This window comes from Pyxidicoccus fallax, from assembly GCF_012933655.1.
Classification (GTDB): domain Bacteria; phylum Myxococcota; class Myxococcia; order Myxococcales; family Myxococcaceae; genus Myxococcus; species Myxococcus fallax.
In genome coordinates this window covers 1-47,855 of the sequence record NZ_JABBJJ010000053.1, presented here as the reverse complement: position 1 = coordinate 47,855, position 47,855 = coordinate 1, and the positions used below count along the sequence as shown (strand labels likewise).

The 47,855-nt window shown below is 67.4% G+C and carries 29 protein-coding genes and 1 tRNA gene; 18 read left to right on the top strand and 12 right to left on the bottom strand.

Annotated elements, in window-relative coordinates; genetic code table 11:
- The 13 genes from HG543_RS14265 to HG543_RS14205 form a co-directional block, all read left to right on the top strand.
- Positions 1–195: MYXO-CTERM sorting domain-containing protein (locus HG543_RS14265; RefSeq protein ID WP_246357014.1), on the top strand; the 195-nt coding region annotated here is incomplete at its 5' end.
- A 103-nt stretch (positions 196–298) separates the two neighbouring features.
- Positions 299–1,309: a type I glyceraldehyde-3-phosphate dehydrogenase gene (gene gap / locus HG543_RS14260; protein ID WP_169345299.1), complete on the top strand. Its 1,011-nt coding sequence runs from the start codon at positions 299–301 to the stop codon at positions 1,307–1,309.
- A gap of 39 nt (positions 1,310–1,348) precedes the next feature.
- Positions 1,349–2,536, top strand: a complete 1,188-nt coding sequence (locus HG543_RS14255) for a phosphoglycerate kinase (RefSeq protein ID WP_169345298.1) — start codon at positions 1,349–1,351, stop codon at positions 2,534–2,536.
- 47 nt (positions 2,537–2,583) lie between these two features.
- Positions 2,584–3,357, top strand: a complete 774-nt coding sequence (gene tpiA, locus HG543_RS14250; RefSeq protein WP_169345297.1) for a triose-phosphate isomerase — start codon at positions 2,584–2,586, stop codon at positions 3,355–3,357.
- A 101-nt stretch (positions 3,358–3,458) separates the two neighbouring features.
- The gene (secG, locus tag HG543_RS14245; protein ID WP_169345296.1) at positions 3,459–3,923 is read left to right on the top strand and encodes a preprotein translocase subunit SecG; all 465 of its coding nucleotides are present in this window, start codon (positions 3,459–3,461) and stop codon (positions 3,921–3,923) included.
- 106 nt (positions 3,924–4,029) lie between these two features.
- Positions 4,030–4,111, top strand: a tRNA-Leu gene (locus HG543_RS14240).
- A gap of 1,079 nt (positions 4,112–5,190) precedes the next feature.
- On the top strand, positions 5,191–5,895 hold the full coding sequence (locus tag HG543_RS14235; protein ID WP_169345295.1) for a hypothetical protein: 705 nt from the start codon (positions 5,191–5,193) through the stop codon (positions 5,893–5,895).
- Between the two features lies 1 nt (position 5,896).
- Positions 5,897–10,159, top strand: a complete 4,263-nt coding sequence (locus tag HG543_RS14230; protein WP_169345293.1) for a protein kinase domain-containing protein — start codon at positions 5,897–5,899, stop codon at positions 10,157–10,159.
- Complete coding sequence (gene pglX, locus HG543_RS14225) at positions 10,159–13,959, top strand: BREX-2 system adenine-specific DNA-methyltransferase PglX (RefSeq protein ID WP_169345290.1); 3,801 nt, start codon at positions 10,159–10,161, stop codon at positions 13,957–13,959. Before HG543_RS14230 ends, pglX begins: the two co-directional genes overlap by 1 nt.
- The gene (locus HG543_RS14220) at positions 13,956–17,657 is read left to right on the top strand and encodes a DUF6079 family protein (protein WP_169345285.1); all 3,702 of its coding nucleotides are present in this window, start codon (positions 13,956–13,958) and stop codon (positions 17,655–17,657) included. The genes pglX and HG543_RS14220 overlap by 4 nt, the downstream gene beginning before the upstream one ends.
- A complete protein-coding gene (pglZ, locus tag HG543_RS14215; protein ID WP_169345284.1) occupies positions 17,654–20,428 on the top strand; it encodes a BREX-2 system phosphatase PglZ in 2,775 nt (924 codons plus the stop codon). The genes HG543_RS14220 and pglZ overlap by 4 nt, the downstream gene beginning before the upstream one ends.
- On the top strand, positions 20,425–21,738 hold the full coding sequence (gene brxD, locus HG543_RS14210) for a BREX system ATP-binding protein BrxD (protein WP_169345283.1): 1,314 nt from the start codon (positions 20,425–20,427) through the stop codon (positions 21,736–21,738). The genes pglZ and brxD overlap by 4 nt, the downstream gene beginning before the upstream one ends.
- Before the next feature lie 86 nt (positions 21,739–21,824).
- Positions 21,825–23,879 (top strand): DEAD/DEAH box helicase, encoded by a 2,055-nt coding sequence (locus tag HG543_RS14205; protein ID WP_211193921.1) that lies wholly within the window; start codon positions 21,825–21,827, stop codon positions 23,877–23,879.
- A 244-nt stretch (positions 23,880–24,123) separates the two neighbouring features.
- On the opposite strand, the gene HG543_RS14200 is transcribed toward HG543_RS14205, so the two are convergent.
- On the bottom strand, positions 24,124–26,895 hold the full coding sequence (locus tag HG543_RS14200) for a dynamin family protein (protein ID WP_169345281.1): 2,772 nt from the start codon (positions 26,893–26,895) through the stop codon (positions 24,124–24,126).
- A 573-nt stretch (positions 26,896–27,468) separates the two neighbouring features.
- Between HG543_RS14200 and HG543_RS14195 the strand changes: the two genes are divergently transcribed.
- Positions 27,469–29,253: a DEAD/DEAH box helicase gene (locus HG543_RS14195; protein WP_211193920.1), complete on the top strand. Its 1,785-nt coding sequence runs from the start codon at positions 27,469–27,471 to the stop codon at positions 29,251–29,253.
- 217 nt (positions 29,254–29,470) lie between these two features.
- Here HG543_RS14195 and HG543_RS14190 read toward each other — a convergent pair whose 3' ends face one another.
- Together HG543_RS14190 and HG543_RS14185 are read right to left on the bottom strand one after the other, a co-directional pair.
- Positions 29,471–30,847 (bottom strand): serine/threonine-protein kinase, encoded by a 1,377-nt coding sequence (locus HG543_RS14190; protein WP_343073351.1) that lies wholly within the window; start codon positions 30,845–30,847, stop codon positions 29,471–29,473.
- A 182-nt stretch (positions 30,848–31,029) separates the two neighbouring features.
- Positions 31,030–32,232 carry a PDDEXK family nuclease gene (locus tag HG543_RS14185; protein ID WP_169345278.1) on the bottom strand — a complete coding sequence of 401 codons (1,203 nt, stop codon included), beginning with the start codon at positions 32,230–32,232 and terminating at the stop codon, positions 31,030–31,032.
- Positions 32,233–32,835: 603 nt separating this feature from the next.
- Here HG543_RS14185 and HG543_RS14180 point away from each other — a divergent pair.
- Positions 32,836–33,264 (top strand): HNH endonuclease, encoded by a 429-nt coding sequence (locus HG543_RS14180; protein ID WP_169345277.1) that lies wholly within the window; start codon positions 32,836–32,838, stop codon positions 33,262–33,264.
- On the opposite strand, the gene clpP is transcribed toward HG543_RS14180, so the two are convergent.
- The 9 genes from clpP to HG543_RS14135 form a co-directional block, all read right to left on the bottom strand.
- Positions 33,261–33,869, bottom strand: coding sequence for an ATP-dependent Clp endopeptidase proteolytic subunit ClpP (clpP, locus tag HG543_RS14175; RefSeq protein WP_169345276.1), 609 nt, complete (start codon positions 33,867–33,869; stop codon positions 33,261–33,263). The two genes, HG543_RS14180 and clpP, sit on opposite strands and share 4 nt — an antisense overlap.
- Positions 33,870–33,908: 39 nt before the next feature.
- Positions 33,909–34,445: an SRPBCC domain-containing protein gene (locus tag HG543_RS14170; protein ID WP_169345275.1), complete on the bottom strand. Its 537-nt coding sequence runs from the start codon at positions 34,443–34,445 to the stop codon at positions 33,909–33,911.
- Positions 34,442–34,768, bottom strand: a complete 327-nt coding sequence (locus HG543_RS14165; protein ID WP_169345274.1) for a metalloregulator ArsR/SmtB family transcription factor — start codon at positions 34,766–34,768, stop codon at positions 34,442–34,444. Before HG543_RS14165 ends, HG543_RS14170 begins: the two co-directional genes overlap by 4 nt.
- 49 nt (positions 34,769–34,817) lie before the next feature.
- Positions 34,818–35,543, bottom strand: coding sequence for a class I SAM-dependent methyltransferase (locus HG543_RS14160; protein ID WP_169345273.1), 726 nt, complete (start codon positions 35,541–35,543; stop codon positions 34,818–34,820).
- Positions 35,544–35,642: 99 nt separating this feature from the next.
- Positions 35,643–37,103 carry a heavy metal sensor histidine kinase gene (locus HG543_RS14155; protein WP_169345272.1) on the bottom strand — a complete coding sequence of 487 codons (1,461 nt, stop codon included), beginning with the start codon at positions 37,101–37,103 and terminating at the stop codon, positions 35,643–35,645.
- Entirely contained in the window at positions 37,100–37,786 is a 687-nt protein-coding gene (locus HG543_RS14150) for a heavy metal response regulator transcription factor (RefSeq protein ID WP_169345271.1), read from the bottom strand. The genes HG543_RS14155 and HG543_RS14150 overlap by 4 nt, the downstream gene beginning before the upstream one ends.
- Positions 37,783–39,171, bottom strand: coding sequence for an efflux transporter outer membrane subunit (locus HG543_RS14145; RefSeq protein ID WP_169345270.1), 1,389 nt, complete (start codon positions 39,169–39,171; stop codon positions 37,783–37,785). Before HG543_RS14145 ends, HG543_RS14150 begins: the two co-directional genes overlap by 4 nt.
- A complete protein-coding gene (locus HG543_RS14140) occupies positions 39,171–42,290 on the bottom strand; it encodes a multidrug efflux RND transporter permease subunit (RefSeq protein ID WP_343073350.1) in 3,120 nt (1,039 codons plus the stop codon). Before HG543_RS14140 ends, HG543_RS14145 begins: the two co-directional genes overlap by 1 nt.
- On the bottom strand, positions 42,287–43,465 hold the full coding sequence (locus HG543_RS14135; protein ID WP_169345269.1) for an efflux RND transporter periplasmic adaptor subunit: 1,179 nt from the start codon (positions 43,463–43,465) through the stop codon (positions 42,287–42,289). Before HG543_RS14135 ends, HG543_RS14140 begins: the two co-directional genes overlap by 4 nt.
- Before the next feature lie 222 nt (positions 43,466–43,687).
- On the opposite strand from HG543_RS14135, the gene HG543_RS14130 reads away from it, so the two are divergent.
- The 3 genes from HG543_RS14130 (at position 43,688) to HG543_RS14120 (ending at position 47,820) form a co-directional block, all read left to right on the top strand.
- Positions 43,688–45,031, top strand: coding sequence for a hypothetical protein (locus HG543_RS14130; RefSeq protein WP_169345268.1), 1,344 nt, complete (start codon positions 43,688–43,690; stop codon positions 45,029–45,031).
- A 160-nt stretch (positions 45,032–45,191) separates the two neighbouring features.
- Positions 45,192–46,694, top strand: a complete 1,503-nt coding sequence (locus HG543_RS14125) for a glycoside hydrolase family 16 protein (protein WP_169345267.1) — start codon at positions 45,192–45,194, stop codon at positions 46,692–46,694.
- Positions 46,695–47,625: 931 nt separating this feature from the next.
- A complete protein-coding gene (locus HG543_RS14120; protein WP_169345266.1) occupies positions 47,626–47,820 on the top strand; it encodes a hypothetical protein in 195 nt (64 codons plus the stop codon).
- The last annotated feature ends 35 nt before the right edge of the window (positions 47,821–47,855 follow it).

The window sequence follows — 47,855 nt, the reverse complement described above, 5'->3', positions numbered from 1 at the left end:
CCCCAGCCTCCCCCGCCGCCTCCTCCGCCGGAGCCCGTGGTGCTGGAGGAGCTGCCGCAGTTCTATTACCCACTGGGCGACTCGGGCTGCGGCTGTGGGGCAGGAGGGGGAACGGCCTCCGGTATCTGGCTGTTGCTCGGGGTGATTGTTCAGCTTCGGCGTGCGCACCGTCGCAAGAGCGATACGAAGCGTTGACGTGGAAGGTCCGGATGCCTACGGTCGGCGCCCTCGAATTCGACGTGTGACGTGACGACATGCGTGGGCACTCGCGCTCACGCCCACAAGGAGACACCTGAACATGGCTACCCGCATCGCCATCAATGGCTTCGGTCGCATCGGACGCTGCATCCTGCGCGCTGCCCTCAGCCGCAAGGAGGACCTCGAGATCGTCGCCATCAACGACCTCGACAAGCCCGCGGCGCTGGCGCACCTGTTCAAGTACGACTCCGTGCACCGCACCTGGCCGGGCACGGTGAAGGCCTCCGAGAAGGGCATCGTGGTGGACGGCAAGGAGATTGCCGTCACCGCGGAGAAGGACCCGACCGTCCTCCCGTGGAAGAACATGAACGTGGACGTGGTGCTCGAGTGCACCGGCCGCTTCACGGCGCGCGACGGCGCGGAGAAGCACCTGAAGGCGGGCGCGAAGAAGGTCCTCATCTCCGCCCCGGCCAAGGGCCCGGACCTCACCATCGCCTACGGCATCAACCACAACGAGTACGACCCGGCCAAGCACCACATCATCTCGAACGCCTCGTGCACCACCAACTGCCTGGCGCCCATCGCCAAGGTGCTGGTGGACAACTTCGGCATCGAGAAGGGCCTGATGACCACGGTCCACAGCTACACCAACGACCAGCGCATCCTGGACCTCACCCACGAGGACATGCGCCGCGCCCGCGCCGCCGCGCTCTCCATGATTCCCACCAGCACCGGCGCCGCGAAGGCCATCGGTGAGGTGATTCCGCAGCTCAAGGGCAAGATGCACGGCCTCGCCGTCCGCGTGCCCACCCCGAACGTGTCCCTCGTGGACCTGACGGTGAACACCGCCAAGCCCGTCACCGCCGAGGCCGTCATCGACGCCTACCGCAAGGCCGCCGAGGGCCCGCTCAAGGGCATCCTCCAGTTCAGCGACGAGCCGACGGTGTCCATCGACTACAACGGCAACACGCACTCGGCCATCTTCGACTCCACGAACTGCTTCGTGATGGGCGACAACATGCTGAAGGTCATGGCCTGGTACGACAACGAGTGGGGCTTCTCCAACCGCATGGTGGACACGGCGAAGTTCCTCGTCTCCAAGGGCATCTAGTCCAGGCCGCCGAAGGGTACCTCAGAGGGAAGGACCGAGATGATCCGCTACATCGACGACCTGCAGCTGACCGGGAAGCGCGTCTTCATCCGCGTGGACTTCAACGTCCCGCTGGAGGGGCGGCGCGTGACGGACGACACCCGCATCCGCGAGGCGCTGCCCACCATCCGGCGCGCGCTGGAGATGGGCGGGAAGGTCATCCTGGCCTCCCACCTCGGGCGCCCCAAGGGGCCGGACCCCAAGCTGTCGCTCGAGCCGGTCGCCGCGCGGCTGGCCGAGCTGCTCGGCGGCAAGCACGAGGTCATCCTCACGGATGACTGCGTGGGTGACGGCGTGAAGAAGCAGGTGAAGGAGCTCAAGGACGGGCAGGTCATCGTCCTGGAGAACCTGCGCTTCCATAAGGAGGAGGAGGCCAACGACGAGGCCTTCGCCCGCGAGCTGGCCAGCGTCGCCGACGTCTACATCAACGACGCCTTCGGCACCGCGCACCGCGCCCACGCCTCCACCGCCGGCATGGTGCCCTTCGTGAAGGAGAAGGCCGCCGGCTTCCTGATGCGCAAGGAAATCGAGTACCTGGGCAAGGTGCTCAAGAACCCGGAGAAGCCCTTCGTGGCCATCCTGGGTGGCTCGAAGGTGAGCGACAAGATCAAGGTCATCGAGAGCCTGCTGCCCAAGGTGGACGCGCTGCTCATCGGCGGCGCCATGGCCTACACGTTCCTCAAGGCGCAGGGCGTGGAGGTGGGCAAGTCCCGCGTGGAGGGCGACAAGCTGTCGCTGGCCACGCGCATGCTGGAGGCGGCGCAGCGGCTGAAGACGCCGCTGGTGCTGCCGGTGGACCACATCGTCGGGACGGAGCCCACGGAGAACAGCCCGGCCAAGGAGACGCCGGACAACGCCGTCCCCGTGGACATGATGGGCCTGGATATTGGCCCCAAGACGCGCGCCATCTACGCGCAGCACATCCGTGACGCGCGGACGGTGGTGTGGAACGGGCCCATGGGCCTGTTCGAGGTGCCGAAGTTCGCCGAGGGCACCCGCTCGGTGGCCGCGGCCATGTCCATCAACACCCAGGGCACCACCGTCATCGGTGGCGGCGACAGCGCGGCGGCCGTGGAGCAGATGGGCTTCGCCGACAAGATGAGCCATGTGTCCACCGGTGGTGGTGCGTCCCTGGAGTTCCTGGAGGGACGTGAATTGCCCGGTATCAAGGCGCTGGAAACGAAGTAGGCTGCGCGCCCGCAGGACAACCCGAACGTACACCCCTGGGGGGAGACATGGCCGCCGCTGCTCGTCGTCGGAAGATCGTCGCCGGCAACTGGAAGATGAACAAGACGGTGCCGGAGGCACTGGCACTGGTTCGTGAGCTGCGGGGCATGGTGGCCTCGCTGGGCGACACGGTGGAGGTGGTGCTGGCGCCTCCATTCGTGGCGCTGCAGCCGCTCCACATCGCGCTGGAGGGTGCGCCGCTGGCGCTGGCGGCGCAGAACTGTCACTGGGAGTCGTCGGGCGCCTTCACGGGCGAGGTGTCCGCGCCGATGCTGGTGGAGCTGGGGTGTGCCTACGTCATCGTGGGGCACTCGGAGCGCCGCCAGTTCTTCGGCGAGACGGACGAGACGGTGAACAAGCGGGCCCGGGCGGTGAAGGCCGCGGGGATGACGCCCATCATCTGCGTGGGCGAGACGCTGGCCGAGCGCGAGGCGAACCGGACGCTGGAGGTGGTGGAGCGCCAGGTGCGCGGGGCGCTGACCGGCTTCGAGGCGAAGGACGTGGCGGGCTTCGTGCTGGCGTACGAGCCGGTGTGGGCGATTGGGACGGGGCGGACGGCGACGTCGGCGCAGGCGCAGGAGGTCCACGCGGCGATCCGTGGGCTGCTTGGCCGGCTGTACGACGGGGAGACGGCCGGGCGGGTGCGCATCCAGTACGGCGGCAGCGTGAAGCCGGACAACGCCGCGGAATTGTTGGGGCAGCCGGACGTGGACGGGGCGCTCGTCGGAGGGGCCAGCCTGAAGGCGGGCGACTTCGCGGCCATTGTCAAGGCGGCCACCTGAACCTGGGGCAACCTGGAATCGGTGGGCGGAAGAAGTTGTCTCCCGTTCACCAGTTTGTGTAGGGTGCGCCTCCTTCTCACGGAACGTCTGGAAGAAAGCCCATGCTGACCTTCGTCACGATCGTGCACGTCGTCATCTGCGTGTTCATGATCTTCGTCATCCTGCTGCAGCCCGGTAAGGACGCGGGCATGGGCTCCGCCCTCGGCGGCGGCGCGGCCACGAGCGCCTTTGGTGGTCGCGGCGCGGTGACGTTCCTGAGCAAGCTCACGGGCGTCTTCGCGACGCTCTTCTTCCTCACGTCGCTCGGCCTGTCCTTCGTGGGGCTGCGCTCCTCGGTGGCGGCGGGCGGCTCGGTCGCCGCGCCTCCGGCGCAGGCGGCTCCGGCGACGCCGGGCGCGGCGGGGGCTCCGGCTCCGGGCAGCGTGGAGCAGCCGCGCGGTGAGACGCCGGTTCCTCCGCCTCCTTCCGAGGGCGGTGGCAACCCGGCGACGAACGAGAACAACACCCAGGGGCAGGGTGCCGCGGCGCCGCAGTCGGCTCCGCCTGCTCCGGCTCCGGCGCAGTAGGCGTCAGGAACAAGCCGGCTCACGCGTTCGTTGAAATTGTCGTTGCGTGAGCCGGGTAGGTCCGGTAGATGGTCCGCGCGGTTCGCGGTTGCAGCGCAGCAAAGAAGCCCAGGTGGTGGAACTGGTAGACACACCATCTTGAGGGGGTGGCGCCGAAAGGTGTGCGGGTTCGAATCCCGCCCTGGGCACTCCGATTTGAGCCTCCGAGTCGAAAGACTCGGGGGCTTTTTTCGTTTCTGGGCTGTGCCTTCGGCTAGGTGCCCCATGTGCCCCTCGGGCGCATGCTCATGGCCTTCATTGCGCTCTTCTTCACGCTCGGGTTCAGGTTGGTCGTTGCGCATCGTCATCTCGACGGTGGCGTGCCCCATGGTTCCTGAACGGCCTCAAGGGACACCCTACGCCTGACGAGGTGGCTGGCGTGTGGTGCAGCTGTGCTACACGCTGGGCCGATGGCTGCCCCCTCTGCGTTGCGGAGGATGGCCTCCGCAAGCACGGACAATTCCTGTTTAAAGCGTGAAAAGGGCAGAGAGGCAGTTGACGGCGCTCCTCCGTGAGCACCGCGTCGCAGTGTTACTGGGGACGGCTGCTCGCCAGGGTGCACCCCTCCTGGGACCTTAGAGCCAGGGCTTGGTCACAGGCCGGGCCACTGTGGCTTGGCGGTTAGAACTGACTCGGGCACAGGCGACGCAGTTGCTGAATTGGCTGCTGCTCGTGCCGGATGTTCAAGGTCCGGGGGAGCGGGTTGAGGCGGTTGGCGGCACCGCGGCCATAAGCGAGTGTGCCCAGCGTGCCATTGCTCACTTCGGGAACTGGAGGGCGCAACGGGAAAGGTGGGCAGCAATCGCATTTCACCGACTCTGACCGACTCACGCAGTTCCTTGGATGGACATGTGGATCTTGGTATGTCTGGGGATGCGAGCCGCGACGCAGACTCAACCTGCCGTGCCCTGGGTATCCGTCGACGTCATCGCGGCTTCGCATCGGTGTCGCCAGGGACTTCGTGTCCCGATGGAGCGACTCGAAGGGCCTCCCGGTTCATTGGCGCGGCAAGCTTTGGAAGTTTGAGCTCCCGAAGGTAGACAACTGGGTACGCGCAGACGGATCAAATGAGACGCGTGCGCGGGCTAAGCCAGCGCGCCGCAGCGCTAGAGGAAGAAGAAATGACCGCCATCCACGCCCGTACCTCCACACGCTCGACGCCGATGTTCGCTCGTCAGAGTGACGGGAAGCCTCTCCGAGCCGAGGGCCATGGTGAGGAGGGGGCGAAGTGACGACTCCACTAACCTCGCAGGAACGCACGGCCTTCTACAGCGCCGCGGTGGTTGGCCTCCGCGCCCTCGACGCTCGGGAGCGCACGGCTCGTCGTTTCGGTGCCGATGCGGACGCCCGATGGACGCAGTTCGCCGGAGCACTTGGTCCCGGTGACCGTCTTGACATTCTGCTCCGCGACGCAGCGGGAACGTGGGGCGCCGCGTTCTCTCCCTCGGCGTGCTTCGGCTTCTTCGGCCTTGCCGACGATGAGCCTTTCGGCCCCGACTGGGGCGGCATCGACGACCACACGGCGAAACGGCTGCTTGCCGAAGCGAATGGTCCGCCGACCCTCGACCACGTTGCTTCCGCGCTCGGCGTGAAAAGTGCGTCTGTTTCGGTTCCGCCGCTCACGTCGGCCACCAAGCTTGTTATCGCGGGCGGTGCTGCGCTCGTCGCCGTCGCCAAGGCGTTCGCCGAGGACCGGGCGCTGTCGTGGACCGATCAGGTAGTTGCTGTCGCGGACAACGCCGCCTTCCGACAGCTTGCTGGCCTTGCTGCCGTCCTGCTTGGTGCGCGAGGTCGCACGGTCATCGTTCGCCCGATCGCAGATGCGGCGAGCGCATTGCGCGCTCTTGGCTTCGCGCACATTGACGCGGCCCTTGTCTCGGACGACGCCGAGCCCTCAGCCGCCGAGTTCGCGCGCAGCGTGGGGGGCAAGTAGCGTGGCTTTCCCTGAGGGACGAATTCATCGTGGTCGCGCGACTCCCTATCCGTGGGAGCGGCAGGCGCTCGACCTCGTCTACAAGCACGAGTCCCTATCGGACACCGATCCGCATCAGGCGTGGGAGCTTCACGAGCTCTACGACCCTGCGTCGGGCCGACTGTACGAAATCGATCTGCTCTTCTTGTCTCGTCATGGCCTGTTCCTCGTCGAGATCAAGAGTCACCCCGGCGCGTTGACGGGTGACATCGTGGACTGGACCTTCACCGACGGAGGAAGGCGACGCACGATCGAGTGCCCGTATCCCGGCGCCAACCTGAAGGCCAGGGTGCTCGCCGACCTTCTCGAACGGCAGCTCGGCAAAGAGCGCCCGTACGTGCATGCGGCGGTCTTTCTCTCCAACGTCACCGAAGTGCGCCTCGACAGCGGCCGGCCGCCGTGGCTGCTGCTCCCGAAAGACGTCGGCGCCAGGCTCGTCAACGGGTTCGATGGCCGCGACGCTCAGCGCATCGTCAACCGGCCGATGATGAAGCAACTGCTCCAAGCGGCTCATCGAATCGGCCTGCGCCCGAGCAAGACCGCGCGTGTGGTGGGGGGCTACCAGCTTGGCGCACTCGTCGACGACGGCGAAGGCTACCAGGAGCACCTCGCGAAGAACGCCGCCGTTGAGCGCGATCAAGCGCGCGTCCGCAGTTACCTGGTGCCGGCCGCGACTTCCACTGAGAGACGAGCGCAACTTCACCGCGCAGCGCGACGCGAAGCAAAGACGCTCGCGCAGATCGGGCAGCACCCCGGTATCCTCGCCTACCGCTCCTTCGTCGACGACGCGCCGCTTGGCCCGGCGGTGCTCTTCGAGGCCTTCGAAGACTCGCTCCCGCTGCACGCCTTCGTGCGCCAGGAGCCCAATCTGACCTTCGACGAGCGGCTCGGGCTTCTCCAGCAGATCGTTGAGGCGGTCGCCCACTGCCACCGTTCTGGTGTTCTGCACCGCAATCTCTCGCCCGCGTCGGTGTTGGTCCGGCGTGGGGCGGACGGGCGCATTCATGTGCGCCTCCATCGCTTTCAAACCGCGGCGTGGATCGGGCACAGCAGCGTTGGGACCCGCCACTTCCACGAACTGTTGCAGGCTGTGGATCGCCTTTACCAAGCGCCCGAGGTTCTCGCGGACCCCGAGAAGGCGACGTACGAGAGTGATGTCTTCTCGGTCGGTTGCCTCGCATGGCTAGTCCTCACTGACCAGCACCCCGCAGCAACGCTTGCCGAGCGAGAGCAGCGCATCAAGGGAACGAAAGATGGCGAAGGAGGTCTTCGCCCCTCGGCGGTTCGCGCCGATCTCGCGATCCTCGACGAGGCGATCTCTTTCGCGACGCAGCCGAACCTCCACGCCCGCGCCGACGACATCTCCGATTGGTTCAACGCCTTCGTTCTCGAAGCGCTCACGCGTCCGGCGGTCGACATCAACGCGGGCGCCGATCCACGCGAAGCCCAGAAGGGTGACACCCTTCAAGGTGGCCTTCGCGTTGAGCGTCGCCTGGGCTCCGGCGGGACGGCGCTAGTGCTCCACGTGCGTCGTGAGGGGCGCGACTTCGCGCTGAAGGTTCCCCACGATGTGGGCTGCGGTGAGCGGCTGCTCGCCGAAGCGAAGACGCTGCGGGAGCTGCGGCACGAGCACATCGTTGCGCTGCGCGACGTACTCACGCTCGGCGGGTTGCCGTGCCTGCTCCTCGAGTTCGCGGGTGAGCGGAGCTTGGGTGACGTGCTGCGCGAGCAGGGGACGTTGCCGCTCGAGCTCGCGCGTCGGTACGGCGACGACCTGCTCTCTGCGGTCCAGTACCTCGAAGAGGCCGGCGTCACGCACCGCGACATCAAGCCCACCAACGTCGGCTTCACGAGCCAGTCGAAGAAGCAGAGCCACCTGCTCCTCCTCGACTTCTCGCTCTCGTCTGCTGACATGACCGCCATCAGCGCTGGCACCGCGGAGTGGCGCGACCCCTGGTTGTATCTGCGCGGCGCGTGGGACGCCGACGCGGATCGCTACGCCGCCGCCGCCGTGCTCTATCACGCGCTCACCGGCGCGCGGCCCGCGCTCCCGCAGGGCGACGCGACCGCCGAGGTGGTCGTCGAGGCCGAGCGTTTCGATGCGGCGGTCCGCGACCGGTTGACCTCGTTCTTCCGCAGAGCCTTCGCGCGCGAGAAGAAGACCCGGTTCGCCAGCGCCGAGGCCATGCGACAGGCGTGGGCGCATGCGCTGTCGGTCGAGGCAGAGACGGACGACGGCGTGTCCGCCATCGCCATTGAGCAAGTCCGTTCCGAGACGCCGGTCGATGCCTTGCCGCTGTCTGCACGCGCACGCAATGCGCTCGACCGAGCCGGCGTGTCTACGGTCGCTGAGCTGCTGCTCTTGCCGCGCAACCAGCTCTCGGTCGTTCGCGGCGTCGGCACTCATGTCGCGCGCGAAATCGTGGCACTCGCCGATCAGCTTCGCGCTCGGTTTGAGGTCGAGAACCGCCCTGTGTTCATGCCGGGCTTTTCGCACCCGCGTCTGTTGCTGGAGGAGCCAGATGCCGGTATCGAGGCGAGCACGGTCGACCGCTTGATGGCTGCGGGGCTCAAGACCACCATAGATGCCGCGCTTGCTCCCGCCGCTCGCATCGCAAAGCTTCTTGGGCGTGTCCGCGCCGACGCGCTTCGTGAGCGGCTCGCAGCCATCGCTGCTGCGGAGCCAACGCCGGGCTCTCTCGGCGATTGGGCTCGCGAGCTCATTGGACGCGCCAGCGCGAACGAGGCGAATCGTCGGCTCCGTGTTCTGGTCGGGCTCGATCCGCTGCCCGATGAACGTCCGGATTTCGGGCTCCCGGCTGCGCGCACGGTGTCCGAGGTTGCTGGGGCGTTCGGCATCGAGCCCGCGCAGATCCACTCGAGCCTTCAATTCCTGCGCAACAAGCGCTGGGCGGACAACGCTGCCGCGTCCGCGCTCACGCAAGCCCTGTCATCGGCGCTAGACGCTGCGTCGCCCGCGACGCCCTTCATGGACCTGGCCCGCGCGCTGGCCAAGGCCCGCATCGAGGGGACGCCCAGCGATGACGATGTGCGCACCGCTTCAGCGCTCGTGCGTGTGGCGCTGGAACTTCGCCCCAAACCTCCTGCCACCTGGCGGCGCATTGGCAGCACGCCTTGGGTGGCGCGTGACTCCGAGGTACTCGACGCGCTCGCCGCCCTCGCGGAGACCGCCGACAGCCTTGCCGTGACCGAGCCACTTCCCTCGTCCGAGGTCGTTCGTGCCTCGCTCGCGGAGGTCGCCGCTGGAACTCCCTTGGCGACGTTGCCGGCCGACCAGCGGCTCACCCTCGCCGCCCGCGCCAGCGATCGCGCGGCGGCGTCGGCGCGGCTCGAGCTCTACCCGCGCGGCATGGACGCGGCGCGCGCGCTGTCTCTGAGCCTCGCCGCGCTATCGGGCGCAGGGCTCTCTCCGGAGGCCGTCCGGCGGCGCATCGCGGCTCGCTATCCCGAGGCGGCTCCTCTCCCCGAGCGCCCGGCGCTCGACGCGCTGCTCGCGCCGCACGGCCTCGTCTTCATGCCGGACATCGGTACGGGCGAGTACGCGCGGCCTGGGCAGCACGCGAACACGTCGATGACGGTCGCTTTTCCCTCGCGCAAGCCCACTGCGCCGGGATTGCCACAACGACGCAGCCCCGACGCGCAGCGCGCCGCCGCCTTCCAAGACCAGCTCGATCGCGGCGTGGCGGCGGGCCGATTCCGCGTCGTCCAGGTGCGCGCAGACATCGCGAGCCGTGCACTCGACGCGCTCGCGATGGAGCTCAAGACGCAGGCGGTGTCGCTCGATTATGTCCTGACGAGCGCCATTCGTCGTCAGGCCGAGGAACTCGGCGTTGACTGGTCCAACGTCGAGGCTGCCGACCGCGCCGGTCCTGGCGGACCCGATTGGTCACTCCTCGTCGAACTGGTGCGCCAAGCGACTGACCGCGTCGTCGACGAGCTGCTCCACTGGCGCGAGCAGACCTTGGTGCTGGCATGGCCAGGTGCGCTCGCGCGATATGGCTTGGCTTCTGCGCTCACGCGCATCGTTGAAGGGGCCGAGCGCGGTGACGCGCCCGCCATTCTTCTCGTGGTGCCCGCTCACGCCGACGGCACCGCCCCCTCCATCAACGGTCGGCTGCCAGTACCCGCGCCGCTACCGAGCCAGCGGCTCGTCATGCCCGATGCGTGGCTGGCAAACGCCCACAAAGCCGCGGAGACGCCCTGATGATGAATCTGCCCAAGCTGTTACAGCCCGCGCTCAAGGCGCTCGAGAAGGACCTGCTTGCACGCGCCAAGACCGAGCGCGTCGAGGCGGGGCTTCGGGCCGCGTGGACGGAAGAGCAGAACGCCGGTCAGACCGGGCTCGGGTTCGAGCCGTGGCGCCGCGAACGTGTGACCCAGCTCGCAGTCGCGTGGATTCTGTCCGTGGTCTTTGTGCGCACGCTCGAAGATCGCGGCTACGTCGACCCGCGCGTGGCGGGCGCGACAGCCGATGCACTGCGCGCGGCCGAAGACCGCGAGGCGCTCTTTCTCCAGGTTGCGCCATTCTTGGGGCCGCGCGAGTACCTGGTCGCGGTCTTCCGCGAGCTGGCGAAGCTTCCCGGTGCGCGCGACGTCTTCGACACGCGCCACAATCCAGTTTGGGTACTCGCGCCCTCAAGCGAAGGTGCCAAGGCGCTGCTCGACTTCTTCCGCAAGCCCGACGCGAACGGCGCCCCCGCGCTTGTGTTCACGGGCGAGGGCACGCGTTTCCTCGGCGACCTATACCAGGACCTCTCCGAGGCGGTACGCAAGCGCTACGCGCTCCTCCAGACGCCTGAGTTCGTCGAGGAGTTCATCCTCGATCAGACTCTCGACCTGGCGATCTCTGAATTCGGCCTCGCCGAGGTGAACCTGATCGATCCGACCTGCGGCTCGGGGCACTTTCTGCTCGGCGCGTTCCGGCGGCTGCTCGGGCGATGGCAGACCCATGCGCCGACAGAGGCTATCGCGGACCTCGTGCGACGGGCGCTCGGCCAAGTCTATGGGGTCGATATTAACCCCTACGCGGTCGCCATCGCGCGCTTCCGGCTCGTGCTCGCGGCGCTTGATGCGGTCGGCATCAAGCATCTCGAACGCGCGCCGGACATTCGACCGAACGTCGTCGTCGCTGACAGCCTCTTACATCGCTTCGACCAGCGCGCGCTCAGCGTAGGGCAGATCTCGATGGACGATGACCTGCGTTGGGGGGACCGGCTCTTCCGCCTCGAGAATCGCGGCGACGTCGAGCGCGTGCTCACTAAGCGTTACCACGCGGTCGTTGGCAACCCGCCGTACATCGTTGAGCCCGATTCCCAAAAGAAGGCCCGGTATCGGGAGATGTACACCTCGGCCAGCGGCAAGTTCGCACTGGCCGCTCCTTTTACGGAGCGATTCTTCGAGTTGGCAGAGCCCGGTGGCTTTGTCGGTTTGATCAACAGCAACGCCTGGACAAAGCGCGATTTTGGAGCCGCGCTGATACAGCAGGTTCTGCGTCGCCTTGACATTCAGAAGGTCATCGACACATCAGGCTGTTATCTGCCCGGTCACGGAACCTCGACGTTACTGCTATTCGGGCGGAACCGCCCTTCCGGGCATGAAGGGTTTCATGCGGTTCTGGGGAAGCGAGGCGAAACTACGGAACCGTCGGACCCGGCTGCAGCTCCCGTGTGGAACGAAATCGTCTCCCATCACAACGAGCCTGGCTTCGAGGGGCGATTCGTTTCCGTCGCCCGATTCACCGAACTAGAGCGCAGAACCCATCCGTGGGTCCTGGCAGGGGGCGGCGCGCGCGGCCTTTTGGCGATGCTCTCGAACTCCGCACCGCAGCGACTCGGCTCGATGTTGGACTTCATCGGTCGTACCACGCACACGGGTGACGACCCCTTCTTTGCACTACCCGCAAGCACGGCCCGACGATTTCGCGCCTTCGGAGTTCGCCTAGTGCAATTCGTTCGTGGCCAAGACATCGAAGACTGGCACGTCATTGCGAATGACGACACTCTCTTTCCCTATGATTTCAATGGAAACGAGTCTTCGCTTAGCGCTTCAGAATCGAGGTGGTTTTGGCCTCAGAGGCAGAGGCTTCGCGTTAGGCGAGACTTCGGCAAGACCATCGAAGCGCGTGGGCTGAACTGGTACTCGCATTCAATGTTCTTTGCGGCGAGATACCGGGCGAGTCCCGTAGTGGGCTTTGCGTTCGTATCCACGCACAACCAGTTCGTCATCAGTCGGGGCGATCGGGTGTTCAATCGCTCCGCCCCTGTGTTGGCACTCAAGTCCGGGCGAAGCGGCGAGGACCATCAGTCCCTCCTTGGCTACCTGAACTCCTCCACCGTCGCGTTCTGGTGCCGCCTCGTCATGTTCCCGAAAGGCGGCGACCAAGTCGGAGAGGGCGCGAGGCTTTCGAAGACGCCATGGCAAGATCGTCTCGAATATGCCGGCAATCTCCTCCAGCAGCTCCCCGTTCCGAGTCTGGCCGAGCTGCGCGAAAAGCTTCTCAATCTCGTGGTCGCAGCCGAAGAGACCGTGCGGCAGATGGCGGAAATCGCGCCCGAGACGGTTGTGGCTGCCGCCCTATCGACGACGCCCACACTCAAAGCGCTTCGTGAAGCCCGTACGCGCTGCTTGGCCGAGCGCGCCCGGCTGCGCGGCATCCTCGTCTCGCTGCAAGAGGAGATGGACTGGCGCGTGTACGGCCTCTTCGGCCTGCCGACGCTCGTGGCGCCGTCCGTCGGTGCCGTTCGCGTCCCCGTCGAGCCGAGCCACCGCCCCTTCGAAGTACACCTCGCGCGCGATGTGAAGAGCGACATCTCGGCTTCCGAGTGGTTTCGAGTGCACAAGCGCGATGCGCCCTCGGACGTCGGGGGCCCGCTCGCCGAGCTCTATCGCCAGCGTTTGCGGCTCCTCGATGATCCAGAGCACGGAAAGCAGCTTCGCCTGCTCGAGACGCCGGAGACCAAGCGTAGGTGGTCGCTTGCCGACGACGCCAAGGCGTTCACGGATGCCGTTCAGATGTGGCTGCTTGAGCGCATCGAGGCCGCTTTCCGTGATCAGAGTACCCCAGAGTTGCGCACCGCACGCCAGCTCGCCCTTGAGCTGGGTCACGATCCGGCCGTGCAAGCCGCGCACGAGCTGCTCACCGAGGAGAGCGGCCTCGAACTCGTGCGGCTCATCTCGGACCTCGTCGACGGCGAAGGCGTACCCTTTCTTGCAGGCTACCGTTACGCCGAGACCGGTATGGAGAAGCGCGCGAGCTGGGAGGAGACCTGGCGGCTCCAGCGCCTCGAAGACGCAGGCAGGCTCACGCCCGAGCTGAATCGGCTTGGTCTCAAGGCTATCCCGCTTCCCGACAAGTACGGGCCCAAAGATTTCCTCCGGCACTACTGGGGACTGCGCGGCAAGCTCGACGTACCCAAGGAGCGGTTTGTCACCCTCCCAGGTGGCAACACCGACGAGGACACGACACCCCTTGTGGGCTGGGCAGGCTGGGACCACCTGCAAGTGGCGCAAGCGCTCTCGGGCCTCTACCAGCGCCGCAAGTCCGAAGATGGTTGGACCAAGGACCGGCTCGTTCCTTTGCTCGCGGGCATCGATGAGCGCGTCCCCTGGCTCCTCCAATGGCACAACGAGCCGTCGGCTGCATTTGGCGGGATGAAGCTCGGCGAGTTTTTCCGTGACTTCGTAGCCGGTGAGGCGCACACGCTCGGCGTCGCGGTGGGCGACCTGCGCGCGTGGACGCCGCCCGCCGCTCCGAAGCGCACGACGGTCGACCCGAGTGACGTGCTCGCAGCGCTGAAAAACTGGAAGCCCGAGAGCGATGACGATGAAGGCGAAGAGGAGGAGGCCGAGTTGCCAGAGGGCCCGACCGAAGCGGACCTCGCGAGCGAAGTGGGCGTCACGAAAGCCCTTATCAAGAAGGCGCTCAAGAAGCTCGAAGCCGACGGTCTGGTCGAGAAGCTGAGCGGGCGACCGGCTCGGTACGTGGCCACTGGAGACGAAGCATGACGACACGCATCCACGACCTTCTAGACCTGCCGGAGTCCGTTCGGAAAGGCGACTTCGTCCAGGACCTCACGGGTGGCATCGCTCAGCCCGAACGCACGGTGAAGGACTACGCGATCACGCCGAAGATCCTGCAGACCTTCGGGCACGCGCTGTCGATCATCGGCAGCGCGCTGCGCGATGGGCGCAGCCAGGCGGCGTACCTGCACGGGTCGTTCGGCGCGGGCAAGAGCCACTTCATGGCGCTGCTCGACCTGATGCTTGCGGACCATTCGGCGCCCTGGCGTCGTCCCGAGCTGCACGAGCTGCGTGGCAAGAACCCGTGGATCGGCAAGAAGAAGCTGCTTCAGCTCCCGATTCACATGCTCGGCGCGCAGGATATGGAGTCGAAGATCCTCGGCTCCTACGTTGCCTGGGCTGCCAAGCACCATCTTAACGCGCCCGTTCCCGCAGTGTATGCGGACCAGGGGCTCTTCGACGATGCACGGCGCCTGCGCACCACGCTCGGGGACGACACCTTCTTCGGCAAGCTGAACGGCGGTGTCCAGCAAGCTGCGACCGGCTGGGGTAAGCTCGCCGAAACGCGCAAGTGGGATGCTGCATCGTTCGACGCCGCAGCCTCCGCCTCCTACGTCGGCGAGAGCGATCGAGACGCGCAGAGCCCTCGTGCCAAGCTGTTCAGCGACCTCGTTCGGACGTTCTTCACGTCGTGGACCGCGCAGCAGGGCCGTTTTGTTGACCTGGACACCGGACTCGGCGTGATGAGTCGGCATGCCAAGTCGCTCGGCTTCGACGCCATCGTGCTCTATCTCGACGAGCTGGTGCTGTGGCTTGCCGGCAACTCGAGCGATCTCCCGTTCGTCGGGCGCGAGGTCCAGAAGATGGTGAAGCTGAAGGAGGCGCAGGATGCCGATCGCGCCATCCCGATCGTGAGCTTCATCGCGCGGCAGCGAGACCTGTCGCAGTTCCTAGGGGAGCAGGCGCAGGGCGCGGTGCGCACGGAGTTGTCGCGCAATCTGTCCCATCACGACGGGCGCTTCGAGACGGTCACCCTCGCCGACAGCAACCTCCCGGCGATCGTCGCTCATCGCGTGGTTCGTCCCAAAGATGAGTCGGCGGCGCAGCGCCTCGCCGACGACTTCGCGAAGACGTGGCGCGCCGCAGGGCAGGCGCAGAGCGTGCTGATCGGCAGCGAGGGTGATGAGGCCGACTTCAAGAAGGTCTACCCGTTCTCCCCGGCGCTCGTCGAAGCGCTCGTCGCCTTATCGGACTGCTTGCAGCGCGAACGCACTGCGATCCGCATCTTGATGGAGCTTCTGGTCAACCATCTGCCGGACCTTGAGACCGGCCGGGTAGTTCCCGTCGGCGACGCGTTCGACGCCCTCGCGGAGAGCGAAGACCCCATCGACGATCCGGTGATGAAGGCGCGCTTCGACCGCGCCCGCGACCTCTATCGTGAGAGCTTTCTTCCAATCATTCGTCGCCACCACGACACGGACGCGCCAAGCGCATGTCAGCGCCTGCGTGAGGACCACGACCGCCGGCTCGGCTGCAGCGGCTGCGCTCAGCGCATGTGCCGCAATGACAACCGCCTCGCGAAGACGCTGCTCATGGCCGCGCTCGTTCCTGAGGCCAAGCCGTTCAAGGGGCTCACCGTCAAGCGCTTGGCTCACTTGAACCACGGGACCATTGCCTCGCCGATCCCCGGCGCCGAGATGCAAGTGGTCGCGCAGCGGCTGCGAGACTGGGCGAGCCAGGTCGGTGCGCTTCGCCTGGGCGAGCAGGCAGATCCCGAGGTGAGCATTCATCTGGCTGGCGTCGACCTCCAGCCGATCCTCGCGCAGGCCGCAGAGGCCGACACACAAGGAGCCCGAAAGAACGCGATGCGGCGCCTGCTGTTCCAGGCGCTGGAGCTCGACAGCGACAGCAATTTGGTCGAAGCCGAGCTGCCGTTCCACGGTACGCGCCGGAAGGGACGCATTCGCTACGGCAACGTCCGCGAGATGGACGAGACCACGCTGACCTGTCCGCACGAGTTCGAGTGGCAGCTCGTTGTCGACTACCCCTTCGATGAACGTGGGCACGGCCCCGAGGAGGATCTCCGAATCGTCGAGCGGTTCAGAGACTCGCGGCCCGCAGATGCGCCGCCGAACCCGACAGTGGTCTGGCTGCCAACGTTCTTCTCCCACTTGCTCGAGCGCGAGCTCGGCGAGCTGGTGGTCCTGGAGCACATCCTCGACGGGGACGCTCGCAAGTACCTCGGTCACCTTCGCGTCGAGGAGCAATCGACCACGCGCGCGGACCTTGCAAGCCTTCGCGCGCAGAAGGAGGCGCTGGTCAAACGAACGCTCGCGCAGTCCTACGGGCTTGCGATGGTGAATGATAGCCCGTTCCTCGACCACTCACGCACGGTTGACGAGCACTTCATCCCGCTTCTCGGCGACCTCGACATTCGCACCGTCCTCGCGGGCACCATGAAGGAAGGCTTCCGACAGGTCGTCGATACGATGCTGTCGAAGAAGTATCCGCATCATCCGCGCTTCGACGGCCCGGTCTCGGCGACGCGCATGGAGAAGGTGGGCGCGCTCGTCGAGAAGCTGCTCGACGAGCGTGACCGCCGAATGAATGTGGAGCGCGGCGAACGTAACGACCTCCGTGCTTACGCCGATCCGCTCGGCATCACGGAGACCGGCGACGTTGCAGTGCTGCTCCGGGAGCGGCCGTTTCAAGACATCGAGCAGCAGCGGCAGCAGGCCGGCATCGACACGCCGACGGCCGGCAACGTGCGAGGCTGGCTCGATCCACAGCGGACGCGAGGGCTCCCGCCGGAGGTGCAAGACGTCATCATCTCGCTGTATGCATCGTGGAGTGGGCGAACCTTCCGTCGAGACGGTCGCAGCTTTGCGCTCCCGCGTCCCGGGCAGCTCCCCGACGACGTCGAGCTTCTACGTCCCGAGCTGCCGACGCTCGCCGAGTGGACGGAGGCATTGAACCGAGCCGGAGACCTGCTCGGCGTAGCGATTGGAGGACGAGCGCTGGGAGCCCGCAACCTGTCGGCTTTCGCGGACAAGATGAAAGAAGCGCTTGCTGCTGTTCGCGACGCGAGAGACCTGCCGGCCCCGCTCGAATCGAAGATTCGTGACTGGGCCGAGCCCGGAGATGCTCCACGTCTGGCCACGGCGCGAGCATGCGCGACGCTGCTCGAGCTGCTGGGGCGCGGTGACGGAGCATCGATGGTGCGCGACCTCGCGCGCTTCACGCCGATGACGTCACTCGCCGCGATGGGGCGAAACTTCACGACCGCCGCCGCCTCGAAGCGCTTGCTCCAGGAAGATGCGCGCTGGATCGTCCTTCGGCAGGTGAAGGGGCTCCTTGGAGATGCCGAACGTGGCGAGCGCGCGAAGTTGCTACTTGAGGACCTCGCTGCGCTGCTCACCGCCGACGAGGTCAACAAGATGCTCGCGGACGGTCTTGCCGATCTGACCCGGCGTGCGGACGAGCTGCTTCGCGTACCCACCCACAAGCCACCGAGCCCGTCGGTGCGGGATGAGGCGATCGTCCTCGAAGAGTCGAGCGAACTCGGTGACCCGCAAGCTGCTGCCGACGCGCTGCGGAAGCTTGCGGGGCGCCTCGAAACCGAGGGCAAGGGGGTGTCGCGCATCGTCATCAGGCTTACGGCCTGGAAGCGGAGGCCGGAATGACGGAGTCGCCGCTCCTCTCAGAGGCTGACGTTCGCTTGGAGGTCGAGCGGCTCTTTCGTCGCGACCACCGTTCGCGTCTCCTTGCGCTCTTCGGTCGAGGTCAGCCGGGGCGCTTCGAGCTGGATGGCCTCGCGTGGGAGATCATCCCAACGGCCTGCGAGCTCGAGCTGCGCTCGAAGTTGCCGGCCCCTGGAGAGAAGACGTCATCGGGGAACGTGTACCTTATCGACTGGGCCGAGGACGCGCTTCCGCTCGACGTTTCCTGTCGACTCGCGGGCGGTCGCATCTATCACGTCGCTCGTGACGCACGCCTCGCCGCTCTGTTCGGTGCACGACAGGTGGACCCCGGACTCTCCTCAATGGCGCTCGCGCGGCTTGTCCTCTCCGGCACCATCGAGGGGCTTCGCAAGATCACGGGACTTCGGCTGACTCGCAGCGGGCTTTGGCAGCGCTTTCTTGAGGCGCGGTTCGGCATCCCGGAGCGCTCACTCGAGGGGCCCTCCGAGTGGCTTCGCTGGGTGCGCGGTTCGGACGCGGGGCCTGCGTTCGCTCTCGCATGCGAGACGGACGATCTGCTGAGGGCGGTGCGGCGCGAGGCACTCGATTGGTTCGGGGAGTGCCTTGGACCCATAGGAGTGTTGGGGTTTCGCGGGTGGGAGCTTGGTCTCGTCGACAGGGCACTTCAGGCTCTGCTGCTGCTGGTTGCGGTAGAGCAGCACCCCGATGCGTATCTGCGCGGCCTCGTAAGCGGCCAAGTCGCGAGCATCGCGCCCGGAGTCGCAAGTGAGGTCCGAGCTGCGTACGCCGCGGGAGCAGCGTCGGCGCTGCTGGAAGCCGTGCTGTCCGTCGAGAATGCTGACGATCGTCGCCTGCTCGAAGAAGCAGAGCAGCATGCCGTCGGCGGTGGCGCTTCGGCGCTAGCTACGGCGAGCGAGTGGTTGCCGGCCGGTCACAAGGCGCGCGAGGCAGCTCTCGCCGAGTCCCTGTCGGCGTTTGTCGATGCGCCGAGTCCCGAGGCTCTTGAGGCGGTGTTCGCGGCCTTCGAGCGTCTGAGCGCCCATCGGTTGGATGGGGCGATTCGTCGTTCAGAACACGTCGAAGCGCGGCGGATGGCGGCGCGGCTTGCCGCGTGGCTTCTCGCGCGATGCGTGCGGCCTCAGCTCGCCGAGCACGGCACCGCGTGGCAGGCAGCCCTCGACCTTGCCCGGCGCTATGCCGAGGAAGGGGGCTTCCTCGACTGGGCGAGACAAAGCGTACGTGGCATGCGGGGCGCGGGCGAAGAGCTGATGGCGGCCGTTCGCCGATTGCTGGACGCGGTGGATGCAGTCGCGCGAGCAGACGACCAACGCTTCGCACAGGCCTACGTGGCCTGGGTGGATGCCGGAAAGCCGTCGAGCGAGGTGCTCCCGATCGAGCACGTCACGAAACGCGTGGTGGCCCATTTCCTCAAGGGCGGCGAGCACCGACGGCTGCTCCTGGTCCTCATGGACGGCATGAGTTACGCGGCGGCCGTCCAGGTGCTCCAGCGACTGCGCGATCAACGGAGATGGAGCCCGATCGCGTGGCGTGTGCCTGGCTGGAATGGGCAGCTACCGATCCCGCCCGTGTTGGCTGCCACCCCCACGCTGACCGAGGTGAGTCGGGCCGCGCTGTTCGCCGGGGTGGCTGATCCCCGCTTCGGGGACCAAGGCACCGATCGTGACGACGCTCGCTGGGCGGCGAATCCGCACGTGCGAGAGCTGGTGGGTGATGAGCCTCTCACGGTGTTCTTCCGGCGCGATATCCACGCGGGACACGAACTCATCGACGAAGTAAAGCAGGCCATCGCCAGCGATCACCGGGTCGTCGCCGTCGTGGTGAACGCCATCGACGAGCAGCTCAAAGGCAGCCTACAGGTCGCGGTCGACTACAGCCGAACGCCCATCCTTCCGCTCGATGCGCTCTTGAGCGCTGCCGATGGTGCTGAGCGCGCCGTCCTTCTCGTTGCAGATCATGGCCACGTCGCCGGTGATGCGATGCGCGTCGCGGCTGGCCGCCTTCCTCAGGGGCGTACGGGAGGAGCGCGTTGGCGCGCGCTGGCCGAAGGCGAGCAGCCACGGGCCGACGAAGTACTCTTGCCGAGGACGTCGTGGAAGCCGCTCGGGGCGGTAGGGGTCGCCGCGCTTTGGGACACGTCAGTCGCAAACCGCGCGCCCCACTACGGAGAGCACGGCGGGCTGTCATTGGCCGAGGCGGTTGCTCCTGCGTTCTTGATTGGACCCGAGTGGCTGGACCGTGTCGTTGGCGAGGATGTTGAGCTGTCATGTCGCATGCTTCCTGAACCTGACTGGTGGGCGCTGAAGATCGTGCGACCAGCGGCCCCAGCCGCTGTCATCCAGCCGACTCAGACCGCGCCTACCACGAAGCAGTTGCAGCTCATTCCCGAGGGGCCCGCGAAGGCGGCCTCGGCGCCGCCCGCTCCGAGCGAGCAGGCCCTCGTGGGTCGGCTCAGACAGTCCAAGCTCTTTGCGCAGCAGGTTGCGGGCGTGTCGAAGCCCGAAGTCGAGCGCGTGCTCACCTGGCTTGGTGTGCTCGTGGACGCGGGTGGCAGCATGACCGCTGCGGACTTCGCCCGCTTGTGTGGCGTGCGTCCCCATCAGGTGGGCGGCGTCGTTGCGCGGATGGGTGTCCTGAACGCCGACGGCTTCGCCATCGTGGAACACGACGTCGCCGGCCGCAGAGTCGTGTTGCAGAAGGCGAGGCTCCTCTCGCAGTTTGGAGTGACCGAATGAGCGCGCCGAGCGTGCTGCTCCGCAAGGACGTCATTGAGGCGCTGCGCCGAGGAACGGTACCGCGTCGAGGTCTCGACCTATTTGCAGTGGGGACCGAGCGCTTTGCTGTCTCACTGCGCGAGGAACTCGAACGCTGCGCGACTGGGGGGGCCGTGTTCAAGGCGCTGCGAGGCGACTTCGGCTGCGGCAAGAGCTTCACCGCCCGCTGGTATCAGCAGCAGGCGCTCGCACGCGGCTTCGCCGTCGCCGAGGTTCAGATCTCGGAGAACGACACTCCGCTGCATCGGCTGGAGACGGTCTACCGAAGGGCCACCGAGGGTTTGCGAACCTCCGAATGGGACACGGGAGCGTTTCGCGCGATCATCTCGCAATGGCTGATGGGCCTTGAGGAGGAGGTCTCACGCACGCTCCGAAATCCAGACGACATGAAGGCGCTGGCCGCGGGCGTGGGCGAGCTGCTCGAAGCACGCCTCAAGGACGTGAGCGCGGTGCAGCCGCAGTACGCGGCGGTTCTGCGTGCCTACCACGCAGCCGAAGTGGCCGGGGACCATGCGCTGGCCGAAGGGCTCATCGCCTGGCTGATGGGGCAGCCGAACGTCAGCGCGGACATCAAGCGGCAGGCGGGTATCAAGGGCGAGGTAGACCACACGGGTGCGATGGGCTTCTTGCGGGGCCTGCTCGCTGTCCTTCATCAGTGTGGAAGGCCTGGTCTGATGCTCGTCCTCGACGAGGTGGAGACCATCCAGCGGGTTCGCTCCGACAGCCGAGACAAGAGCCTCGAGGCGATCCGAAAACTCATCGATGACCTCTACGGTGGTCGGTTCGCAGGGCTGTACGTGCTCATCACCGGGACGCCTGCCTTCTTCGATGGGCCAAACGGCGTGAAGCGACTGCCGCCGCTGGCCCAGCGACTGCATGTCGACTTCTCTGGCGACGCCCGCTGGGACAATCCGCGCGACGTCCAAGTACGGCTGTTTCCGTTCGACCATGAGCGCCTGGTCGAGGTGGGCCGTCGCGTGCGCGACCTGTATCCGACGGACGCGCCTGACCACATGAAGGCCCGCGTCACCGACGCGGTGCTCTCCGGACTTGCGACCGAGGTCGCGGGAAAGCTCGGCGGCAAGGTTGGCGTGGCGCCCCGCATCTTCTTGCGAAAGCTCGTCGCGACCATCCTGGATCGCGTCGACCTTTTCCCCGAGTTCGACCCAAGCAAGGATCTCGACATCCGCATCGATGCGCAGGACCTTACGCTCGAGGAGCAGGCCGCAGCCGCCGGCAAGAAGCCGGATGACATCGAGATCAACCTGTGACGCCCCCGCGAGACGCCATCGACCGCCTGAGCCCTGCTGTTCGCTACCAGATCGCTAACGGCCTCGGGTGGAGCGGTCTGCGTCCAGTGCAAGCGCTCTCGACCGAAGCGATTCTCGACGGTGCGAACTGTGTCGTGCTTGCGCCCACTGCGGGCGGCAAGACCGAGGCGGCGTTCTTGCCGTTGCTCTCGAGAATGGATGTCGAAGACTGGCGCGGCGTGTCGGTGCTCTATGTGGCGCCAATACGTGCCCTGCTCAACAATCAGGAGGCGCGCCTTCATCGGCTCACCGGCCTCATCGGCAGGCGTGCCGGCAAGTGGCATGGCGACGTCAAGGAGCCTGCTCGCCGACGATTGATGGACGAGCCGCCCGACGTGTTGGCGATCACGCCCGAATCACTCGAGGCGATGCTGCTCAGCACCCGCACGCCGGCACGGCGCTTTCTTGCTCATGTTCGAGCCGTCGTTATCGACGAAGTCCATGCGTTCGCGGGCGATGATCGCGGTGCCCACCTCGTGGCGCTCATGGAGCGCATCTCTCGAATCGCCGAGGCCGACATCCAGCGCATCGGTCTCTCGGCGACCGTAGGCGATCCGGAAACCATTGTTGCATGGCTCAGCGGCAGCAGCTTGAGACCGCAACGGGTCGTTGACCCTGGTGGCACGCGGAAGCCGCCGGAGCTTGCGCTCGACTTCGTCGGCTCGCTCGACAATGCCGCATTGCTCATCGATCGCCTGTATCCGGGAACGCGGCGGCTCGTCTTCGTTGATAGTCGTAGGCGTGTCGAGGAGCTTGGCCATCGTCTCTCCCAGCGGGGCGTGGATGTCTACCTCTCGCACTCGTCGCTTGCGCTCTCGGAGCGAACGGCCGCCGAGAAGGCATTCGAGGAGGGCACCAACTGCGTCATCGTTGCGACGTCCGCCCTCGAACTCGGCATCGACGTCGGCGATCTGGATCATGTGATTCAGATCGACGCGCCCAGCAGCGTGTCATCCTTCCTGCAACGGATGGGGCGCACGGGGCGTCGTGCCGGAACGAAGGCGAACTGCACCTTCCTCGCGACCGATGACGACGCGCTGCTGCGTGCTGCTGCGATCATCGACCTGTTCAGGAACGGCTACGTCGAACCCGCAGGGCCGTCGTCGTGGTCGCCACATGTTCTGGCGCATCAATCCATCGCGCTGTCGATGCAGGAGCGCGGAGCCGCCGCACATGCGTGGTGGGGTTGGCTCGAAGGCTGCGCGGCGTTCCGTGAGGTTTCGACGTCAGAGCGCGAGGCGATTGTTCGCCACATGGTGTATAACGACATCCTCGTCGAGGCGGACGCACGCCTTGCTCTCGGCGCTCGGGGCGAGCGGCTCTACGGCGCACGCAACTTCCTCGAGCTCTACGCGGTGTTCTCGACCCCGCGGGTGCTCCGCGTGCTGTACGGACAGACGGAGGTCGGTGTCGTGGATGCGGCCTTCTTGCAGGACAAGGAGCGCCAGAGCCCGAACTTCGTGCTCGCGGGCCGGCCGTGGCGCATCGTCGGAGTCGACTGGAAGGGCGGGACTTGCTCGGTGGAGCCTGCGGAGGCGGGCAGCTATCCGCGTTGGTTTGGACAACCCGTAACCCTGGCGCGTTCGCTCTGTCAGGCCATGCGACGAGTTCTGCATAGCTCGGACCACGATGCCTCGTGGTCGAAGCGGGCGGTCGCAGCCATCGAGGCCCAACGCGCCTCGCATGCGTTCCTCGATGATGCGCCGCTTCCGCTAGAGGAGGACTCAAACGGTCGGTGCCGTTGGTGGACTTTCGGTGGTGGCGCAGGCAACCGCATTCTCGCAGGACTTCTCGAAGCGGAGCTTGGAGCGCGTGTGTCGCCGGGCAATACCTTCATCACGTTTGTCGATGGCGCTGCCGAGAGCGCCGTCGCGATTCGGCAGGCCATCGACGCACTCGTCGCGCGCGCCCCGCTCGGCTGGGCCGACGCTGCTCGCTTGGTCGACCCCGACCAGAGATCGCGTGTGTCGAAGTTCCAGCCGTGCCTTCCAAAGGAGATCGAGCATGGGCTCATCGCGCGGGAGACGATGAGCGTCGACGACGCGAACGAGACCCTCGCGGCGTGGAAGCGCAGCGCATCGAACCCCGAGAGCCGTGCGTGACAGGCTTCTGCGGCTGCCGAGCCCGCTCTCGTGCCAGCCCATGAAGGGCTCAATGCTGAGGCAGCGCCAGTTTAAACTGGTTGCCACTTCGGGTCATCCACCGCTCCTCCTGCCCTCCAACAGGGCAGCGGTGGACGCTATCTACCCAGACAAAGATTTACCCCGGATGCTTTGTGCGATTCCCGCTCCCATCGCGATGCTCGGTTGCTGCATAGCAGGGCTGGGGGATGCTGCGGGTGATGCGTTACGCAGCGGTGGGCGGCGAGGCGGAGGACGCCACTCGAGGCGAGCCAAGTACGCCCTCGAGGATGCGCAACGCCTCGGCGGTCGTCACGTGCATTTCAGCATGCCAGCGTAGCTCGTCGGCAGTGGGCTCACGGATCGTCTCAAGCCGGCGCTCCATGTCGTTCAGGAATGGACGCATCCGCTGGTGCACGCGGCTCGTAAGATCGCGTCCGAAGGCCTCAAGCGCGGCGTCAACTGATTGTTTGAAGGATGTGAACGCCTCGTTCGTATGCTGCTCGACACGTGCGCGTAGGGCGGAGTGACTGCCCACGCGGTCTGTAAGGAAATTGACGAGTGCGGACACACCGAAACCGACTCCCGCAGCGACGAGAAATCCCACGGGGTTGGCGAGGGCAAAGAACACCGCCAGGCCGGCGGTTCCGCCAGCAGCAGTCCGCTTCAACTTGCGTTCGCCGTCACCTGTGTCGGGCAGGCCGACCGTCTCACTCCAGTTTCTGAGTGCGCCCAAGGTCGCACGGGCTTGTATAGCCTGCGCGGAGAGGCCCACCTCTTCTCGCAATAGGGAGAGGCTCCGTGTGATCGCTTTCTCCGTGCTCTCACACTGCGCTATCACCGAGGGCGTCACATTTTCGATGATTGCTCGGCAGGCCGTAGACAGACGTTCCTGAAGAGCCTGCATCGTTTCAGAAACCAACGGAATCTCGCCCTCCGCGGGCAGGGAAGCAATGTGGTCCGCGATGGCACGGAGGTGCTTGCTTCGGGCTGACTCAACGAGTTCCGCAGTCTGCTGCCTTAGGGCATGGGCGTCGTGCCGGCTGGTCGCGAGAATATTCGACTTATCTTGTTGACAGCGTGCAAATGCGGTGCGCAAGCGTTCACGCTCGCTCCCCTTGGCTTGGCGGGCCGCGATGAGTGCGTCCACCTCCTCGTCGGCAACACGCAGCGCGTCGAAGACCCTGAACAGCCGCCGTAGGCCCACCGACTCGGTGTTCCAGAGCTGTTTCCAGAGAGTCTCTTCGAAGTTCGAGAAAGGAATTGGAAGCGGCTCGTTACGGACACGTGTCTCCAAGGCCTCTCTGGTGCTCATGAGGAATGGACCGTGCACCAGGGGCAAGCGAAGGCCGAAATGGTCGAGTGCCTCCAGTACGTACTGCTTGGCTTCCTCCCGCTCCGCTTTCGAGAGCTTGTCCGCCTTGTTGCAGACGATCAGAACTGGGCATGCGCGCTTGTGCGCCTGTTCCAGGACTTCCCGCGTCGCCTTGTCGATGGTGAAGCCGCCACTCTCATAAGACGATACGTCGAGCACTAGGACCAACGCATGAGCTTTGCTGATGACCTCCTGCGTCGCGGACCAAATCCGCCCGCTCGGGTCGTCAAAGCCTGGGATGTCGACGTATTCGACACCGAGGTCGAGCACCTGATGTCCCAGGCGGACCTCGATGCAGTCCACGCGCTTCTCGTTGTCCCGGTTATGACGCTGGTCTGCGTAGGGGGCGAGCATGTCGGCCGTGATGGGACCATCGAGGTGGAGTGGCGATCGCCCATTGGGTTGATACTTGATGGTTGCTGATTCGTTCTCGCCTGGGCCGATGATGATTGGAATGGCAGTCGTGATAACCCGCTCCACGGGGCAGATGGTGCGGCCCACGAGGGCATTTACCAGCGAACTCTTCCCCGCGCGGGACCGACCCGTGATGGCAACCCGGTAAAGATCCTGTTCCAGGGCTTGGGATAGGTCGTTGCCATGGGCACAGATGCTTTCCCACTCGAGCAGGTGCGTTAGGGCAGTGAGCCGCTCGACGGCTTCTCGCCCTTTCTGCTGGAGACGAACGTACTCGCCAGCCGAAAGGACAGGGCGCGCCAGCTGAGTGACTCTTTCCGGTACCGATGCCGCCGGGGCAAGTGCTAGGGGTCTGATGTCTGCAGCCCGGGACGGACGTAGCGATTCGATGAACGCGGGGAGCTCATCGTAGGCATCGCCATATGTGACCACGCGCACGTGGTGGCCCCTGTCGTTGTGCCATTGCTGCCGGTGATCTGCGTCAGTCTTGCGTTCGAGGCGAAAGTGGCGGTGCCGCACTCCCTTGAGGACCACCGCCATCCAGTCGAGGAACTGTTCGAAGTTCGGATCTGCGAGACCATCACCGCACCCTACAAAGACGAGAGACCACGCCTCTCCCAATGTGCGGAGGCCCGCCTGGGCCAACTGAGCGCCGAGAATGCGTTCATAGTCTCCGCCGTCGAGGATGACGGTTTCCGGCTGCCGCCAAAAGCCATGCAGGTGGAGGACGGTTTCACAGGATTCGACGCGAGCAAAGGCAATCTGGTCTGCCTTGTCCATCCATGTGATGGCATGTCGATGAAGCCGGCGCTCAAGGATGTCGTCGTAGTTCGTTGTGAGAATCGGAGCGTTGAGACTCCCGAGCGCATCAATGAGCTCGAACCGTGACGCTTTCAGCGTACCGATGGAGTCTTCGAGCCATCGTGACCACTCATTTTGCCGGTAAAGCGTTCGGCGCACCTTTGACGCTCCCGCCAGAAGGTCATCGAGCCGCCCGGAGGTAACATCGGCGAGCGTCCTCTCATGCCAGTCCCCAGCAAGGTGACCATCAAGCTCGACGCATCGCTCCACACCGTGCTTGAGGAGCCCGGTCCAGGACGAGGCCGGCGAATTATTTGTCGCGGCGACCGACACGCCGGAGCCTACGACCAAGACCGCGCGTCTAGCGGCAATCTGTGCCTTGAGATCATCGAGGACTGCATGCGTCATGCGCGCCACCATAGCTGGATGGCTGCTTTGGAGTCTTCAAGATAGCCAGGGCTCGATGAGCACGAACTCCGCTGTTCGACCTCCGTAGGGGGGAGTGTGAGATACCCCACCCGAGGTGCTACTTCGGACTGAGCGAACCGATCCTGGGTACTGGCCCGGATCCTGCCCCGGTAGTCACCGCCAACCCAGGTAACGGCACGACGGTGGGACAATCTCCTGGGCGGTTGAGTCATGGTGGGCGAGGGACCTGAAGATTAGTCGTGAGATGTCCTTCTCCCTGGGGGGCGGCGACTCCCCTCTGGGGATACCTCCCCTCGGGAGGTGGATGAGGAGCAGCGGAAGCAGGTTAGGGAAGCGGAGCGCAGTTGGTTCTCAGCGAAGCGGAAGAGAGATACGGTGCTCCGGCTTCTCAAGTGAAATGGGCTCGATGCTCTTCTTCAGGAGCACCTTAGATGCTCAGGATGCGAGCGTCTGTGGCTGTCATGGCCGAGCAGCCGTTCCGCCAGCCGGTGGACGGAGCCCTCATGCGGCTGGCACACTGGGGTTACGCGGTTCCTAAAGGACTCCTGGACGATGGCGACCCTCATTCCCTCGCTGAGCCAGTGTCTGCGGCGCATGCAGGCCGGGGAAAAGCGCCTTGCCGGGCAGCTCGAGGACAAGCTCGAGTCCGACTACCTGCTCTGGTACGACGTGCCCATCGGAGCCACCGGGCACCACCCCGACTTCCTCGTGCTGCATCCCCGGCGCGGGTTGCTGGTGCTCGAGGTGAAGGACTGGAAGACGGACACGCTCATCTCCATCGACAAGAGCCGAGCGGTCATCCACACGGCGAGCGGACCGAAGGAGACGGTGAACCCCTTCGAGCAGGCTCGGGGCTATGCGCACGACATCCTCACGCTGCTGGAGCGTGACCCCGCACTGGTCCACACCGAGGGCGCGCACCGTGGCAGGCTCGCGTTCCCGTGGAGCTACGGCGTGGTGCTCACCCACATCACCCGGGCACAGTTCGAGGCGGCGGAACTCGGTCAGGCCATCCCTCCCGACCGGGTGCTCTGCAAGGACGAAATCGCGGAGAGCGTCTCGGCCGAGGCCTTCCAGGAGCGGCTGTGGGCCATGTTCTCCTGGGTGCCGCGCGTGCCGCTCGCCATGCCGCAGGTTGACCGCATCCGTTGGCACATCTTCCCGGAGGTGCGCATCGGTGGCTCGCAGCTGGACCTGTTCGCCAGGCCCGACTCCGTGGAGGTGATGCCGGACCTCATCCGGGTGATGGACTTGCAGCAGGAGCAGCTGGCGCGCAGCCTCGGTGAGGGGCACCGGGTGATTCATGGCGTGGCGGGCTCGGGCAAGACGATGATTCTGGGGTACCGCTGCCAGTACCTGGCCCGGCTGCTCCAGAAGCCCATCCTCGTCCTCTGCTTCAATCGCACCTTGAGCGGCTTCCTCCAGCAGATGCTCGAGGCCCGGGGGCTGACTCAGCAGGTATCGGTGCGCACCTTCCACGGCTGGTGTCACGACCAGCTGCGCCTCTACCACGCGGGCCTCCCCGCATCCGACCTCCCGCCGGGCGAGTTCGCGGAGCAGCTCGCGCAGCGGGTGATTCTGGCCGTGGACCGCGGCTTCATCCCTCGCGCCCAGTACGGCGCGGTGCTCATCGACGAGGGACACGACTTCCAGCCCGAGTGGCTCAAGCTCGTCACCCAGATGGTCTCTCCCGAGACGAGCTCACTGCTGGTGCTCTACGACGACGCGCAGTCCATCTACCGGCGCAAGCACTTCAGCTTCCGCAGCGTCGGTATCCAGGCCCAGGGCCGCACCACCATCTTGCGGCTCAACTACCGCAACACGGCGGAGATTCTCGAGTTCGCCGCGAGCTTCGCCGAGGAGCTGCTCACGCCCGAGGAGGCCGAGGAGGACGGGGTTCCCCTCCTGCGCCCCCAGGCCGCCGGGCGCCGCGGTCCGCGCCCCCAGGTCATCCAGTTGCCCTCGCTCGGCAAGGAGCTGGACTACGTCGCGGGCCACCTCCAGCAGCTCCATGACGAGGGCTATGCCTGGCGGGACATGGCACTCCTCTACCGTGGAGGCTCCACGGGGGAGGCCGCCGCTCAGCGGCTCCGGCGGACCGCCATTCCGTGCCAGCTCGTGGGCAAGCGGGCAGGGCAGTCACCCCTCGACACCCGTGCGGACAGCGTGAAGGTGCTGACCTTTCACTCGTGCAAGGGGCTCGAGTTCCCCGTCGTCGCGATTCCTCGCCTGAAGCGGCCCACTCCGGGCGCCGAGGAGGCCAAGGACGAGGCTCGGCTGCTCTACGTGGCGATGACGCGGGCCATCGACCGGCTCGTGCTCACCACGAGCGGCTGACGGGACCGCCGCTTCGACCCTGGCGGCTTGGACGCGCATCGAGCAGCGCTACCGCCACGACCCAAACGCTGGCGTGCTGGAACCCCGCATCAGGCCCGGCGGGAGTGGATGCAGTCGAAACAGGCAACCGGGTGTGTCTCAATCGTCCGGTGCGGTGCATCCCCGGAATGGCTCTGGAGCATTCCCTGACGATGCGTTCCAACTTCGGCCGAACCTGTTACCGCCGAGCAGGTGCCTCCGCAGGACTCGACATGGGAGGGCTCTCGCTCCGCATGGACGGCGTGTAGCAACTGCCCTGGTGCACGTAGCCGTCATGCTTCGCACAGTCCTTCGGGTCGATGTTCACCTTGAGCCAGCAGCCTCCATGAATGGGCACCTGTTGCTTCCCGGGGCAGCGGCCGTTGGCATCCGTCCGCCTCTGCCCTGGGAGGGGCTTCGGCGGTATCTGCATGACAGCGGTGGACCATGCCGAGGGTGCCTGGACGGGCGCCACCGGAGCCGTCAGCGCCGAGTCCCCGACCGCTACCGTGCCCCCATCCTTCGTCTCCATGCCCACCGCGACCGGCTCCTCCGTGTTCCACATCCCCACCATCCAGCCGACTCCCAAGGCCAGTGCACCTCCCAGGCTGACCGCCGCGAGCCAGGACGACCACGTTCGTCCCGTTGCTCGCGGCTCCACGCGCCGGGGCACGGCCCTGACACGCAGCGCCCTCGGCGCGTCCAAGTCGTACAGGGGCACATCCGCCTCCGGCCCCACATTGCCCGCTGCCCGCTCCAACGCCTCGGCCAGCTCCCGCGCACGGCCTCGCGCCTCGGGCCGCACGTCGAGCATCCGTGACACGAGGGCGCTCAGCTCGGGACAACAGCGGGCATTCAGCTCCCGCACCGCTGGAACCCCCGTGCCCTCCAGACTCCAGACGTGCGACTCCTCCTCCCTCGGGTCCGTCGATGGCGGGTACAACTCCGCAATCAGCCGGTACGCGGTGACGCCCAGCGCGAACACATCATCCGCGGGTCCAGCGGGGTAGGGCGGGGCCGAGTCCGGGTCGGCACCGAGCGCGTAACCCCAGGCCTCCGGGGACCGATAGGCCGGCGTGCCCGGAGGCAACAACGGCCCGGTCAGCGTCGAGGCCCCCACGTGGTGTCCTGCCCCGAAGTCGATGAGCACCGGCCAGTCATCTCCGGCCCGCGCCAGCACGTTGTCGCCCTTGAAGTCGCGGTGCACGCCTCCGGCCGCGTGGGTGCTCTCCAATGCCCGCGCCAGCCGGCCGAGGACCTGGAGCACCTGCCGTGATGAAGGCTGCCGCCTTCGTGCCCAGGCGTACAGGGGCTCTCCCTCTACCCACTCCATGGCGAGATACGGATGGACCTTGCCCGAAGGCGCCACCCACTCACCGGCCTCCAGCAGGCGAGGAACCCCCGGGCAACGGATGCGCGAGAGCAGCTCCGCCTCGCGAGTGAAGCGCGCATCCCTCGGGTGGAGGGCCACCTTGAGCGCCACGGTGCCTGGCGCGTGCGGCTCCACGCCCGTGGCGCGGTAGACGGCGCCATACGTCCCCCGGCCTCGCAGGCCCTCAACGCGCCATGGCCCCACACAGGTCCCCGGGGGAAGCGCTGCCGGATTCAGGTCGCAAGTCTCCATGCACCGCCTATCAAGAGGGGAGGCGCAGACTACCCGTCTGGTATGGCAGTGTCAGCGCGGCCCGATGCACCCTGAAGAAGGGGCAGACCGCCGCGAGGATGGGCGCGGGCATGTCTACGACTTCGAGGTGCTCATCATGTACCCGCCTTGAGCCCTTCCGGTCCAGGCGGGCTCTCCTGGCCACTGTCGATGTGCTCCAACTGCTCCTCCAGCCACGGAAGCAGGCGGCGGAGGACCTCGACCCAGGCATCCAGGCGACTCCCAATCATTTCGATGAGCGGCGTCTTGCCCCCGAGCCGCACCTGCCACTTGGTATGGGTTCCCCAGGGCATCGGGTCGACCGTTCCTCCCCAAGCGGCGGCCAGTTCCTCGTTGTAGCGGCGTACGAAGGCCTCGGTGCTCTTCATCCCCGCCTCGCTGGTCCAGACCTGGCCGTTGCGCTGGAGGATGCCGAGGTTCACCGTCCTCCCGTCAGGGGCATCCCACTTGAGGTTCAGCGCGCTGAGGAACTCCCCGTACACACCGAGCGGCGAGAGTTGCTCGAGGAAGTTCTGGAGCTGACCCGGCAGGGCGGGGGCGCGAGCGCGCATGACATCGAAGAACTCCTCCGCGCTGATGCTGCCGGAGAACCGCTTGACCTCGGGGGCGGTGGAGACGGGCCTTGCCGGCGCGACGGAGACCCGGTCGTCTTCAATGCGCACGACGCCGCGCTCCACCATCTGGGTGCGCAGGAGCGTCCGTGGAAGGACGAGCCGGTCCGCCGTGCCCGGAAGCGAGAACACCGAGAGCTCGACGAGCGCGAACGTGAAGTGGAAGCCCGCATGGGACTGCAGCACTTCGACAAGCTGCTCGGTCCCTTCACGGATGCCATCACCGACGACCAGGATGACGATTCGCCCTCGTTTGAGGTTTCGGCTGACCGCATCCACGAACTGCGGCTCGGACAGGCCAGTTCCCTCAGGTACCAACTCCCACAGGTGGGAGGGCTTCTTGTGTTTGCCGAAGTTGCCACGCAGCGCGTGGGACTCGAACTCGGTGTAGCTCATCCGGAAGAGGCAGCTCGCGTAGTCCAGGGCCTGCGCAACCACCTCGCGCCTGGCCTGCGGGTTCTTCCACAGCTTGGCCTCCGCGATGACGATGTGCCCATCCCCGGTGATGAACAGGTTGTCGATGGGTCCGTGAGGTGTCGGCATCTCCCGGCAGACGGAGATGAGCTCCTCGATGGCGCCCTCAATCTCGGTGAGAGGCAGGACTTCCGGGTGCTCGAACATGAGCTCCTGGATGAGCGCCTCCTGGAACGCTCCCTGGGCTCCCGAGGTCAGCTGGACCTGGGTCAACGGCGAAGCGAGACCTGAGGCCAGGAGGACAGGGGTTCCGTCACGTCGGTTCTTTCGTGCCATGGGGCAGGCAGAGTACGACGTGCAAGGGGAGGACGACGCATGCCGAGGCCATTGACTGTCAGTCTCCAGGAAGAACCGATGCACATCCTGGTGGGCTCCCGTGAAGACCTCGACGCGTGGCAGGCGGCGGAAGCAGCGGGCAGGTCCGTGGACTGGCTCGTCCCCAAGCGAGCGCATCCAGGCGAGCGGGTCCTCTTCTTCTTCAAGCCCGAAGGCCTGATGGGGGAGGGCTCGCTGGCAACCGCTCCCGAAGGAGGACGCGGCGAACTGCCTGGGCGTTATGGCTCCGAGGTGGCGGACCTTCTTGCCTTTCCACGACCCATTTCGGGCGAGACCCTCATTTCCAAGCTTCCGAAATGGGGTTGGCCCACGTATCCCCGCAGCTACGTGACGATTCCCGAGGAGTACCGGGGCGCGCTGACCAGGCTTCTTCAGCGAGTCCGGACTGGTACGACGTCCAAGCCCAGGGCTCGCAAGGCGCGTTCGGGCTCCACCCGGCAGGGAGGAGGCCAGTCCCTCTCCGAGAGGATGGCCACGCGGATGCAGCGCCTCGCGGAGGTGCTCCCACCGTTCGACCCGCGGAGTCTGGAGGATGGACGCAGCAGCACGCTCGTTTCGCTCATCCGACGCCAGGGGCAGGGCATGTTCCGGCAGGACCTCCTTGGGGCGTACGACGGCAGGTGTGCATTGACGGGCTGCGGCGTCCCGGAGGTGCTTGAGGCTGCCCACCTGATTCCCTATCGGGGCAGGTCCACCAATCACCCGCGCAACGGAGTCCTGCTTCGCTCCGATCTCCACGCCCTCTTCGACCAGAGGCTTCTCAGCTTCGACGGGAGGACCTACCGCGCTCGGCTGGACCCATCGTTGAAGGGAACGGAGTACGAAGAACTCGATGGGCGCAAGCTGCGCCTGCCGCGAGAGCGGAGTCTCTGGCCCGACGTGGCGGCGCTGGCACGGCGTACCGGCTAGCGCGTCTCCGGCCCTTTGGACGGCGTGGGCAGCCTTTCGAGCACCTCGTCGATGACGCCGTACTGCCGGGCCTCGTCGGCGCTCATGTAGTAGTCGCGCTCGGTGTCCTTCTCGATGCGCTCGATGGAGTGGCCGGTGTGCTTCTGCACGATTTCGTTGAGCCGGGCCTTGAGCCGCAGCATCTCGCGCGCCTGGATTTCGATGTCCGTCGCCTGACCCCGCGCGCCGCCGTGGGGCTGGTGCATCATGATGCGCGCGTTCGGCAGCGCGTAGCGCCGGCCCTTGGCTCCGGACAACAGCAGCATCGCGCCGAAGCTCGCCGCCTGTCCGATGCAGATGGTGGACACCGGCGCGCGCACGTACTGCATGGTGTCGTAGATGGCCAGCCCCGCCGTCACGCTGCCTCCCGGCGAGTTGATGTACAGGTTGATGGGCTTCTCCGGGTCCTCACTCTCCAGGAAGAGGAGCTGCGCGACGATGATGTTCGCCACATCGTCGTTCACCTCCGTGCCCAGCATGATGATGCGGTCCTTCAACAACCGGCTGTACAGGTCGTACGACCGCTCACCACGGTGCGTCTGCTCGACGACGTAGGGGATGTTCATCGCGCTTCCTCGCTCTGGTGCTGAAAGGGACTCCCTGCTTCACGCCGCGCGGCGCACCCGGTGCCAGCGAGCCACCGCGTGCGGCCGCCGAACAACGCGCACCCGCGGCGCCCTGCGGGCTCGCATCCGGCCGCCGGCAACCTTCGCGTCGAGCAGCGTGGCGAGGGCTTCCAGCACTCCAGCCGAACCGCCCGCGCCGGACGCGCTCGCGTGCACCGTCGACCGCCAGTGCGTCAGCACCAGCCGGACCTTCTCCCCTCGGGGCACCAGCTCCAGGGTGACTTCCGAATGCGGCGTCGTCGCATCGCTCCAGGTGAAGGACAGCACGCGCGGAGGCTCGCATCGCGTCACCACGCCCTGCACGGTACGCCCCGAGGGCTTCTGCTCCTTGCCCTCCGTGCGCAGCGGCTCCAGCTCCACACGGCCTCCCTCGCGCAGCTCGAGCTTGGAGACGCCGAGCCACTCGGCCAGCAGCTCCGGCTCGGTCAGGTAGCGCCAGACGTACTCCTGGGAGCCGGAGAGCAGGCGTTCCAGGCGCATGCGGCGGGAGTCGGGCGGCGGGGCGGAGGTGCTCATGTCGGTCTCCGTTTCTTCTTCTCGGGGTTCGCTACCAGTCGCTGCTCCAGCACGTCGAGGCGCTCGGTCCAGAAGCCCCGGATGCGGTGCACCCAGTCCTCCAGCTCCTCGAAGCCCTCCGGGTCCAGCGCGTAGATGCGCCGCTGCGCCTCGGCCCGGACCTGCACCAGCCGCGCTTCCTTCAGGACCTTCAGGTGCTGGGAGATGGCCGGGGCGCTGATGTCGAAGCTCTCGCCCAGCTCGCCCGCCGAGCGCTCACCTTCGGCGAGCAGCTCCACGATGCGTCGGCGCGTCGGGTCGGAGAGGGCGGTAAAGGCGAGCACGCCCTCTATTTAAGGCATGGGCTAATTAAGCGCAACCTTAAGTATCCCGTCAGGGCCGCCGGCACAGGAAGATGTCGTCGAAGGAGCCGTCCCCTGCGGGGCGCTGAATCGTCTCGAACTGGAAGCCCGCCCGGGAGAGGACGCGGTGCCAGGTCTCGCGCGGGAAGAGGCCCTCGACGTGCCGGTCGTGCACCGCCCTGACGCTTCCTCCCTCCCGCAGCAGGAAGGCGTATTCGGTGCGGCAGGTGGTGTCTTCCGGGTCCGGGGCCCAGGACCATATGAGGCCTCGCAGGGAGCGGCCTTCCCGGTCGGCCTCCAGCATCTCGGTGGCATCCTCGAAGGTCTCCCGGAAGCAGTCCGGCGCGATGATGGTGGCGCCTCCCGGCCGCGTGTGCTCGAAGGCCGTCTGGACCGCGGCGGACAGGTCCTCCTCTGTCAGCATGTACGTGATGGCGTCATGCACCAGCACCACGTCGAACTGCCGTCCCAGCCGGAGCGTGCGGAGGTCCCCGAGGACGTGCTCGCACTCGGGGTTCTGCTCGCGGCTCAGCGCCAGCATGTCCGGGGAGAGGTCCGCGAGGGTGCAGGTGAAGCGCTTCTTGAGATGGAGCGCGTTGTTCCCGGCGCCCGCTCCCAGGTCCAGCAGCGTCTCCGGGCGCGGCGACACCGCGCGCTCGAACGCCTCCTGGATGCACCGCGCCTCGTCCTCGTGGTCCTCGGGTGGGTCCACCAGGTGATACCAGCCGACCAGCTCACCGTAGAGGAGCGGAGTCATGGACGTGTTCCTTCCCACCGGGAGGCTGGATGCACGGGCGCGTCGGTGTGATGCGGGCCCTTGCGGCGAGCAGGGCCTCGCCCGCTCGCTGGGCGCAGGTTACGACGTCCCGGGGTGGCTTCGCTCCAGGAGCGGAGCGTCGGTCCGCTCCGGGGCCTCGTGCGGCGCCTGGGCGGGGAGCGTCGACGCCATGACAGTCGGGGTGCTCGACAGCGTGAAGCCGAACGTGTTGCGGCCCTCGGCGCTCGTCGCGAAGACGGTTCCACCGTGCATCTTGGCCACGGCCTTCACGATGGACAGGCCCAGGCCGTGGTTGTCGCGGCTGTTCCGGCGTGCACCGTCGGCCCGGTAGAAGCGGTCGAACAGCCGCTCCAGGTGCGGCTCTGGAATGGGCGCCCCCGGGTTCGTGACGGCGACGCGCACCTCGGAGTCCCGCCGGGAGATTCCCACGACGATTTCCGCGCCGGGCTCGGAGTGCTCAATCGCGTTGAGCAGCAGGTTGCTGGCCGCGCGCCGGAAGAGGGAGCGCTCGAAGGATGCCTGCGCATCACCCTCCACGCGCACCGTGACGCCCGCCTCCTCCTGGAGCACCTCCAGGTACTCCACCGTCTTCGACACCTCCTCCGCGGCCGACGCGTGGACCCGGTCGAGCGCCGTCGCCCCCTGGTCCGCGCGGGCCAGGAAGAGCATGTCGTTGACGATGGCCCGCAGCCGGTCCAGTTCCTCCAGGTTCGACTGCAGCACCTCCTCGAGCTGGTCCGCGGTCCGCTCCTTCGACAGCGCCACCTGCGTCTGGCCGATGATGTTCGTGAGCGGCGTGCGCAGCTCGTGGGCCACGTCCGCGTTGAAGCCCTCCAGCTTGGCGTACGCGCGCTCCACCCTGTCCAACGCGCCGTTGAACGAGGTGACCAGGTCCCCCAGCTCCCGGGGCAGGGGAGAGGGCTTCAGCCGCTGGGACAAGTCCCTCGGACTGAGGGACTGCGCCTCCCGGGACAGGCTGGCCACCGGCGCCAGCCCCATCCTCGCGATGCGATAGCCGAGCAGCGCCACCAGCGCCACCCCGCCGAGGCAGAGCGCGACGAGCGCTCCGGTGAAGGCCTTCTGCGTGCCGATGAACCGCGTCGAGTCCACCGCCGTGACGAGCTCCACCGCGGGGCGCTGGCCATTGGCCTCGATGCGCCGCGCGGACGCCCGCAGCGAGTGCTCGTCCAGGTCCAGCACGAACGGCCCGTTCGGCAGGGTGCTCAGCCGCTCGCGGAGGAGCTCCAGCTGGTCGCCATACTGGAAGCGCTCGTCGGGGCACATGACCCAGAAGCGCGCGCTGCCGTCGAGCGGGGTGAGCGCGTCGAGCTTGTTGCGCACGCCCTGCCAGCGCTCGGCGCTGTCGTTTCTGGCAATCATCATGCTCGCGTAGTCGAGCCGGGTGTTCACCTCGCTGAGCTGGTGCTGGTCCAGCTCGCGGTGCAGCACGCGCTTGAGCGCGAAGCCCACCAGCGAGAACACCGCCAGGGAGGCCACCGCGAACATCACCGCCAGCCGCGTGGCAATCGAGACCTTCATGGCTCCTCCCTATCGTCCCGGGCTTCCAGCACGTAGCCCATGCCGCGAATGGTGTGCAGCAGCTTGCGCTCGTAGGGCCCGTCCACCTTCGCCCGCAGGCGCTTGATGGCGACCTCCACCACGTTGGTGTGGCTGTCGAAGCTCATGTCCCAGACCTGCTCGGCAATCACCGTCTTGGACAGAATCTGCCCCTCGCGCCGGGCGAGCAGGGCCAGCAGCGCGAACTCCTTCGCCGTCAGCTCCAGCCGGCTCCCCGCGCGCTGGGCCTTGCGGCCGAGGAGGTCGATTTCCAGGTCGCCGATGCGCAGCTGCGTCGACTCCTGCGCCCGGCCGCGCCGCGTCACCGCCTGCAGCCGGGCGACCAGCTCCAGGAAGGAGAACGGCTTTGCGAGGTAGTCGTCCGCGCCCTCCTGGAGCCCGTGGACGCGGTCGTCCACCCTGTCGCGCGCGGTGAGCATGATGACCGGCGTCTGCTTGCGCCGGCGGATGGCCCGCAGCACCGCGAAGCCGTCCAGCTCCGGCAGCATCACGTCGAGGACGATGACGTCGTAGTCGTTCTGCACGGCCATGACGTGCCCGTCCGTGCCCGTGCGCGCCACGTCCACCGAGTACCCCTGCTCGTTGAGGCCCCGGTGCAGGTACTCGGCCGTCTTCGGCTCGTCCTCGACGACGAGGATTCTCATGCCGTCCCCTCGCGCGGGGGCATGAGCCCCATGGCCAGATACAGGCGCACCAGGCGGAGCGACACGTCCGCCGTCGCCTGCGCCGCCTGCAATTCGAGCGCGTAGAGGGTGCGCTCGGCGTCGAGGACCTCCAGGAGCGAGAGCGTCCCCTGCGAGTACTGCCGGCGCGCGAGCTCGGCCGCCTTGCGCGCGGAGTCGGTGGCGGCGGCCAGCTCGGTCCGCCGGACCTCTCCCTGCGCGAAGAGGATGAGCGCCGTCTGGACCTCCTGGAGGCTGGTGCGCGCGGTCAGCTCGTAGTCCAAGTACGCCTGCTCCTGTCTGGCGTCCGCGGCGTCGACGTTGGCCCGGATGCGTCCGAAGTCCAATATCGGCGCCAGCAGGTTCGCACCCAGGGACCACAGCAGGGAGCCGCCGGACAGGAAGGCGCTCGTCTCCGTGCCACTCTGGAGGCCGAGGAGCCCGCTCAGCGTGAGCCGCGGATAGCGCAGCGCCTCCGCCGCCTCCCTCCGGGCCACCGCCGCCAGCAGCCGCGCCTCGGCCGCCCGGACGTCGGGCCGCAGGCCGATGACCTCCGTCGGCGAGAGGAGGACGCCCACCGCGTTCGCGCTCGGCAGGGGCCCGGTGTCGGGGAGCACGGCCGCGAGTTCAGCCGGAGTCGTGGCCAGAAGCAAGACGAGGCGGTGGCGCGTGGCCTCCGCCAGCTCCGACAGCTGTGCGACGCGGGCGCGTGTCTCGCCGCGCGTCGTGAGGGCGCGCTCGACATCCAGGCGGCTCGCCACGCCTTGCGTGAAGCGCGCCCGGACAATCCGGAGCGTCTCCTCCGCGGCCTTCGCGTTGGACTCGGCGATGGTGTGCTGCGTGCGGTAGAGGCGGTACTCCACGTAGGCCCCGGCCACCTCCGCGGCCAGCGCGAGCCGCACGCTGTCGCGCTCGGCCACCGTGGCCACCCACTCCGCGTCCGCGGCGCGGGCCTCGCCGCGCAGGCGCCCGAAGAGGTCCGCCTCCCAGCTCGCCTGCAGGCCCACCGAGCCGGTGGTCCGCCCTTCGTCGCTCCCGACGGCGCGGCCGTGGCTGATTCCGGCGGTGCCGTTGAGCTGGGGCAGGCGCTCCGCCCGCGCGCCCTGCCGCAGCGCTCGCGCCTCGCGGATGCGCGCCTCGGCGATGCGCAGGTCCAGGTTCCGCTGCTCGGCCATGCCCATCAGCGCATCCAGCACCGGGTCGCCGAAGGCGTGCCACCACGCCGCGTCCACGGCGGCGCCGCGCTCCAGGGCGGACGTCTGCTCCCAGTCCTGCTGGAGCCGCGCGGACGGCAGCTTCGGGGGCGGCGCGCTCGCGCAGCCGGTGACGGTGAGGAGCACGGCGAGGAGGGTCGTGGGCCGGCGCATCACGTCGCCTCCTGGGGCGCCGGGGCGGGCAGCTCCTCGCGTGCCGCGCCCTGCTTGCGGTGGAAGAGCCGGTCCAGCGCCAGGTACACCACGGGCGTCGAGTAGAGCGTCAGCACCTGGCTGACGAGCAGGCCGCCGACGATGGCGATGCCCAGCGGCTGTCGCAGCTCGGCGCCGGTGCCGATGCCCATCATCAGCGGGATGCCGCCCAGGAGCGCGGCGAGCGTGGTCATCATGATGGGCCGGAAGCGGACGAGGCAGGCCTCGTGGACGGCCTCCAGCGGAGACAGCCCGCGCGTGCGCTGGGCGTCGAGCGCGAAGTCCACCATGAGGATGCCGTTCTTCTTCACGATGCCGATGAGCAGCACGATGCCGATGAGCGCCATCACCGAGAAGTCGTGCCCCATCCCCCACAGGAGCAGGATGGCCCCGAGGCCCGCGGACGGGAGCGTGGAGAGAATGGTCAGCGGGTGCACGAAGCTCTCATAGAGCACGCCGAGGATGATGTAGACGGCCAGCAGCGCCGCGAGGATGAGGAACGGCTGGCTCGCGAGCGAGTCCTGGAAGCCCTTCGCCGTGCCCTGGAAGCTGCGGGTGATGGTGGTGGGCATCCCGATTTCAGCCTCGGTCCGCTGGATGGCCGCGACGGCGTCACCCAGGGCCGCGCCCGGCGCCAGGTTGAAGGAGATGTTCACCGCGGGGAACATGCCGTTGTGGCTGATGGACAGGGGGCCCGTCGTCAGCGGCTCCAGCTTCGCGACGGCGGACAGCGGCACCACCTGTCCCGTCCTCGGTGAGCGGATGTAGAGGTACGCCAGGCTCCGCGACGTCCCCCGCTGCTTCTGGTCGATTTCGAGCACCACCCGGTACTGGTTGACCTCCGTCTGGTACTCATTGATTTGCCGCTGCCCGAAGGCGTCGTAGAGCGTCTGGTCGATGTCGCGGGCGGAGATGCCGAAGCGGGCCGCCGCCGCGCGGTCGATGGTGAGCCGCGTGACGCTCGCGCCGAGTTGCTGGTCGTTGGACACGTCGCGCAGCTGCGGCAGCTGGGCGAGCCGCGACGTGAGCTTCTCGGCCCACTCGGACAGCACGGGGCCGTCGCTGCTCTTCATCGCGTACGTGTACTGCGCGCGCGAGGGGCCGCCGCCCAGGTTGATGTCCTGCGACGGCCGCAGGTACAGCATGATGCCGGGCACCTGGGCGAGCTTCGGCCGCAGCCCGTCGATGAACTCGCTGATGGACGCGTCCCGCTCGGAGCGGTCCTTGAGGGCAATCCAGAAGCGGCCGCTGGAGCTGCTCTGGCTGCCGCCCGTCGCGCCGACGGCGTGCGCGAACTGCTGCACGGCCGGGTCCTTCGCGACGATGTCCGCCAGTGCCTGGTGCTTGGCGATCATGTCCTCGTAGGAGATGTCCTGCGCCGCCTGGGTGGTGCCCAGCACGAAGGCCGTGTCCTGGACCGGGAAGAAGCCCTTGGGCACGAAGACGTAGCTCAGCACCGCGGCCGCCACCGCCAGCCCGAAGCTGAGCAGCGTCAGCCGCTGGTGGGCCAGCGCCCACCGCAGCGTCCTGTCGTACGCGTCCAGCAGGCGCTTCGAGAGGCCGCCTTCGCCCGAGCCGTGGTGGGCCATGGCGGGCATGAACTTCGACGCCAGCATCGGCGCGAGCGTCAGCGAGGCCACCACCGACAGCAGGATGGCCGCCGTCATCGTCATCGCGAACTCGCGGAACAGGCGCCCGACGATGCCGCCCATGAACAAGAGCGGGATGAACGCCGCGATGAGCGACAGGCTGATGGAGACGACGGTGAAGCCAATCTCCGAGGCGCCGGCGAGCGCCGCCTCCATCGGCTTCATGCCCGCTTCGAGGTGGCGGTGGATGTTCTCCACCACGACGATGGCATCGTCCACGACGAAGCCGACGGCGACGATGAGCGCCACCAGCGTGAGGTTGTTCAGGCTGAAGCCGAGCGCGTACATCGCGCCGAAGGTGGCGATGAGGGCCACCAGCAGCACCGCGCCCACGATGAGCGTGGCCGACACCTGCCGCAGGAAGAGGCCCATGATGAGGACCACCAGCGCGATGGTGATGACGAGCGTCAGCTGGACCTCGTGCTGGGTGGAGCGGATGGTCCGCGTGCGGTCGATGAGGATGTCCACCTCGACGCTCGCGGGGAGCTGCTCGCGCAGGCGGGGGAGGGCCTCCAGGATGCGGTCGGCCGTCTCCACGAGGTTGGCGCCCGGCTGGCGGCGGACGAGGAGGTTGATGCCCGGCCTGCCGTTCTGCCACGCCTGGACGTAGTCGTTCTCCGCGCCCAGGCTCACGCGCGCCACGTCGCCCAGGCGCACCGGCGCGCCGCCCCGGTACGCGACGATGAGGTCGTCGTAGTCCTCGGGGCGGAAGATCTGGTCGTTGGTGGAGAGCGTGGAGACGCGGGCGTCGCCGAAGAGAGCGCCCTTGGCCTGGTTGACGCTCGCGGCCTGCACCGCCGCGCGGATGTCGGCGAGCGTCAGGCCCTGCGCGGCCAGCCGCTCCGGGGAGGCCTGGATGCGCAGCGCGGGGCGCCGCTGGCCCGTCATGTTGATTTCGGCGACGCCGGAAATCTGGCTCAGCTGCCGGGCGAGCTGCGTCTCCACGATGTCGCTCAGCTCGTTGAGCGGCATCAGCTCGGACTGGACGCGGAGCACGAAGATGGGGCTGTCGTTCGGGTTGACCTTCCTCCACGTTGGCAGGTTCGGCATCTCCGAAGGCAGGCGGCCGGAGGCGGAGTTGATGGCCGCCTGGACCTCCTGCGCCGCCGTGTCGATGCTCTTCGCCAGGTCGAACTGGAGGGTGATGGAGGTGGTGCCGAGCGCGCTCGTCGACGTCATCTCGGTGATGCCGGGGATGGCGCTGAGCTGGACCTCCAGGGGCGTGGCCACGGCGGAGGCCATGGTCTCCGCGCTCGCGCCGGGCAGGCCCGCGTTGATTTGAATCGTCGGGAACTCCGCCTCCGGCAGCGGGGACACGGGCAGGAGGGGGTAGGCGATGACGCCCAGGAGGATGATACCGAGCGTGAGCAGGGCCGTGGCGACGGGCCGCGCCACGAACCAGCTGGAGATGCCGCGCTGGGAATGAATCACCGGGACGCTCCCTTCACAGCGCCGTCGTCCCCACCGGAGACGACCTTCACCGCGCTGCCGGGCTTGAGCCGGGAGTGGCCGTCGCTGATGACCGTGTCACCCGGCGCCACCCCCGAGGCCACCACGGCGAGCTCGTCGTCCGCGTAGCCGACGGTGACAGGCACCACGGTGGCCTTGCCGTCCTGGACGCGGAACACGAACGGACCCTGGAGGCCCCGCTGGACGGTGCGCGCCGAGACGACCGTGGCACCCGGGCTCTCCCCGGTCTTCAGCTCGACGGTGACGAACTGGCCCGGCCAGAGGCGGCCGTCGGGGTTCGCGAACTCCGCCCGCAGGGGGATGGTGCCGGTGGCGGGGTCCACCTGGTTGTCGATCATCGTCAGGCGTCCCTCGGCGAGCGCGACGCCACCCGCCCGGTCATACGCGGTGACAGAGGCACCGGACGGGTCCTTCAGGAGCGCCCGCAGCCGCGGCAGGTCGTCCTGGGGCAGCGAGAAGAGGACGGCGATGGGGTCCAGCTGCGTGACGGTGAAGAGCCCCTGGGCGTCCGACGTGCGCACGAGGTTGCCGGGGTCCACGCGGCGCAGGCCCACGCGTCCCTTCACGGGCGAGGTGATGCGCGTGAAGGACAGGCGGACCTGGGCCGCGGCAATCGCCGCCTCGTTGGCGCGGACGATGGCCTCCAGCTGGGCGACTTGCGCCTTCTGCTGGTCGACCATCTGGGATGCGATGGCCTCGTCCTTGACGAGGTTGGCGTAGCGCTCGAGGTCGAGCCGCGCGGCGTGCAGCAGCGCCTCGTTGCGGGCCTTCTCGGCCTTCGCCTGGGCGACCTCGGCGGCGATGGCGCGGTCATCGATGCGGGCCAGCAGGTCGCCCGGGTTGACCTGCTGGCCCTCCTTGACGGTCAGCTCGGTGAAGATGCCCTCCACCTGCGCGCGCACCACCACGCTGTGCAGCGACAGCACCGTGCCGATGCCCTGGATGATGTGGGGCACGTCCCGGCGGGAGACCTGCTCCACGGTGACGGGGACGGGCGCCGGTCCTCCGCTGGCGCGCGGCTTCGAATCACCGCGGGTGAACCACCATCCGCAGGCTGCGACCAGGAGAACGACGGCGACGAGGAGTCCGAGCTTCCCGGGCCGGGGACCGCGGGGGTGGGGGGCATGCGCATCCATGTACCCGCCATTCTTGGCGGGGCGAGCCGGCGTGGAGATGACGCGAAGATGACAAGAATGTCAGCGGGGGAGGGGCACCCGGAGTGAGAAGTCGTGCACAGGCGGAGCAGAAAACAGGGACACAGGTGTAGTCCTGGTATTCCGTGCTCACAGGTAGCTCTGTTACACCTGCTCCTTCCACCCTGGCCTCGTGAGAGCGCCATCGCAAGGAGGAAGCAAAGCATGTCGAAGCTCCTGAAGCGGACCGTGGCTTCCCTGCTACTCCCCGTGAGCCTGCTGGTCGCCGGCTGCGGCAACGACGCTCCCGATGCTCCGGCGGAGGTGAAGCCCCAGCAGACCGAGGTCTCACCCGAGCTGTTCGACCTGGTGGCGCGCTGGTCCCAGGAGACGGCCCCCTCTGAGTCGCGCCGCTCCGCCGCCGCGGTGGCGCCGGTGGACCTCGTCTCGTACGTGAAGCAGCACGCGCCCCAGCTCACCACCGAGGCCGAGCAGCTCCGCCAGCGGATGGCGGCCGCGCCGGAGCAGGGGGCCGACACGCGGACCGCGATGTCGGGCTGTACGTGCAACGTGCTGGCGGCCATCAGCGCCAATCCCTCGTCCAGCACCACGGAGAACGAGGGCTTCCGCGACATGCGCGCGTGGCCGAACCGCAACGACGTGAAGGAGGAGTTCCGGTGGACGGCCACGGCCGACGGCGCGGCCCACGCCGGCTCCATGTACCGCTACCACTACCATGGCGAGTCCGGGCACTCGCGAGACCGCCAGCACTACACGCGGCTGCGCACCCAGTTGACGTGCGTGGATGGCGCGGGGCTGGCGTGTAGCGGCTCGTGCTCGGCGCGCATGTACCCGTTCGTCGAGTACGGGACGCGCGTGTACGCCTACGGCGACACCGCTGGCGTCTGGGACAAGGCCGCGCACACCTCCGTCGCGGACGGCGTGGTGCTCGAGTACACGCCGCCCAACGGCGCGGCGAGCGCGCAGAAGCTCTTCGACAAGCTGGGTGCCGTCAGCCACTACGCCTCGCAGACGGCGTTCAACATCGAGGAGGTGGCCAACCTCGTGAAGTCCGCGCTGGAAATCGTCGCCATCATCAAGACGGGTGACTACACGCAGATCAGCGGGGACCTCATCAGCCGCATCATCCGCTCCTTCGCGGGGCTCGTCAGCCGCTCGGGCACCAACGGCTCCACGTCGCAGGACATGTATGCCAACTACGACGCCGCGCGCGTCGGGGCGTACACGGTGGAGTACTCGTCGACGAGCTACCAGATTCACACGCTGGAGCTGACCAGCCACATCGCCGTGAAGAACCGGGGCTGGGGCGGCAACAACACTGGCACGGGTCGCTTCTCCAGCTCGTACGTCATGGCCGTGGCCTTCGACAGCTTCCAGTGCAGCCCGGGCGTCACGCCTCCCGCGCGCGTGGGCCTCTGGCGCTACGCCACCGTCGACGGTACGCCGCACCCCCAGGCCACCCTGCAGCAGCTCACCCAGGACTTCTTCCGCGTGGCCTTCGGCCTGAGCGTCAACGCCCAGGGCGGCAGCGGCCAGTTCACCTTCTGAGCCGGAGGGGGGGGCCCACTCACGCGCAGCGTGTCTTTGGGTCCGGCGGAACATGACAGGTATGTAAAACGTAATTTCCTGGTTATCCAGGTCATGGCATGAGGAGGGGCCGGCGCGGCGGGAGGGCCGCGTCGTTCCCGTCGAGACCAGGAGTCATGCCATGAAGCTGAGATACATCGGGGTGCTCGCCGCCTTGTGGTTCGCCGGCTGCGGCGTCAATCCAGGGGAGGACGCGTTGGCGCAGCAGGCGCTGGCGCTGGCGGGCTTCGAGGTGAGCACGCCGCTGTCGCTCAACAAGGTGGCCTTCCTTCGTGGCGAGCGGCTCGAGGCCACCGTCACGTACAAGAACACCACGTCGCAGAACATCAACGTGGGCACCCTCGTCGTCGCCATGCGCTCGCCGACGGGAGGCCACGCGGACCTGTCGCCCGGCACGGGCGCGCGGACGGTGGCGCCGGGCCAGACGCTCACCCTGACGGCCGGGCGGAGCTTCACGGCCAGCGACGCCTACGGCACGTGGACCGTCTTCAGCAGCTGGATGGACACCAGCGGCGCGTGGCACGCGGAGGCACCCCGGAGCATCACGCTGCTCGCCCCCGTGACGAGCCGGTTGACGGTGACGCGACCCCTGGCGCTGGAGAAGCAGAGCCTCGTCACGGGAGAGGTGCTCCGGGGCTCGGTGACCTACCAGAACACCGGTACCTCGCCCTTCGGCATCCGGATGCTGGCCATCGCGGGGCGCAGGCCGGACGGCTCGTACGCGGACCTCACGCCGGCCTTGGGCGCGCGCACGCTCCAGGCGGGGGAGTCCGTCACGCTGGCGGCCTCCCGGACGCTCGACCAGGTGGGCACGTGGACGGTCTTCAGCAGTGTCCAGCTGTCGGACGGCTCGTGGCGCGAGGAGGCTCCGATGTCGGTGGAGGTGAAGGCCAGCACGCCCACGGGCACCTGGCGCCTGGTCTGGCGGGACGAGTTCGACGGCACGGGCCTGCCGGACGCCACGCGCTGGGACTACGAGGTCGGCTACGTGCGCAACAGCGAGCTCCAGTACTACACGCGGGCCCGGCTGGAGAACGCGCGGCAGGAGAACGGGCAGCTCATCCTGGAGGCGCGGCGCGACGGCTGGAACGGGCACGACATCACCTCGGCCAGCATCATCACCAAGGGGAAGAAGAGCTTCCTCTACGGGCGCGTCGAGGTGCGCGCGAAGCTGCCCACGGGCAAGGGGACGTGGCCGGCCTTCTGGATGCTGGGCACGGACATCGACCAGGTCGGATGGCCGGCGTGCGGTGAAATCGACATCATGGAGTACGTCGGCTTCAGCCCGACGACCATCCACGGCACCGTCCACACGCCGTTCTACTACCATGGTTCCCCCGCGGGCCCGCGAGGCGGCAACACGCAGGCGTCCTCGCCGTGGCTCGACTACCACCTGTATGCGATTGAGTGGTTCCCGGACCGCATCGACTTCTTCGTGGACTCGGTGAAGTACTTCACCTTCTTCAACGAGGGCACGAGCGACAAGTGGCCGTTCAACAAGCCGCACTACCTGCTGATGAACCTGGCCATCGGCGGCTCCTGGGGCGGACAGCAGGGCGTGGACCTGGGCCTGTTCCCCCATCGTGTGTACGTGGACTACGTCCGCGTCTACGAGCGGCTGTAACGGGCGGGCCTGGCTCGGCGCACCGGTCTCTCCCGACGCTGTCAGGCCGCCGTAAGGCACTGCACGGAGCAGGGCGCCACCTCTGGCGAAGCTCGGACGGGGGCGGTGCACGGAGCAGGGGGGGCGAGCACGCCTTCGCGCTGGAGGGCGTGTTCCGCTCCAGGGAGAGCCGCCACCGTGACGCACTCCCGTCGCTCCGAGCACTTCTGTCCCGGAGTCGCGGGCCGTTGAAGTGTCCCCGGGCGTCTGACCCGAGTGCGGAGTTTCCACGCCTCCCGCACCCGAGGCTTCCGTTCCGAACGCTTCATGCGTCACGGCGCCCCCATGCGACGCGCCCACGTCACCGGGCCCCGAGCCTTCCGTCGCAGCCCCCTCCAGAGGAGGCGTTCCCGCCCCTTCCGCCTCGGCGCCTTTGGAGCCAGCACCCTCCGGAGGAGGACTCCCCGCCCCTTCCGCCTCGGCGCCTTCGGAGCCAGCGCCCTCCAGAGGAGGACTCTCCGCGCCTCGTGCCTCGGTGCCTTCGGTGCCAGCGCCCTCCAGAGGAGGACTCCCCGCGCCTCGTGCCTCGGTGCCTTCGGTGCCAGCGCCCTCCAGAGGAGGACTCCCCGCGCCTCGTGCCTCGGTGCCTTCGGTGCCAGCGCCCTCCGACGGAGGCGTTCGCTCGCCTCCGGCCCCGGAGCCCTCCTCCGCCGCCAGCGCCTTCCAGAGCACCCGCCCCAGGGGCTGGATGTTCTCCAGCGCGTCCTGCTCGTCGCCGCGTGCCACCGCCCGCACCAGCTCCGCCAGCGCTCCCCAGATGAGCCCCTCGCCCACCTGCACGCTTCCTGGTGCCAGCGCCCCCTCGCGCTCACCGTGCGCCAGCACCTCCCTCACCAACTCCCGCGCCTGGGCACCCAGGGCCTCCGGCTCCAGCGAGTCCGGATGCCAGTGCATGAAGGTGAAGTGGAAGAGTTCGGGCTTCCTCGTCGCGCACCACGCCAGGTCCTCCCAGAAGCTGTCGAAGACCTCGCGAAAGCCGCGCTTCGGCTGCTCCGGCGCCAGCTCGAAGTCCACGCGTGCGATGCGGCAGAGTTCGGTCTCGGCCCACTGGCGCACCTCCCGCGCGAAGCCCGCCTTGCTGCCATAGCGCCGATAGAAGCTGCCCACGGACATGCCCCCCGC

What these genes read in the sequence shown, in the direction of transcription:
- pglZ (WP_169345284.1), top strand. Translation starts at nt 17,654, where the DNA reads ATGACGGAGTCGCCGCTCCTCTCAGAGGCTGACGTTCGCTTGGAGGTC.
- pglX (WP_169345290.1), top strand. Translation starts at nt 10,159, where the DNA reads ATGATGAATCTGCCCAAGCTGTTACAGCCCGCGCTCAAGGCGCTCGAG.
- HG543_RS14130 (WP_169345268.1), top strand. Translation starts at nt 43,688, where the DNA reads ATGTCGAAGCTCCTGAAGCGGACCGTGGCTTCCCTGCTACTCCCCGTG.
- brxD (WP_169345283.1), top strand. Translation starts at nt 20,425, where the DNA reads ATGAGCGCGCCGAGCGTGCTGCTCCGCAAGGACGTCATTGAGGCGCTG.
- HG543_RS14125 (WP_169345267.1), top strand. Translation starts at nt 45,192, where the DNA reads ATGAAGCTGAGATACATCGGGGTGCTCGCCGCCTTGTGGTTCGCCGGC.
- gap (WP_169345299.1), top strand. Translation starts at nt 299, where the DNA reads ATGGCTACCCGCATCGCCATCAATGGCTTCGGTCGCATCGGACGCTGC.
- clpP (WP_169345276.1), bottom strand. Translation starts at nt 33,869, where the DNA reads ATGAACATCCCCTACGTCGTCGAGCAGACGCACCGTGGTGAGCGGTCG.
- HG543_RS14170 (WP_169345275.1), bottom strand. Translation starts at nt 34,445, where the DNA reads ATGAGCACCTCCGCCCCGCCGCCCGACTCCCGCCGCATGCGCCTGGAA.
- secG (WP_169345296.1), top strand. Translation starts at nt 3,459, where the DNA reads ATGCTGACCTTCGTCACGATCGTGCACGTCGTCATCTGCGTGTTCATG.
- HG543_RS14180 (WP_169345277.1), top strand. Translation starts at nt 32,836, where the DNA reads ATGCAGCGCCTCGCGGAGGTGCTCCCACCGTTCGACCCGCGGAGTCTG.
- HG543_RS14255 (WP_169345298.1), top strand. Translation starts at nt 1,349, where the DNA reads ATGATCCGCTACATCGACGACCTGCAGCTGACCGGGAAGCGCGTCTTC.
- HG543_RS14145 (WP_169345270.1), bottom strand. Translation starts at nt 39,171, where the DNA reads ATGCGCCGGCCCACGACCCTCCTCGCCGTGCTCCTCACCGTCACCGGC.
- HG543_RS14135 (WP_169345269.1), bottom strand. Translation starts at nt 43,465, where the DNA reads ATGGATGCGCATGCCCCCCACCCCCGCGGTCCCCGGCCCGGGAAGCTC.
- HG543_RS14150 (WP_169345271.1), bottom strand. Translation starts at nt 37,786, where the DNA reads ATGAGAATCCTCGTCGTCGAGGACGAGCCGAAGACGGCCGAGTACCTG.
- HG543_RS14220 (WP_169345285.1), top strand. Translation starts at nt 13,956, where the DNA reads ATGACGACACGCATCCACGACCTTCTAGACCTGCCGGAGTCCGTTCGG.
- HG543_RS14120 (WP_169345266.1), top strand. Translation starts at nt 47,626, where the DNA reads ATGAAGGTGAAGTGGAAGAGTTCGGGCTTCCTCGTCGCGCACCACGCC.
- HG543_RS14155 (WP_169345272.1), bottom strand. Translation starts at nt 37,103, where the DNA reads ATGAAGGTCTCGATTGCCACGCGGCTGGCGGTGATGTTCGCGGTGGCC.
- HG543_RS14195 (WP_211193920.1), top strand. Translation starts at nt 27,469, where the DNA reads ATGGCGACCCTCATTCCCTCGCTGAGCCAGTGTCTGCGGCGCATGCAG.
- HG543_RS14200 (WP_169345281.1), bottom strand. Translation starts at nt 26,895, where the DNA reads ATGACGCATGCAGTCCTCGATGATCTCAAGGCACAGATTGCCGCTAGA.
- HG543_RS14160 (WP_169345273.1), bottom strand. Translation starts at nt 35,543, where the DNA reads ATGACTCCGCTCCTCTACGGTGAGCTGGTCGGCTGGTATCACCTGGTG.
- tpiA (WP_169345297.1), top strand. Translation starts at nt 2,584, where the DNA reads ATGGCCGCCGCTGCTCGTCGTCGGAAGATCGTCGCCGGCAACTGGAAG.